Origin of the sequence: Planktothrix serta PCC 8927 (assembly GCF_900010725.2) — a bacterium.
Classification (GTDB): Bacteria; Cyanobacteriota; Cyanobacteriia; order Cyanobacteriales; family Microcoleaceae; genus Planktothrix; species Planktothrix serta.
Map to the genome: position 1 here is coordinate 2,762 of NZ_LR734879.1, position 57,671 is coordinate 60,432.

The window sequence follows — 57,671 nt, forward strand, 5'->3', positions numbered from 1 at the left end:
CTAGCCCCCACAAGCAGAAACAATTAAGCGAGTGAGTGAAAAACGACTTAAAAGTAGGCTCAGACCCTTCGGGGCGAGAGAGTAGAGGCAATTGGCATCGTAGGATCGCACAACACTAGAACACGCCTAAGAAGGGTTTTGGGAGTTGTGGTTCGAGCAATGACCATCGGGTTATCTCCTTCTAAAGAATCCTCGCACTTATAGGGCGAGGTGTGTCAAAAAAACCCATCCCTAATCTATGTGCAATCAACAGAATCCGATGCCACAATTGACTTCACCATCCCCAAAAAACCAAAAACTGGGGTGCAGTTCCCTTCAGTTATTTAGGGGAATGGGTTGGATGACAACAATTTTGGGACTCGGACTCATATCAGGAATAGAAACTCCCGTTTGGGCAAATATCCAGACAATTCAACCTCATCCGATCTCTATTTCCCAGAATTTGGCTCAAAGTTCCGTTATTTATATTGATCCCAGTGCTGGAATTGATAGTGCGGGTTCCACAGGGAGTCAAGATGGCCCCTATCGTTCGATTTCCTATGCTCTCCAAAAAGCCGAACCGGGCACAGTGATTCAACTGAGCCCCGGTACCTATAGCCCAGAAACCGGAGAAGTGTTTCCCATCTTGCTCAAAGATGGGGTGACGTTACAAGGGGATACGGCCACAAATGGGCAAAGTACAGTGATTATGGGAGGGGGAAATTTTGTCAGTCCCACCTTTGCTCGACAAAATGCCACGATTAGAAGCGAAGGAAATAGTCAAATTCTCGGTGTCACTCTAACTAATCCCAATACTAGAGGAACCGGATTATGGATAGAATCTTCTAATCCTACGGTAAGTAACTGCACTTTTATTAATAGTAAGCGAGAGGGGATTTTTATTACGGCCGAAGGAAATCCTAAAATCATCAGTAATATCTTTACTCAAAACGCAGGAAATGGGATTTCTGTTGCTCGTTCAGGAGGGGGAGAAATTCGCAATAATCTTTTCCAAAATACAGGATTTGGCATCTCGATTAATGACGAAGCAGCACCGATGATTATCGAAAATCAAATTATCGAAAATCGAGATGGAATTGTGATTTCTCACCAAGCTAAACCGATGTTGCGAAACAATTTAATTGAAAATAATGAACGAGATGGAGTTGTTGCTATCTCCCAGGCTCAACCCGATTTAGGAACCACCACCAATCCGGGTGAAAATATTATTCGGAGTAATGGTCGCTATGATGTGTATAATGCGACACGCGGTTATACCCTGACAGTCGTTGGCAATGAAATTGATCAAACTCGCATTTCGGGCGCAGTGGAATTTTGAGATTATATATATATGAAATCCCATCATAGATGCTACAGATTATCCTTCTACCCCCCCCTGTAGAGACGTTGTATGCAACGTCTCTACAGGGGGAATGTGCAGCCAACATTAAAGGATGGAATATTACTTGGGGGGATCAGATGCACGGCGACTGGCTCGTTGTTCCCACCGAAACAACCCCACCATCAGGGCCACCACCCCCACTTGTAGGGCCAAGTTCGGTAACGCCGATTCAACATTCCGTCCCGCCAGTAGTTGAGCCAAAAACACCACCGCACCGATAAAACCCGAAGCTCCAAAACCAACATAAATAAACTGTCGTAAACCCCGATAAGGAGCCATTGCTTCTGCTTTCAGACGTGCATATCCTTCTGGACTCATTTGGGAGTTTCGTTGAGCCACATTTGACTTAGGAGTTGCCATATTGATTCAAAATAATAAGACTTGAGGGATATTATATTTATTATTAAATATTTTTAATGTTTTTCGATAAAAATACTCTTTATATTGATAGAAATCAACTGCTATCCCAGAGAGTAAAAGCAGTTGATTGGCTGAGTTTAAATTAAACTGTATTTTGATTGTATTTCAATACAGTTAAAATGTCAGGAGAGAAAATTAATCGGATATTAGAGGGTAGAAGACCTCCATCATCAGGGTGATCTCCTGAATAGTTGACTCCCCTGTCGTAAGTTCCTAGAAAGACGAGATTCCCAAGACGCGAAATTTCGCTTTTCTCCGGGCAAATTCTGATAACATTCGTTACCCTGGACTTAGGAGCAAAATATTTTCAGTTTCAGTCATAGATCACAAGTCAACACCCCGTACTCGATTGGATATATAGCTCCAAGTTCATTTGTAGAGGGTCAAAACTCTTGATTTGTAGCCCCTCAATTTCCTTGGTGGGGCGGAATTTCAAATCCCAACTCCAGAATCCCATGACTCAGGAATTTCACATTTCCGTCACCCCAGTTGGGGAAAATGAATATTTAGTGCGAACCGAAAAATTCGCATCTGGTGTTCCTTTAGCTGAAGAACAGGTCAAATGGCCTGTGGATGAATGGTTAGCCCAGGCTCGCCAACTGATGAATGATCCCTTATTAGGTCTATTGGAGGGCCAAAAGGTTTCCCGTTCTCGGACTTTTGGGAAAAAAATCGAGACTCAATTAACCACCGATCCGCCTCTGTTGAATTTAGTAGAATTGGGTCAACAGCTTTATAATGGCTTGTTTCAAGGAACATTGCGCGATAGTTGGACTTGTGCCCAAGCGATCGCCCAAAACCATCAAGAATTATTACAATTACGCTTAGGCTTAAAAGGTAAACGGTTATCGAGTTTACCTTGGGAAGTGCTACATTCGGCAGATCGTCCGATCGCAACCGGAACAGATGTCGTATTTTCCCGTTACCAACCGGGGATAAGTTCTATTCTCCACACCCAGGTTAGAAAACCCAATCAACCCTTAAAAATTTTAATCGCCATTGCAGCCCCCACTGACCAGGACACCCTACACCTGAAGCGGGAAGTCTTGCATTTACAAGAAGAACTCCGACGGGAAAACGGACGCAGTAACCGGAATTCCTTAGAACCCACAACCCCGGATATTCAACTCACCATTTTAGAACAACCCGACCGCGAACAACTCACCCAAGCCTTAGAACAAGGTCAATATCAAGTCTTTCACTACGCCGGACATAGCAATTTAGGCCCGTCTGGAGGAGAATTGTATTTAGTCAGTCGTCGGACGGGATTAACCGAAACCCTGAATGGGGATGATTTAGCAGGATTATTAGTTAATAATGGCGTGCAGATGGTGGTGTTAAATTCCTGTCGGGGTGCATATCGAAATACACCGAATGTTACGGATGAAACAGCCCAACTCAATCTCGCTGAGTACGCCGTTAAGCGGGGAATTCCAGGGGTGTTAGCGATGGCTGAACGCATTCCCGATGATGTGGCGCTAACCTTAACACGATTATTATATCGAAATCTGAATCAGGGTTATCCGATTGATTTAAGTTTAAGTCGAGCCAGACAAGGATTAATTTCTGCTTATGGTTCCGATCAATTATATTGGGCTTTGCCGATTTTATATTTACATCGAGAATTTGATGGATATTTAACCGCAAGTCAACCCTATCATTCTATTCTGGAAGAATCGGAATTTTTACCCTTGCCTTCTCCTCCAGTAGAACCCGGGTTAAGGCTGAAATCTCCTCCTAAAACTCTATCATTATCCGAATCCGAATGGGATAGTATGAATGACGATGATATCGAAGATATATTAGATGATCTTGTTTACGAAGATGAGATAGATAATGATGCAGATAATACTGCCTTTATTGGGGAGTTTTTGCGTCAGTCTAATGTTGCTGACTCTACGCCAAAACCTGTAACAATTCAAAATTCAGACTCTGCAAAAACACCTGAGTTATCCTTAAATTCACCATCAAAATCAGTTAAACCCAGATCTTCAATCCCTGATCTTCAGACTGTTTCATCGGGGATAAAGACTTTTCGTCTGTTGAAGGGAAAACACTTATTCTGGGTTCTACCGTTGCTGTTTATTCCTCTAGGGTTTGGGGTTTGGTTCTGGCAAAATCGGGCTTTTCAGTCGGAAAGATTAGCGAGTCAGGGAACCCCGGATCAAACAACCTTAGTTCATGTTAATTCAAGTCAGCCCCAAGGCACTGATTTAAAAACTGCAAATACTGATTATGTCTTAGGAATTGCTGTTGACCAATTTTATCAAAGAAATCTATTAGCAGCCGAAGAAGCAACAACAGAATTATTAGATCGAGGAGCATTAGAAAAAGCAAAATCAGCCTTAGCGGCGGTACAGGTTCAGGATCTTAATCATCCCATTGTTAATTTTCTCTATGGTCGTTTAGGTTGGCAATCAATTCAAAGGGGAAGTGCAGATTATAAAATTGATGATGTCCGTCGATATTGGGAAAATGCAGCTAAACAAAATCCTAAATCTGTGAAGTATAAAAATGCCTTGGGTTTTGCCTATTATACCGAAGGAAAGTTAGAGAATGCCTATCAAGTTTGGACTCAAGTTTTAGAGTTAGAGGAACCTACATTTGTCGGTAAAATCAAACCGGGAACTGCTAATAATATAAAAACTAAAATAGAACAACAGGATAAGTTAACAGCTTATGCAGGTTTAGGATTAGTTTGGCGGAAATTCTCTCAAACTTTACCGACTCAAGAAAAAGAATTTATGTTAAGTAAAGCGGTTAAATTTAGTGACAAAGTGATGAGTGAATCTCCCACAGAATTTAAACCTGATCAATTATCTAAAAATTGGATGTGGTCTAAGGAGTTAATTCGAGATTGGCAATTATTATTGAAAGAAAAAAAATAGTTAAGGGGGATCACGGATTTAAGAGGATTTCACGGATTTCACGGATTTAAGAGTTTGCGATCGCCAACGGTGGAATAAGGGTTCTATAGCGCTACGCATTACAGTTAGGACATTTCTAAATCCTGAAACCATTTCACTTCTTACTGTTCCCAGATCCGATGTTCCCTGTTCCCTCTTCAAGTAGCGCTATAGGCTTTTACTCAAAAACTGTCCGGGGTATTGTAAAATAATTATCAATAAAATCAGTAATTTCTTGATAAAAACCCTGCCCTTTTTCCCGACTGCTCGTTGCAGTAACCAATAACCTTAACGTTTCCACAAGTGAAGTCAGAGTGGCATCACAAACTAAGTCAAAAAGCTGCCCTAAATCATCTTGGTTTTGTTGTCCATAAGCCAACGCATTAATATAATTATTGCGAATTTGGTTATGAATGACTACAATCGGATAACCCGCACGAATTAACAGTAAATTCATTAATAATCTAGCCATTCGACCATTGCCATCCCGAAAAGGATGAATCGAAACAAAGCGATAATGAGCGATTGTCCCATACTCGACCGGATGGAGTTTTAAAGCTGTTTCTGAGTTGAGCCAGATTACAAAATCTCTCATTAATTGAGAGAGTAAATAATGGGGAGGATAACGATAATTTGTTCCGGCTGCCATTACATCTAAAGTCCGATAACTCCCTGCTTCATTAGGGTTGATTTTTCGGAGAATTAGATTGTGAATTTGTTTGATTTCCCATTCATTAATTGACCTATCTTTTTGGGCTAAACTTTCAATATAATCAATCGCCTCCTTATGTCCAATTACTTCTAAATGTTCGTCGAGGGTTTTGCCCCCAATGGTAATCCCCTTTGTTAAAACTAACTCGGTTTCACTTTGAGTTAACGTATTCCCTTCAATAGCATTAGAATTATAAGTAAATCGGACATCATAAAGTTTTTTGAGTTCGGCGACAATCATGGGTTCAAACGGTCTAAAGCCATCCAACCAAGTTTTTAATTTGTCGATTTGCTCTAATTTAAGTTGATAATTCATCGTTAAATAGCTATTGATTAAAGCAGTTAATGAAAATTCTTTTTGCTGACTTAAAACGATGATTTGTTGAATAAATTTATCATAGCGTTGAGAAGAAGATCCCAACAAATTATCGTCTCTGGCACTAACCAAAGACTGATTGATTTTAGCCCAATTTTTACCCTGCTGTTTAAGATCAGTTTCTCTTGTTTCCATATTTTTGAATATCCTTTGCGGATAACAAAAGTTAAAACAGGTTTCAGGATTTCCTATCTCTGGTTTCCAGGTTAAACCTAGAAACCAGAAATGATTACAAATCAATAAAGGGTTCAGTGTCGTCAAAACTGGGTTCAGGTGGCGTTTCAACGGATGGAGTCGAAACGTTATTATCCGTTGGATTTTCAACAGGTTGGGTGGAAATATTATTATCTGTTGGTTCTTCAACAGGTTGGGTAGAAACGTTATTATCTATTGGTTCTTCAACAGGTTTAATTAATGCAATATTGGCTCGGACAAAACAGTTTGCAGGTGTACCATCCGGTTTTTTCTTAACAAAAATCCAAGGCAGAAATTGATCATCAAATGTGATTACAAAACCCCCATAACTCGCTTGTGCCCGGAAGACTTCATCGGGTTTTAACGTGGTGACGGCTGGCCAACTACTAATCGCAGGAAATCCAGGGTTATCAGGATTCCAAATTTCTTCAATAGAGGCGTTTCCCATGCGACAATTCAATCCATTGGGATCGGAATCAACAACTTGCCAATATAAATGATCGGATTTACTGATATAGTTGCCTTGAGTATCGGGTTCAGGTAGGGACTTCGCAGCCCAAACGGGTGTGATTCCGAGTAGGAAAACCAGCCCTAAACCTAAAATCACTATCCTATAAATCGCTTTGAATCGGTTTAGCATAATAGTCCTCATTGCATTAGGATTTTTCAGAAGTACAAAATCTACCCTTTTATTGGACTTGGGAGCAACCCCGTCTAGGGTCACAAAAAATTGGGTGGCGTTATCTGGCTATCCCTCCGTATTATTCTAACACTTCTGTAGAATTTCCTTAAATAATATCACAGAAGAAAATAGAGAATAGCTTAATGGGGAACCCTTGAATTAAAAATTAAGAATCATAAAAAATTATTAATTTTTTGCTAAGTCAGTGTTATTTTATAATATAAACAATCCTTAATTTTTCGGGAGATTCCTGTCAATGGTGAGTGATCAATTTCCGCCAGATTTTATCTGGGGAGCCGCAACAGCATCTTATCAAATTGAAGGTGCGGTTACAGAGGGAGGACGGAAACCGAGTGTTTGGGATAGCTTTAGTCAGACACCGGGACGGGTTTTAAATGCAGAAACCGGAAACCCAGCTTGCGATCATTATCATCGTTATGAAACTGATATTCAACTAATGGTTGAATTGGGAATTAAACATTATCGATTTAGTATTGCTTGGCCGCGAATTATTCCCGATGGAAGAGGAACAGTTAATGAAGCTGGAATTGATTTTTATCAACGGTTAGTTGATAGCTTATTGAACAATGGAATTACTCCCCATGCCACTTTATTTCATTGGGATAGTCCCCAAGCTTTAGAAGATTTATATGGGTCTTGGCGCAGTCGAGAAATGGCTCAGGATTTTGCGGATTATGTCGGGGTTGTTGTTAGTAAATTAGGCGATCGCATTACCCACTGGATGACCATTAATGAAATTCCTTGTTTTACCCATTTAGGCTATCAAGTAAATGCCATTCCTCCCCACGCACCCGGAACTATTGTTTCTCGCCCTAAAGAAGTTTGGCAAACCTCCCATCATGCCTTATTAGCACATGGGTTAGGAGTGCAGGCTATTCGAGCAAATTCGACCCTTCCTTGTACAATTTCTTTAGTCGATAATTGTGCCGTTACGGTTCCCATAACCGAAAGTCCAGAAGATATTTTAGCGGCTAAAAAAGCCTTTGCCCTTTGTGGTCAAAATGGGGGAATTATTTTTCCTGCTTTAACAGGTTCCTATAGTCCGGCTTTACTGGAATTCTTAGGAAATGAAGCCCCTGATATTTTACCCGGAGATTTAGAGATTATTCATCAACCTTTAGATCAATTGGGATTAAATATTTACTCCGCCACTTATGTCCGTGCATCTGACAATTCTATGGGGTTTGAATTCTTAGGATTACCGAAAGGATATCCTCGGATGAATATGCCTTGGTTGCATATTGTTCCTGAATGTATTTATTGGGGAATTCGTCATATTAGTGAAACCTTAGATCGAGCAGATTTACCAATTTTAATTACAGAAAGTGGGTGTGCGGCGGAAGATGAATTAAATCATCAGGGAGAGGTGATCGATACGGATCGGATTATGTATTTACGTCAGCATTTTCACTCAGCCCATCGTGCCATTGTGGAAGGATATCCTTTAAAAGGATATTTTGTTTGGAGCTTAATGGATAACTTTGAATGGGCTTGGGGTTATCAACGTCGTTTTGGTTTAATTTACATGGATTATATTACTCAAAAGCGTATTCCAAAAGCCAGTTTTCAATGGTATGCTGAATGTATTCGGCAAAATCGGGTGGTTTAACCCAATCTTTAAGCCTAACGCAATGCTAAATCCACATAAAATTCTCATTGATAGTTCAAGTTTTACCTCGAATTTAATCTAACGACTGAGAGAGTGCTGGTTTTACAATGAAAAAGATTCTAATCTTGTGCCTATTATTTACCTTAAGTTTAGTTTTGATAACTTGTTCAGAACAATCTAAACATTTATCTCAAAAAATCTCTACTCCTAGTTCCCAGTCTTCCTTAACGATTTGGTGGACAAAAGGGTTTTATCCCGAAGAAGATGAAGCCTTACAAAATGTGATTAAGGCTTGGGAACAACAAACCGGACTGACAGCAAAACTCACATTATTTAGTGATGATGAGAACTTAAAACAAACCTTAAACGCTTTAGAAACCCAAAATTTACCCGATATTGTTTACAATCGACGGTTAGAATTTGCTGTTAATCCTAAAGCAGCTTGGGAAGGCAAAGTGGCTGAAGTTTCTGATATTATTGAACCGATCAAAACCCTATATACTCCGAGTGCGATTCAATCGGTTCATCTCTACAATCATCAGACTAAAAAATTAGGTTATTATGGTGTACCGATTCAGCAACAAACCTTACATATCCATTATTGGCGGGATTTACTCGAAGAAGCTGGATTTCAAGCCAGCGATATTCCTAAAGATTGGAATAATTTTTGGGCATTTTGGCAACAGGTACAAACAAAATTAAGAGAACAGGGAAAATCGGATATTTATGGGATTGGTTTAACCTTTTCTTCTGAATCTAATGATACTTTTTATGAATTTGAACAGACCTTAGCTGCATCAGGAATTCAACTGATGAATTACCAGGGACAACTTTTAGTTAATAACCCCGAAATTCGTCAAGGCATTATTAATAGTTTAGTCTGGTATACTCACTTTTATCAACAGGGATATGCCCCCCCAGATTCAATCGATTGGCTCCCCGAAGATAATAATATTAACTTTCTGAATCGTCGGCTATTAATGACCCTAAACCCAACCCTTTCTATTCCGGCTTCTCAAAAAACTGATCCTGAAATTTATTCTCAACAAATTGCCACTATTCCCTTTCCCAATCTCCCCAATAATCAACCGATGCCGAATTTTGTTTCGATTAAACAAGTGATCACCTTTAGGAATTCTCCCCATCCACAGGAAGCCAAAAGTTTTCTCTCCTTTTTAGCCAAACCCGAAATTCTTTTAAACTATTTAAAAGGGTCTGCGGGGCGTTATTTTCCAGTCATGCCTCAACTATTATCCGATCCATTTTGGAATAATACAAACGATCCTCATCTGAAAGTAGCGGCTGAACAATTCCGCTTTGTTTCGCCTCTATCTTCGATTCTTTTTCCTCCTTATTCACAAATATTTGCTGAAAATGTATGGGGAAAAGCCATTGAACAGGTAATCATTGAAGGTTTATCTCCAGAAGTGGCAACGGATGCTGCAATTGCTGAAATTCAAACCATATTTGCTGAGTGGAAAAATCAGGAGTAAACTGGTAATGGATAGCCTTTTAGTGCCGTCAGCTTCTCAACCTTGAATCTCAATGGTTTTTACTAATGGTTTTAACCCTGAACATCAACTTTATTTCCCGTCATTTTTCGGGATTTATTCTCCTGTTACTTTTAAGTTTCATTTTAGTGACTTGTACCAGTCCAACGCCTGAACTCCCCGAAAATCTAGCTCCAAGCTCAGAATTAATAATTTGGTGGAATCGGGGATATTATCCAGAACAAGATGAAGCTATCGAGCAAGTCGTAGAAAAGTGGAAACAAGAAACGGGGAATCAAATTAAGCTTTCCTTTTTTAGTGAAGAGGATACCTTAAAAGAAGCGATCGCCGCCTTAGAAATCGGAAATCCCCCCGATATTTTATTTTCTGAACGGGCGGACTTTACCTTAATTCCTCAATGGGCTTGGGAGGGAAAATTAGCGGATGTTTCTGGGGTTATAGAACCGATTAAAAACTTGTATGAAGCCAGTGCGATCGCCTCGGTTTATCTGAAGAATAAAGACACTCAAAAGCGTTCCTATTATGCTATTCCCTTAATGCAGCAAAGTCTTCATATTCACTACTGGCGAGAATTACTTCAAAAGGCGGGAATTGACGATCAAAATTTACCTCAAAATTGGTCAGAATTTTGGCAAATTTGGCTACAAGCTCAAGCTAATTTAAAAAGGCAAGGAGAATCGGAGATTTATGGTTTAGGTTTACCCATGTCGGTTGAATCTTTAGATACTTATCTGATCTTTGAACAATTTTTAATCGCTCATGATGTTCAACTCTTTGATCAACAGGGAAATCTACAGTTAGATCAACCAAATGTTCGCCAAGGAATTATTGATACCCTGGATGAATATACTCGTTTTTATCTCCAGGGAAATGTTCCACCGATGGCAATTAATTGGTTGAATGCTGATAATAATACAAACTTCCTGAATCGGAGTACCATTATGACAATTAATCCTAGTTTATCAATACCAGGTTCTCAGCGCGAAGATCAAGATATTTATCAAAATCAACTGGTAACAGCACTCTTTCCTAATACCCCCCAGGGTAAACCGATGAAATATTTAGTTTCTGTCAAAGAAGCCATTATTTTTTCTGAAGCTCAAAATTCAAAACTCGCTCAACAATTTCTGGCTTATCTGATTCGACCTGAAAATCTAAGTTCTTATGTTAAAGGTACGGGAGGACGGTATTTTCCCGTGATGATGCAGTTGTGGAATGATCCCTTCTGGCAAAACCCAAATGATCCCCATTTAGCGGTTGCTACGCAACAATTTAAACCCGATAAAACTCAACCTTTGTATCATATTATTAACCCCGCTTATGCTCAGGTTCAAACGGAAAATATTTGGGGTCAAGCCATTAAAGCAGTATTAACCCAAGGGTTATCTCCTGAAGTCGCAACAGATCAGGCAATTCAAGGAATTAAAACAATTTTTTCTCACTGGCAAAATCAGTGATTCCCTAGCCATTTAGCCTCTAATTTTATTATCATTTATTCATCGGCAGTTCCCTTAATTGTAAATGGTTATGAATCTCTGGAAAAAAAGCTTATTATTCCAGCTTGTGAGTTCTTTTTTGATTTTATCGTTAGTAATTATCTCTCTTGTTGGATATATGGCTTTTTCCCAAGCAAAAGAATCTTTGAAAAAGTCGATTTTTAACGAACTCAATATGGCAGCCTCTTTAAAACGAGAGGAATTGAACCATTGGGTTTTTGATCAAAGTCAAGTCGTGTTAGCTTTAGCTCGAATTCCTGAAATTCGGACTTCAGCAAAAACCCTATTTACACTTGATAAATCGACTCAGGAATATAAAAATATACAAACCTCCTTACAAACATCTTTGAGTGCATTTACAGGAAAAAATTCGGGGTTAAAAGAAATTTTTATTTTGTCTCGTGGCGGTCGAATTTTAGTCTCTACTGATGCTTCTCAAATTGGTAAATATCAACCTTTAGTCCAATATAGTGATATTCAATCGGAAAATCAAAATGCTTTTGTTTCTAATTTTTATCGTTCACCGATCACGGGTTATCCTCAAATTACTTTAGTCGATCAAATTTTAGATCAAGAGGGTAAACGCTTAGGACTTTTAGCCGCCCATTTAAACTTAGATCGCATTGATGAGGTGATTCGTGAACAAACTAATTTAGATCAAACAGGAGAAACCTATTTAGTGGGAAATATAGGCAGTGGTTTATCCAATCGTTATGTCTTTATTGCGTCTCAAAAGTTAGGATCAGAGGAATTTCCTGATGGGATTAATAGTGCCGGAATTGAACAAGTAATGCAGGGAAAAAGTGGGGAGAGTTTATATCGCAATTATCGAGGAACTCCCGTGATCGGGGTTTATTATTCTTTGGGAAATAAAGATTTAGGATTAATTGTAGAAAAGTCTCAAGCCGAAGCCTTTATTCCTGCCCAACATTTAGCCAGTTATATTCTATTGATTGGATTAATCTTATCAGGATTTATGGCAGTTGCTATGTTCTTTTTAGGTCGTCAGATTGTCCAACCGATTTTAGCGATTGTTAAAACGGCCCGTGTTATTAGTCAAGGTGATTTTAAGCAAACAGCCCCAGTTCTCAGCAATAATGAAATCGGGTTACTAGCAAAAACATTTAATCAAATGACAGGTCAATTACAAATTTATTATCATCAATTAGAAGATTATAATCGAAATTTAGAATTAAAAGTAACTGAACGTACCCAAGAACTCGAAGATAAAAATCAATGTCTGATTGATACTTTAAAAGAGTTAAAACAGACCCAATCTCAACTGATTCAGAATGAAAAAATGGTCAGTTTAGGGCAGTTAGTAGCGGGAGTTGCCCATGAAATTAATAATCCCGTTAGTTTTATTTATGGAAATTTAGATTTTGCCTCAGATTATGGTAAAAATTTAATTAAATTGGTAGAAGCTTATCAAAATACCTATCCTGAGCCTGGAGAGGAAATTGAGGAGATGATTGAACAAATTGATCTGGAATTTATTAAAACAGATTTACCTAAACTTTATCAATCTATGAAAGAAGGATCTAACCGAATTAAACAAATTGTTTTGTCTTTAAAAAACTTCTCCCGTTTAGATGAATCCGAACAAAAAAGAATTAATATTCATGAGGGAATTGATAGTACCCTACAAATCTTACAAACTCGCCTCAAACCTCAATCCTACTGTCCGGCTATTCAAGTGATTAAAAACTATGATCAGTTACCTTTAATTAACTGCTATCCCGGTCAACTGAATCAAGTTTATATGAATTTGCTATCGAATGCGATCGATGCCTTACAAGAGTGTTGGGAAGAGCAGAATCAAATCTATCTTTCTCAACAACCTCAAATTACTATCACTACGAGGGTCATTGATCAAAAATGGATTGAAATTTTAGTTAAGGATAATGCTTCTGGAATTCCACCGGATGTTAAATCTCGGATTTTTGACCCCTTCTTTACGACCAAACCCGTTGGCAAAGGCACAGGTTTAGGTTTATCAATTAGCTATAAAATTATTGTAGATAAACATCAAGGTCAACTGAAATGTTCCTCTAAAATCGGAGAAGGAACGGAATTTATGATTAAACTTCCGATTGTTCGTTCTGAGTTGGGTTGACATCCTCCCACCGCTAATTCGGAGTACCGAATATAGCGGGGGATTCCAAAGATTACTCTTTGGGTTTCCTCTTTCTACGACTCGGCTTGCATTGAGGAGTTTCCTCACCAATGTAGAGGTCGATGTCTCCAGAGGCGTTTAACGTTCCTGCGTGCCCCGCAGTACGGAGTCCTAGCTCAAGTATGCGGTTGAAGGTAAACTGGCGATCGCTATCCACAACAGCCCCATCCAATCAATGCCCGATACAAAAATACACATTAATTTAAAGAATTAATCGAAGGGGAAAATTTTAATATTTTTTTAATGAATAGAGTTTTGTCAAATAATTTTAAAAAGGACAAGGTATCGTATCATAAAAAAACAATGTTTGTCTAAGTCCTAGCAGCATTGTCTTAATTGAACCCGGAAAATAGAAGATTAAGCCTTTGTATAGACACCCTCAGACTTTTACCCCGATAAAAGGCAATTCCCGTGTCTCTACATTTGTGATGATGATCACACCCTTAACAAGATTGAATCACAAGAGTAACCCGATATCATCACTGAATATTCTGCTATTCCCGATAAGATTAATATCAGAGAAACTAAATTTATACGGTTATCTAACTTTCTAACCTACTCTTTCAGAAGGAACTTAAAATGATTTCCCCAAAACAAGCACAACTGATTCAATTTTTACGTTGGGAGTTAGCGATCCCGGCGTCCTCAATTGCCATGGCACTCCGCCACCCGGAACAGGATTCAGGACAGTTACCTATGATCCTGTGGCAGTATGGATTGGTTACACTCGAACAACTGGATCGAATTTTTGATTGGTTAGAGCGATTTGGCAGTATTATGGAAGTGAAACCTGATCGGTCTTCTCATTCGGACTATTACCAGTCTTCAAGAGAGGAAACGGTTGATCTCTCTGTTTCTCTGGTGGCTTAGTTCTTGAAGGGTTAAATCATTTTGAGAAGATGTCTTAATCCCATTTTTAATATTTTGTCTATGCCAAAACGTTTAAGAAAACGATTTCAACAATCAAAATTTAGATTCAAAAAACAAAAGTCAGCTTTCGTTGAAGGCTGACTTTAATCTCATTCAAGAATTCTGAAAAACTTAAATAATCATCGTTTAAAAATTCAGCAGGTTTTCTGCTCCCCATTTTTGATAATATTAAGATGATTCGCCATTGGGTTGCAACAGGACAAACGTTAGAGAATACCGCTTCATATTTCTATCCTCTTTAAGGACTGTTGATTCCCCTTATGATAGAAAGTTCAGGATACACTCGAAAACGAACTTCGTTGCATCTGTGATCATGATCAACTTTGAAGAGGCGTTCAAAATTACCGATACATTGGTTTTTTCAAAAACCGGAAAACACCTGAGTGACGTACAACGAGCCGTTATTCAGGGAACTTGGAATTGTCAAAAATATCATGAAATTGCCTTAGAGTACCACTGTACTCCCGAATATCTGAAGCAGGATGTGGGGCCAAAGTTATGGAAATTGTTATCGGAGGAGTTGGGGGAAAGAGTCAGTAAAAAGAATTTTCGTACCGTTATTGAACGTCATACTTTGGTAGGGGAAGCAGGGAAAGTAAGTAGTGTGAGCGTCCCCGCTCACTTCCCGTCAACCGTCAACCGTCAACCGTCAACCGTCAACAGCCAACACTCAACACCCCCAAATATAGACTGGGGAGAAGCAACGGATGTTTCTGAATTCTATGGACGAATTCAAGAACTGGCTCAACTCAAACAGTGGATTTTACAAGAAGATTGTCGAGTCATTGCGGTGTTAGGAATGGGGGGAATTGGGAAAACTTCTTTATCGGTAAAACTCGGTCAACAAATTTATCCCCATTTTGAATTTGTAGTTTGGCGATCGCTACGAAACGCGCCACCCTTAACGGAAATTTTAATAGATTTAATTCAATTTCTGGCTAAGGAAACTGAGTTTAATATATCTCCCGACCCCTATCGGCAAATTTCCCAATTGGTTGATTGTTTACGAACATCTCGATGTTTAATTATTTTAGATAATACAGAATCTATTCTACAAGAGGGAAATCGAATGTCCCGCTATTATCCCGGTTATGAAAATTATGGCGATTTATTTAAACGTCTCGGAGAAACCCAACACCAAAGTTGTCTGCTGATCACCAGTCGGGAAAAACCCAGAGAAATTGCTGCTTTAGAAGGTCAAACGCTGAAAGTTCGTTCTTTACCTTTACTGGGATTAGATACGGAAAATTGTCAAGAAATTATTCAAGCTAAAGGAGTTTATGGTTCCTTAGAACAAGGAGAAAAATTAATTGAACGTTATGCCGGAAATCCCCTAGCCTTAAAAATTGTTACGACGACGATTTATGATTTATTTGAGGGAAATCTTAGCGAATTTTTAGAACAAATTCAACAAGGAACAGCGATATTTGGGGATGTCAGAGATATATTAGAGCAACAATTAGGGCGAATTTCTGAGTTAGAATTAGAAACAATGTACTGGTTAGCTATTAATCGAGAACCCTGTAACGTTGTTGATTTAAAAAAAGATTTATTATCGATAACTTCTACTGTAGAACTAATCGAGACTTTAGAATCTTTAAGTCGGCGATCGCTCATTGAAAAAAGTAGTGGAAGCTTCACCCAACAACCCGTCGTCATGGAATATATGATTGAACGGTTTATTGAGAAAATCCTTCAAGAAATCGAAACAGAAACCATTAAAACTTTAAACCAATATCCCCTAATTAAATCCCAAGCTAAAGATTATATTCGAGAAAGCCAAACTCGTTTAATTTTACAGCCTATTGTCCAAAAACTCTTAAACCGTTATCGAATTCCAGGGGAACTGAAACAAAAGTTTAAAACTCTGATTGAACACTTAAAACAACAAAGTCATTCCTCTGGTTACGCGGGAGGAAATATTATCAATCTTTGCCATAACTTAGATTTAGATTTAGCTGACTATGACTTTTCTCAATTAACGATTTGGCAAGCCTATTTACAAGATGCTAATTTACAAAATGTTAATTTTTCCGGTTCTGATTTATCTCGATCTATTTTTGCCAAAACCCTAGGAAATTCCCTAACCGTTGCTTTGGGTGCTCAGGGAATTTTAGCCACCGGAGATGCAGACGGCAAAATTATTTTATGGACAGTCGCAGAGGGTCAACAACTCTTAGTTTGTCAAGGTCAAACGGTCGGGGTAAAGTCCGTTAGCTTCAATACTGATGCGACCTTACTCGCCAGTGGTAGTCAGGATCAAACCGTGCGAGTCTGGAAAGTCACGACCGGAGAGTGTTTGAACCGTTGGCGCGAACATACAGGAACAGTCAACTGTGTTTGTTTTAGTCCTGACAGCCATTGGTTAGCCAGTGGGAGTGATGACCAAACCATCCGGGTTTGGGATACCCGCTCAGGACAATGTGTGCATCAGTTCATGGGTCACACCGACAGCATCCGCACGATTACTTTTAGTCCCGATGGTCTTACCCTCGCCAGCAGCAGTGAGGATCAGACCGTCAAACTTTGGGATATTCAAACCGGAAGTTGTTTACGCACCTTTTATGGAAATAACGCTTGGAACTGGGCCGTTGCTTTTGTCCCTTCGACTTCCACTCCCGGCAAAATTCATGTCATCGCCAGCAGTACCAACGAAGAAACCGTTCGTTTGTGGGATGTCAATACGGGTCACAGTTTCCATACGTTTCATGGCCATCAAGATTCTGTTTGGATCGGGGTTTTTAGTCCCGATGGTGAACGGTTAGCCAGTAGCAGCGATGACCAAACGGTGAAGCTCTGGGATATCAGAAGCGGAATTTGTCTGAAGACTTTAACCGGACTGGAAAGTCAGGTTTGTTCCTTGGCTTTTAGTCCCGATAGCCAAACCCTGGCTACAGGGAGTGTTGATCGCATGGTGCAGTTGTGGGATGTTCACACCGGACAACGGTTGCGAACCTTAAGAGGCCATCGTCATCAGGTGTGGTCGTTTGTTCTCAGTCCCAATGGTAGACGGTTAGCCAGTGGTAGTGATGACGATAAGGTGCGGTTGTGGGATGTGGGCACAGGTCGCTGTCTCAAACAGTTACAGGGTCATCAGGACTGGGTGTGGTCAGTCGCCTTTAGTCCCGATGGTAGTTTAATAGCCAGTGGCAGTTATGATCGCACGGTGAAACTCTGGGATGTGCAAACGGGGGAATGTCTGAAAACTTTGCATGGTCATAGCGATCGCATTCAAGCGGTGACGTTTAGTGCTTCGGGTAGGCTATTGGCTAGTGCCAGTGATGACGAAACGGTGAAACTCTGGGATGTGCAAACGGGAGAACTATTACAAACGTTGGAAGGACATCAGCGTTGGGTGGGTTCAGTGGCTTTCAGTCCCAAAGATGCGATTTTAGCCAGTGGGAGTAATGACCAAAGCATTCGACTGTGGAATGTGGAAACCGGAGAATGTTTGGCTGTTCTCGAAGGCCATAGCGATCGGGTTCATGTTTTGGCTTTTACTGCTAATGGTTCTATTTTAGTGAGTGGGAGTTATGATCGTTCGGTGAAGCGTTGGGACGTCAAAACGGGTGAATGTTTGCAAACTTGGTGGGGTGAAATTGAACGAGTCCAGGGAATTTTATTGCCTGTTGACGGAACAATTTGGGTGAGTGGAAGTTACAATCATAATGTCAAATTGTGGGACATGGCAACGGGAAAATGTGTTAAAAATTTAGAAGGCCATAGCCACCCCGTTTGGTCAGTTCATCTTGATGCTCAGGGCCGTTTTTTAGCCAGTGGTAGTCATGATCAGGGGATTAAGGTTTGGGATTTACAGACCGATGAATGTTTAAAAACTTTACGCGCTGATAAGCCATACAACGGATTGAATATTACGGGTGTGACCGGAATCACAACTGCTCAAAAAGTTACACTTAAAGCACTCGGTGCGATAGATCTTAACCCAGATCGAATATGATCAAGGGTAGCTTTACTCAATCTTTACAATTGTTAGATGATTTTTTGCTAAATCTTTATAGGAGTTGTATGGATTTATGGCTAAAATTTAAGTATTCAAGAGAAGAAGCTGCGATCCACCCCAATTTTTCAGTCATCCTTAGTCCATGTTTGCCTCAAGGTCTGGTGTTATCAGGAGGAAGTCGGTTGAGTATGACAGAACGTTATACTCAGGGTTAATCAAGTAAGGCCACCCCCAGAAGCAATCTTGTCGAGAAAAACGCTTGGGTTACTCACTCTATAATCCAGACTAATCGGAAAACCAATGACAAAGGAAACAAGCACCATTTCTTGATTTCGGTGTGGGGTTTGAAGACGATGTAGCAGCAGTCCACCTATCCCTGACCAAAAGAGGGGTTCTACCGTGAATAGTTCGGGGTTTAGTCAGTATTATCATTCTTCAGATGAGCAAGTCATATATGCTCATCTACAATGCTATGTGGAGAATGAACAACCCCAACAACTGCTTGAGCGTTTCTTTAATCTGTTTATTCAAGGGGGAGAATACCCGGATTTAGCAGTTAGTTTAGCTTTAGGTCGGATTGTTGATTCGGATTTAGCGAATATAGAATTTCAGTATGTTCTAAACCGTAGTTGTTATATTTTAATTAACCGTTGGCGCAAACAACCTCGGCATCAATGGGCTATTCCTGAACTGATTAATAGTTTTGAACAGACTCCATCGGGTTTACCTTCCTGTTGGACAGCAAAGCGCTTACGTTCTTTAGTGAAACGCTTTACCGAAACGGAACAATACCAAGCTCTCCGGCGTTTGAGTAAAGTCTTTGAGGAAAAAATCCAAGCGAACAAAGAGCAGAAAAATGAAAATGTAGAAGGTTTGATTAGTCGCTATCCCTATTTATATGATCATTGTTTTTTAACCGATGATAGTCCTGATGAACAACGTCAGGAAATCCGCGAGATGCGAGCACAAGCCCAACAAACCTTTGAAAATGATTTATCTCAATATCTCACCTTTAAACGCATTCCTAGGGAACAGCAATTAATTTTACCCGGAGTTGAAAACCCCACCTTATTAACGGACAAAAAGTTAAAGTTTGCCTTAAAACATTTTTCGGGTAAAATTGATGGCTATCACACCTATAATGATTTAGCTAAAATTTTTGTCAATCAAAGTCAAAATACGCGCACTTATCGCACGTTTAAAGAAGAATTTTATGAATATTTGTGCGATACAGTTGATACTAAATATGCCAAAAACCATTTTAATAATCGCTTGTATCGAGAATTACAAGCCACTCTTTCACACAACGATAGTCAGAAACTGAATGAGACGCTGATGGCGGGAACCTGTCGCAAATTATTAAATTTCCTGGTGGTGGAAAGTCCGCAACAACCCCATCACTTTGTATTTTTAGATTTAAGTAGTAACCTAGGGGTAACTCATTCGATCGGTTTATTATTAAAAATCGTCTTAATTTGTCGGAAAGTTAAATCAGATTTAGAAAAACGGTTTTCTATTTTATTTAATCACTATGCTACTTTCCCTAGAAATAAAGTCTCTTGGCTGGTGGAATCGTTGGAAAATCTCAATATTGCTTTTGGTCTAAACTGGGGGAATTTAAAATTTGATTAAACCTCAACGAAATTAGGAGTTTCCCCGATTTTTTGGAAATATTCCCATAAAGTTGAACTTTTGAAATCTTCAATCACAAACGCCACACCTAAATCTGTTAAAATCTTTGGATCATGAGTGGAAGCAACGCCAAGGGTTTCAATTTTGGCGGTGACAGCAGAACGAATACCCGAAGGAGAATCTTCAAAAGCGATCGCTTCTTCTGCTACAATATTTAATTGATCTAAACAATATTGATAAGGAGCCGGATCGGGTTTTCCAATTCCAATTTCATCGGATAAAACCACGCTATCAAAATAATCTGATAAATTCAGCGTTTTCAGCATAAAATCGGTATTCTCACGGGGTGCATTCGTGACTAAACCTGTTTTATAAGACTGTTTTTTGATCCAAGATAAAAACTCGTTTAAGCCCGCTAAGGGTTCTAAATTAATCGCTAATTCTCGAAATTGTGATTCTTTTAAATCAGCTAATTTTATCCCTTCTTCCTCTGAAAATTGAGGAAATAAATCCTGTACAATTTCAGAATTAGTTCGGCCACTAATATGAGTTTTATAAAAACTGGGGTTAATATCAATTTTGTGCTGTTTTAAAACATTTGCCCAGGTTTGATAGTGTAAGACATCCGTATTGGCTAGAGTGCCATCTAAATCAAATAAAATTGCTTTAATCATGATTAAATAATTATTCCATCCTTAAATACTTGCTACAAATACTTGATCGGGTAGCTAATCACTTTTTTCTATCCCCTATTCCCTATTTTCTTTTCCCCTCTGTTCCCTGTTCCCTGTTCCCTGTTCCCTGTTCCCTTTTAAATCCAGATTTTGGATACAACTCAAATAGGATTGCTATATTATTATTGTTGAATTGTGGATATTATCCAGAACAAGATGAAGCTATCGAGCAAGTCGTAGAAAAGTGGAAACAAGAAACGGGGAATCAAATTAAGCTTTCCTTTTTTAGTGAAGAGGATACCTTAAAAGAAGCGATCGCCGCCTTAGAAATCGGAAATCCCCCCGATATTTTATTTTCTGAACNCGGTTTTTCAATGCGATGACTAGGATTAAGCCTCGTAGTAAGCCCTTCAGGGCTTTCTTTCTAATAATAGGATCAGAAATCGGGTTTCTAACAAAATATGTCTATCTTTAATAAAAACTGTCTCAGAAACCTGGTTTTTCAATGCGATGACTAGGATTAAGCCCTGAAGGGCTTACTACAATGATTAATCCTCTGGATTTGATATGAATGAATCTTTAGAACAGATCATCAGGAGGAAAATTCAATATTTACCTCCTGAACATCAGGAAGAAGTTCTCAGTTTTATTGAGTTTCTGGAAGAAGGACATTGTTTAATAGAAGGCCATCTCTGTGAGATCATTAATCGTTTTTATCAACGTCAAAAAATCGCTCAAGCTTTCCTAAAATTACCCTGTCATTTTGGGGGAAAGACTATTATTCCTGATATTAGCGTATTTCGTTGTGATCGAATTCCGGTAATATCTTCTGGAGAAAATTATCAAGAGCTTACAATTTATCCAGATTGGTCAATTGAAATTTTGTCACTCCAACAAAATCCAACAAAAATTTTAGGAAATTTACTTTATAGTTCTGAATATGGGACAGAATTAGGATGGTTAATTGATCCAGTGGAAGCAACAGTTTTAGTCGTATTGCCAGAACAACGGGTACAATTGTTACAGGGAGAAGCTAAATTACCTGTGTTACCAGGGATAGATTTAAACTTAACCGTTGATCAAGTTTTGGATTGGTCAATTATTGAATATTGATACACAACCCGTAGTCAGCCCTTCAGGGCTGATTCATAAATCCTAATTATGAGTAATAAATTTACCCACAAATAGGGATTAAGCCCTTTAGGGCTTACTACGATTGAGGTCAGATTCGGTAATAGTTTCTAAAGAGAGTTCATCGGTTTCTTATCTTCTAAAATGAGTTGCTGTACCGACCAAATGTAGTTACAATAGGGGGTGACAATCAATGTATGGAATTTGAGTGGGATGAGGAGAAACGTCTTACCAATCTCCGCAAACATGGAATTGATTTTATCGATGTTCCGATTGTTTTTGAGGGAGACATCGTGACGATTGAAGATGAACGATTCAATTATGGAGAGCAGAGGTTTGTGACTCTTGGTTTATTGCAAAGGCAAGTTGTCGTTATTGTCCATACAGAACGAGAGAATTTTACCCGCATTATTTCTGCTAGAAAGGCAACAAGATATGAACAACAAATTTACTTTGAGCAACTCTCAAACTGAATGGGAACGCCTAGATGCGATGACTGATGAAGAAATTGATTTTTCTGATTGTCCAGAAATTACGCGGGAAATGTTTGCCAAGGCAGTGATTCGGCGAGGTTTGCCCAATTCTCAGACTAAAACTGAAGTGACTTTACCCATTGACAGTGATGTTTTAGAGTGGTTTAAATCTCAAGGTCAAGGTTATAAAAGCCAGATTAATAGCTTACTGCGATCTTACATGGAAACGCATCAATAGTCTCTGGGTTCAGAAACCAGGTTTCTTAATTGAATCTTGTTTGGTCGCCTTATGATTATGGTGACGCTGCTCAGAAATTAATCAGCTTATTAGAACAAGAAGAAGCGAAAGAAAATGCGAAATGCTAAACGATTTTCTTTGATCGAATGCAGCAATCAAGTAGGATAAACTAATTTCAAACGTGCCTACTAAAAGGATAAAAAATATGAGCATTATATCTTTTCAAGAAATTATTGATTCGGTTGAGAAACTCTCTCTTGACGATCAAGATTATTTGTTTGAGCTAATCAAAAAAAGAAGAATTGAAAAGCGACGTTTAGAGATTGCTGCCAATGCTAAAGCTACTTTAGAGTCTTTAAAAAAAGGAACAGCAAAAAAAGGAAGTGTGGATGATTTAATTGCTGATTTATGGGATGATAAAGATGATGAAAATAGTTTGGGATAATAGCTTTAAACGGGCTTTTAGAAAACTTATAAAGAAAAATCCTGAAATGAGCGACAGGATTATTAATGTGCTTAATTTGTTAAGTATCGATCCTCTTACTCCCTCTTTAAAATCTCATAAATTAACAGGTTCTTTGGAGGGTTTATGGTCTTGTTCAGTCGCTTATGATTGTCGTATTATATTCACGTTTGCTCAAGATGAAGAATCAGAAGAGTCTCTGATTGTTTTAGTTGATATTGTGGCTCCCATGATGATGTGTATTAGTTAGCTTTGAACAAATTTTATGGATTAAGCTTCTAAAATAGTCCTTGCAGAAGAGTTGGGGTGGCGCTATGCCATAATTAATGAGAGCATATATTCAAAGGATTAATAAGGACTATGGCAAGCATTACGATTCAAGTTGATGAAGATATTAAGATGGCGTTTGAAGGGGCTACTTCTGAGACTCACAAACAGTTAAGCCACATTGTTCAATTGTTTTTGAGAGGAAATTTACAAAATAAAACTTTAACTGAAGTTATGGCAGAAATTTCTGATAAGGCACAACAGCGAGGCTTAACGCCAGAAATTTTACAAGAAATTTTGGCGGATGATAATGACGAATAGATTTGTCGTAGATACGAATGTTTTAATCAGTGCTTTACTGTTTAAAAATTCAGTCCCCTTTCGGGCGATTGAATTGGCAGAAAAGCAAGGAATAATTTTATATTCTGAAGCAACTTTAAATGAATTAGAGCAAGTTTTGAATCGTAAAAAGTTTAACAAGTATCTTTCTTTGGAAGACAGACAGGTATTTTTGCTGAAATTTATCAGCACCTCCGAGTTAGTCTCTATTACAGAAACAATTGCCGTTTGTCGAGATGAAAAAGATAATAAGTTTTTAGAGTTAGCTGTTAGTGGTAATGCCAATATAATTGTTACGGGAGATTTGGATTTATTGGTATTAAATCCTTTTCAAGCAGTAAAAATTGTTACTCCCGATATATTTATTGATAGATTTAGTTAATTGTAAGTTTTGCTACCGTCGATGCACCAGGAGTTGGAGGGTGGGGTAAAATCTTTGGAGTAGTGGTAAGATAGAAAAATGAATTTAAGGTTGTTTTATGTCAAATCCCGAATTATTGGCGCAACTGCGACAGTTATCCCCTGCTGAGAAGGTTGAAATGATGCAGTTTTTAACGACCGAATTGGCGAAAGAAGAAGGTTTAAAATCATTAGATAATGACGTGGTTTATCGTCTTTGGTCGCCTTATGATTATGGTGACGCGGCTCAGAAATTAATGAGCTTATTAGAACAAGAAGAAGCGAAAGAAAATGCGAAATGCTAAACGATTTTCTTTTATCGAACGCAGGAATCAAGCAGGAGAGGCTAATGTTTTTCCTTGTGTGCCCATAACTTTAAGCTATCACGATTGTGTTTTAGAAGTTGTTGGTTTGTTAGATACGGGAGCGAGTCTTAATATTTTACCGTACCATGTTGGTTTAGCGTTAGGAGCCGTTTGGGAGGAGCAAACGCTTTCAATTCCGTTAGCAGGTAATCTTGCGCCAGTGGAAGCAAGGGGTTTAGCCGTTGTGGGACAGGTTAGCGATTTTCCACCTGTTCGTTTAGCTTTTGCTTGGGCTAAATCTAACGATCCGCCTATTATTTTAGGTCAGTTAAACTTTTTTCTGGAGTTTGATGTCTGTTTTTATCGTTCACAATTAGCATTTGAAGTATGTCCTAAATTTAGAGAAAATTGAGATTATCAAGATTCTAAAATAGTCCTTTGTAACCAAGTAATAATAGTTTGAATTAGGTGGGGATCTTGGGGTGAGAAGGTGGGAATGGTGGGATGGGGTGAGTCGGTGATAACGCAAATTGTAGCGTCGAAGCGAGTGAGAGAATCCAGAAAAGTTTGGCTAAAACCTTGAGGTTTCGCTTCCTTAACTGGTTCTGCTATAACACGAGAGTAGAAGGTGTGGCATTTGAGATCACTCATTCCGTTGCTCGCGAATTTCTTTATGTAGAGATAAAGCTTGAGCATAATCTCTCATCATTCCTAAATACTCAAAATTGTTTAACGCCTTTTGAATGTATTCAACTGCTTTGGGAAGTTGATTTTTTGCTTTTTCTAATTTTGCCAAAGAAATTTTGCAGTAAGCAATTCGCCTTTTGTCGTTATTTGCTTTGACCTCTTCATAAACAATTTGTAATAATTCTTCTGCACGTTCTAATTGGTTATCATTGATAGCAATATCCGCTAAAATTCTTCTTGCATAATTAGCATTCCGTAAGCCATTTTCTATTCCATCCGTGTTTTTGATTACTGCTTCACACAACAATTTTGATTCGTTATATTTTCCTTGCATAAACAATAATTCTGCTCGTTCCCGATCAATGTAAATTTGGTATTTAGACTTTTCCCGTTCGGATAAATTAATGTTTTTGTATAGATTTTCTTGTTCAATATCCAGCCACTTATGAGCATCTTCATACCTTTCTAGACGATTAAACAATCCCGCTAAGTGATTGAGCAAATAATCTAAATCTTCAAAGCTGGCATACTGGCGTAAATCCCAAGCTTTCAGTAGCAGCTTTTCTGCGTCTCTCAATTGTTCAGGTTTTCCCATTAAAAGTAATGTTCTTCCTCGACGGGACATAGTATTAACAGCAGTTGAATAATCTCCTTTGATCATAGACATCTCACTTAGATGACTAAGCCAAGATACTTTGATTGTTTCTAAATTATCAACAATTAACAGGACATTACCTTTGTTTTTGAGAGATTTTTTAATTATTGAAACATAATCATTGTTTTTGTTATTGATATCCATGTTAATGATTATTGGATCGTCCAAAATATGAGCTATGGTTCTATAAATTTCTTGAAGAGTTCTAGATACCATAAGCCTTGTAACCGAGTTGCCATTTAACAACTCAGATTCTTTCGCTGAAACAAAAATAATGAGGTCAAACTGAGGAATTTTACAGCTTGAATTCCAATTTTGAATTATAGGATTCTGCGTTTCTCCATAAAGCTTATACTCAAGGCAGCAGTATGCTGCCTCTAAAACCAAGGCAGTTTTTCCCACTCCAGCGATACCATCAACTTGAATAATATTTGCAGGATGATCGGCTGAAAGCAAACGCATGAGTTTACATAAGTCATCTTGACGACCAATAAATGGATTTGGTTGAGGAGGTAAGTTATGACAGTCAAGATGACTTAGATTAATTCGATTTCGTAAAACGTCGATGTCTGGGAAAGATTTGCGCTTAACTTCTCGAATAACAACCTGCCATTTTTCAGGATCAACAACATCTTCAGGTTGCAGTCTTAATACTTCTTGACACAACATCCGCAACCGCAAGGGATTCTGAATCAACTCCTTGAGACGGGAATTTTCCGACTGTGCTAACGCCGCCTCTAAACTCTCCCCCGTCGCTGCATCCCCCATCCCTGCAAACCAACGGCAAATATAGTCCGTCACCTGTTCCGGGTTAAACTCCAAATTGCGAAACACATCAAACCCCGAAAAAGCATTCTTATCCGCTTCCCAAACATTCACCCGACAAGTCACCACCACTCGCGCCGCTTGCACCCATCCCCCCAACAGTGCGGAAACATGGCGGGTTTCTACCCTTGATGTCATTTCATCTAACCCATCTAACAATAACCAAATCCGTTCTTTCTGTTGGGTGAGTTCGTCAATTGTGAGGCTTTTACCTGTTTGTTTCAGCCAGATTTCTTCGATATGTTGGGGTATTGTTGGTTGGGTTAAATCTGCCAAAGATATCCAAATTGGCAACCCCAAATCTTGCTTTAAAATCCAATCAGCAATTTTTTGTAACCGCGTGGTTTTACCCGAACCCGGTTCACCAATAATTGCAATTTTTCGCCCTTGACTAATTTGGCTTTTCCCTTGTCGCAATACATCTTCAAAAAAGCATTCTTCCGCAATGGGAATAAGTTTTTCTTCTTCCTTTTCTTCTGGCTGATTTCTTGAGGGAAGTTTGGGCGGTTTGCTTTCAACAATTGCTAAAGGAACATAAATCTCATCCAGTTGCGGTGTCACCCCGTTGGCGTTGGAAAAGGGGTTAGTGGTGAGTTGTTTTTGTTGCGGCAGGTTTTGACGACAAATTTCTTGCCAATCTTCTAACGTCAATGATTTGGGGTTGAGAATCTCAATAATTTTTTGCACATTTTGGTCAGTACGATTAACCACTGAGAGCATATCTGTCATCGTCAAAGCAACTTGCTCTTGTCCAATCCCAATCTCTGTTAAACTGGCATTAATGGCTGGTAAATATTCTAATTCAAAAGCTCTATAGGCACGGTCATTAATTTTTAATTGCTCGACAAAATGAGCGTATATTCTGGAAAATAAATTAGTCTGTATTTGATTATGATAATCTGCTGGTATGTCAGTAATTCCTTCTAAAGTTTGGCTAATTAATCGGGTTTCTAATTCTTGGCGGCGATCGCCAATCGGTTGACCATGAGATAGCAATAGTTGCTCAATTTCTGCTGTGTCTTGCAATGGAGATGATATTTCTGTCTCGTCTTTGGCATTTTCTACCTGTTTTAACTCGGTTTTCCAGTATTCAATTTTTTGATCAAGTTCTGTCGGTAAATAAAGGCGAAATGACTCAATTCTTCCCGCTTTAAACTCTTGGGTAATTTCTAGTAACGCTTGCAAATAAGCAATCTTAATCGCCTTTTGTAAATCATGATTAATGGGCTTTTCCCGATTTTTAAGCCTCTTTAAGAGAACTTTGACATCAAGGGGAGCCGTGAAGATGTTGATCATCACGGGCAACAGAATCATGGAAAAAGGATCGATAACCATAATGCCAGAGGTATTGACAGCCCTCAAACATTTTAGCATTAAATTCTCAAGGCACGTTACTTAAGGTTAATTTAATGTGCGATCGCCACAAAAAAAGTAATCTGGAATTTTAATGTTGATTATTAGCTATTTGTAGTAAGCCCTTCAGGGCTATTTCCTAAATCTCAATTATGAGTAATAAATTTATCCGCAAATAGGGATTAAGCCCTGAAGGGCTTACTACGATAAATATTGGTAGTAAGCCCTTCAGGGCTATTTCATAAATCTCAATTATGAGTAATAAATTTACCAGCAAATAGGGATTAAGCCCTGAAGGGCTTACTACGATAAATATTGGGCAATGCGACGACTTGCGCCTGGTTGTCCGAGGCGACGTTTCCCGTTTTCTGCAATTAATTTTAATTGCTCGGAATTAAGCAGCAGCGATCGCAACATTTCAGGAATCTCTGTAGGATTTTGAACAACCGTTAATGATCGCCCTAATAGACGCTGTTGATTATTAGCAAAGGTGGGGGTAAATTGTGGCCCATTGCCCGGAATTGCGATCGCTGGTTTCCCTAATCCGACAAATTGTTCTGTTGCAGTTCCCGCCATAGCGATCGCAATATTCCCTAAAGCTAAACTATCATTAAATGCCTGATTTGTCAAGATTAATATAGCTTTTTCTTTCAAAAAAGTTAATTCTCCGTGACCCCAAGGAAAGTTAAGATTAGGTAATCTTAAATCTGGGGTTTCTTGCCATTGGTGAAGCGTGAGAGATTGACAAAAGGGTTGCAGGTCTAAACTAGGGGCGATCGCAGCTAAAAACACTAAATTTTGATAGCTAGGGATCGGATTTTCTGTTGATCGGATCGAGCTTTGAATAATTGCATCTACTCCTTGTAAGATTATATCCCAATTCCGATTAACTTCGGGAGAGCGAGAACCGGGTAATAATGTCATAAATAGCGATCGCTGTGTTTCAATCTGGAGTTGATCAATAGTATAATTATAAATATTGGGTTCTAAATTATCCATCATGGGATTTCCTAAATCAATTGCCGGAATTCCATATTTTTGTAAGGTTTGAGTTGTTATGGTATCCCTGGGAAATACCCCTAAACAGTGGGAATTCTTCATTAACCAGCGTTCCCAAGGAAAATAAATTGAATCAGAATATTGATACCATCGCCACATTCCAGTTAACGGTAATTTTCCCTGTTCATCGCGTAAATAATAGTCTGATTTAGCTGTTCCGATAAAAGCATAATTTCCCCCACTTAACCAAGCTAAAAATAAAGGAATAATATCCCCGACGGCGAGAATTATTCCTCCTTGTTTCACCCACTGGCGAATGGTTTGATATTGCTGAATAATTAAGGGAAATAACCCGGCTTGTAGATCCCGCCAGAGTTGATGTTGATCCATATAAATAAACCCCCCAGAAGGCAGAGATTTTACCGGGCCAATAATCGGCACATTGTCCAGTTGACGATAGGCTTGTCCGAGCCCAACTAAGGGTAAAGCCGCTAATTCTGGGGGATGGGGTTGGTGTTGGAGTTCTCGTAAAATCCGAACAGCGATCGCATCTTCCCCATGACCATTACTCAAAGATAGAATTTTGAGGGTCACTGTCTAACTTCCTCGTACACTGTCCCGTTAGATTAGCAGCAACCAGAGGTTTTATGTTTGTCTGATCCCGAAAACGATAAAATCAAGATCGGCTTTAACTATTTTCCCTGATCCTGAGTTCGTGGGTGCAATCTTAAGGGTCAATCAGGGAGTTCTGGATTATCGATGAGTTCATGAGCATTAAAGATACATTTGCTGAATCACAAACCTGATGTTTTTGAACTCTATTCCATCTGATTAAACCTATGATTTTGCCTCCCGAAGTGTCTCCGGTATTAGATTGCTTAATTGTTGATTCTCATGACCAGGATGTACAAATTTTATCTCGAATTTTAGGTAAACAAAATTATCAGGTTAGAACCGCTTTTAATGGAACTGTAGCTTTAAAAGAGTTAGATCTCAAGGTTCCTGATATTGTTTTTTGGGATTGTTCAGAACAACAAAATCACGATTTTAATTTTGACGTTTTTTTTGACTTTTACCGGACGAAAGAACAGAATATTATTATTTTTTTCTTGATCTCATTTCCAGAGTATGGCTGTTCAATTTCTTTAGAAAATCACTTTTATTGTGAATATATTAGAAAACCGTTTTATCCTGAAGAAATTATTTTAAGAGTTAAAAATATCTGGGATTATCGTCAAAGCCAGAAGGTTATGGAAGACTCCTTGATTCAGTTAGAGCAGGAGGTTTCGACTCGCCAGAAGCTAGAATATAAACTTGAACAAATTAGCCAAAAGTTACAAACGACAACAGAACAGTTAACTTATTTGAGTCGGTTTGATACCTTAACTCAATTAGCAAACCGTCCTTATTTTGATGAATATTTATTCAGAGAATGGCAACGTTTAGCACGCGAAAGAATGCCCTTATCCTTAATTATTGGGGACGTGGATGGGTTTCAGAGCTATAACGAAGTGTATGGATATCAACAGGGAGATATCTGTTTACAAACCCTGGCTAAAACAATGATCGATTGTATTAAGCGTCCGGCGGATTTAATTGCTCGTTATAGTGGGGAAGAATTTGCAGTCCTTTTACCCCATACCAGTAGTGCTGGGGCGATAGAAGTTGCCAAATTAATCCGAGCTAAAATTAAACAACTAGAAATTTACCACCCTAAATCCGAGATCAGTTCCTACCTGACCCTGAGTTTAGGGGTGGCTACGGTCATTCCTCAGCCTGAACTCCCCCCAAATCCCTTGATCACCGTTGCCGAAGAAGCTCTACAGGAAGCCAAACGGCAAGGTTGCGATCGCATTGGTGTAGGAGTCCATTGGCGTTAGAGAAGGGTTAAAGACGTTTATTGAGATTTTTTAGTCTCGACTTTTTCCGGTTCCCCATCCTCATTATTTCCGGTGTAATCATTCAGTGTTGTCCAACGGTCTAGTTGGATTTGATTAACCTCAGATTTGGACGGAATTGCCTGAGCAGCAGCAACCGAGAACACGGTGAAACTGGTAGACGCAACCAGTCCTAAAACAACAATAATATTTTTCATGAAATGGCCCCTGATGGTGATCAAAATAGATGCTTTAATTGAACGGAACAAAGGATCACAGGGTTGTTAAAACCTGATCACACTCTGGAGGATGCACGGTAGACCAGAAGCGGTTGAGGTAGATGTGCATAAAGACTTAACCACTTCTTTGTGTCTTTATCTTCCCTCGATCTTCAGGATTTGGGGAGCAGGGAGTAACCCATCAGGGGGGTATGGGGTGCGGGGTGAAGAAGCTTATGGGATGTGGGGTGTGAGGTGTAGGGGGGAATAAAAAAATCTAAAAAAATTTGGGTTAACCGATGCTGTATAATCCTTAAATTGCATACTTCTAATGCAACTGTTGAATAGGCAAGAGGTTATTAATACAAACCTCTTAATTTGTAGTGGGGCAATTGGAAATTGTACTCCCATTATTTTCTTGATCTTAAATTTTAGATTTCAATAAAATATCTATGCTAATATGATTGATTTTTGATTAATTCTGGATATTTTGTATTGTAGATTACAATTTACTCGGTGAAATTCCTCTAGTATACAAAACCTGAATGGGAAATTGTTCTAACCATATCTTCATCGAATAGCAGAAAATCGTGAAGTTTTAAGCGCTTTTATCTACTACTCGATGTTTCGATTCAACCAATTCACAGTTGGCGGAGATGGTAAAGAAAATGACCTATTCTCAAACCAACTTTTTAAGTTAAATACCTAAATAGTCATCGTGAAAAAAAGATTAGGTAGACGCAAATTCTTAGTTTTTGGTTCAGCAGCCTTTGGAAGCACCTTTTTCCTCAAAGGTTGTGCCAACTCTGCAACTAATACCACGAGTCAAACGCCAACCAGTGACGCCAGCCCAACAGCAACAACAGCAAGTACCAGTACAGGAAGTGGCGATACAATTAAGGTGGGAATTCTTCACTCTTTGAGTGGAACTATGGCAATTAGTGAAACCACCGTTGTTGAAGCCGAAAAATTAGCAATTAAAGAAATTAATGCCAATGGTGGCGTACTCGGTAAACAAATTGAAGCGATAATTGAAGATGGGGCTTCTGACTGGCCGACCTTTGCCGAAAAAGCTCAAAAATTGATTGATCAAGATAAAGTAGTAACGGTTTTTGGGTGTTGGACATCTGCTAGTCGTAAAGCCGTCAAAGATGTATTTGAATCCAAAAACCATATGTTATGGTATCCGGTTCAATACGAAGGTCAAGAATGTTCTAAAAACATTTTTTATACCGGGGCTGCTCCTAACCAACAAATTGAACCTGCTGTTCAATGGTTAGTTGACAACAAAGGGAGAGAATTTTTCTTAGTCGGCTCAGACTATGTTTTCCCCCGCACGGCTAACACGATTATTAAAGAACAATTAGCCGCTATTGGTGGAACAACGGTTGGGGAAGATTACTTACCGTTAGGGAATACGGAAGTTACCCCAATTATTACCAAAATTAAACAGGCTTTACCCGATGGAGGGGTAATTTTTAATAGTCTGAATGGAGATAGTAACGTTGCTTTCTTCAAACAGTTACAAGGGGCAGGAATGACCCCCGATAAATATCCCGTGATGTCGGTGAGTATTGCGGAAGAAGAAGTGCGACAAATTGGTAAGGATTTCCTTCTCGGTCACTATGCCGCTTGGAATTATTTCCAAACCGTAGATACTCCTACAAATAAAAAATGGGTAGAAGCATTTAAAGCGGAATATGGACAAGATCGGGTAACAAATGACCCAATGGAAGCCGCTTATATCATGGTTTATTTGTGGAAACAAGCCGTAGAAAAAGCGGGAACTGCTGATGATTTAGAAAAGGTTAGATTAGCGGCTGTGGGTCAAAGTTTGGATGCTCCCGAAGGCAAAGTTACGATGTTCCCTAACCATCATATTTCTAAAACTGTGCGAATTGGACAGGTGAGAGATGATGGATTATTTGACATTGTTTGGGCAACAGAAGGCCCCGTTGATCCCGTTCCCTGGAACCAATTTGTACCCGCCACAAAAGGCTATGCTTGTGACTGGACAGATCCCACTAAAGGGGAAAAATTCCAACTGCAAGGAACTTAATTAATCCTAATTAATCCTAGATTTGATCCCCCTAAATCCCCCTTAAAAAGGGGGACTTTGACTTTCTAATTCCCCCTTTAACAGTTTTTCCTCAAAATGCAAGACCTATTCATTGCCATATTTAATGGAATTAGCATCGGTTCGGTGTTGTTAATGGCAGCATTAGGACTCGCAATTGTCTTTGGACTCATGGGTGTAATTAACTTAGCTCATGGGGAACTGATTATGTTAGGAGCCTATACAACGTTTGTCGTTCAAAATATCTTCAAACCGTTAGGCGAACCTCTATTTAGCACCTATATTATTTTTGCCATTCCGATTGCCTTTATCGTCACCGCCTTAGTCGGATTAGCCTTAGAACGGGGTGTGATTCGGTTTTTGTATGGAAGACCCCTAGAAACTTTATTGGCAACTTGGGGAGTCAGTTTAATTTTACAACAATTTGTTCGCAGTGTTAGTACCACATTTGCCATCGGAATTGTTATATTTTGCCTACTCTTTTTTGGAGGTTTGTGGGTACTGCGTCGTCGTCCCCATTGGGAAATAATTCGACAATGGGCGATTTCCGTTTTATTCCTTTTATCATCAGCAACAGCCCTCTCCATAGGATTAGTAATTGGACAAAGCCAAAAAGCCTTAGCAAAACCTTGGTTTAGTGATAGAAACGTGGATGTTACGGCGCCTCCTTGGTTGCGAGGGGGATTAGAATTAGGGAATTTTCAGGTTCCCTATTCCCGTGTTTTTATTATTATTTTAACGATTCTGTGCTTAATCGTAATTTATTGGTTTTTCAACCAATCAAATTGGGGATTAAGAATTCGCTCAGTCACCCAAAATCGTACCATGAGCGCCTGTTTAGGGATTCCCACCGATACCGTTGATGCTCTTACCTTTTCCATCGGTTCAGGACTCGCAGGAATTGCCGGATGTGCGATTACATTATTAGGATCAGTTGGGCCCAATACCGGACAAAATTATATCGTTGATACGTTTATGGTGGTGGTAGTTGGAGGGGTAGGAAATCTCTTAGGAACAGTTATTGCCGCCTTCGCCATTGGTGTTACCAGTTATTTAATTGGTTCAGGAACTCTGGCGTTATTATTAACCAACCTTAATGCTGCACCATTCTTTGTGGATTTCTTTAATTTTTTCGCCACAACTAGCTTGGCAAAAGTATTAGTGTTCGTGTTAATTATTGCCTTTTTACAAATCAAACCGTCAGGAATTTTTCCACAGAAAGGGAGAACGGCTGAACTATGAACGATGAAATTAGCGTTCTAGCTAAAACCAAACAACAAAAACGGAAAAAGTTACTGATTGAAGGGGCGATTATTATTGGGTTCAGCTTATTATTTGCCCTACTGATGCCCTTAATATTACCCGTCTTTCGCTTAAAACTTTTGGGTCGGTTTCTTGCCTTAGCTATTGCTGCATTAGGCATTGATTTAATCTGGGGATATACGGGATTATTGAGTTTAGGACATGGCATCTTTTTTGCATTAGGGGGTTATGCCTTAGCCATGTATATTAAATTGCAACTTCCCGCCGGAGAAATCCCCGAATTTTTTACCCTCTATGGGGTAAATGATTTACCTGGGTTATGGAAACCGTTTTATTCCTTTCCTTTTACTGTATTTGCGGTGATTATTATTCCCGGTATTGTGGCGGGTTTACTGGGATATTTAGTCTTTAGAAACCGAATTAAAGGGGTTTATTTTTCGATTATTACCCAAGCGTCATTAATCGTTTTCTTTAACTTCTTTAACGGTCAACAACAACTGATTAACGGCACAAACGGGCTAAATATTGAATCCGATAAAATATTTGGGGCTGTTGTCGGTTCTCCCGCCGTTCAGTTAGCATTTTATGAAATCACAATTTTGTTTCTAATTGCTACCTATTTACTTTGTCGCTGGTTAACCAGTGGACGATTTGGTAATTTATTAATTGCCATTCGGGATGATGAAGTTCGTTTAAGATTTTCCGGTTATAACCCCACTTGGTTTAAGGTTTTAGTCTTTTCTATTTCTGGAGCATTAGCCGGAATTGCAGGCGCATTGTATACCGTCCAAACGGGAATTATTACCCCTAATTTTATGGATGTTGCCTTTTCAATTGAAATGGTAATTTGGGTCGCCGTGGGAGGACGGGGAACATTAATCGGGGCAATTATAGGAACTCTATTAGTCCGGTTAGGAAGAACATTATTGAGTGAACAATTTCCCGAAGTTTGGCTATTTTTCCAAGGGGCATTATTCTTAATTGTGGTGACAGTATTACCCGATGGCATTGTGGGATGGGTACGAACCATTGCATGGGATAAAATTCGGGCTTTATTCGGATTTCCGAAGGTCGTGGCGACCTATCCCAGTTTAGAAGAAAACCCGGAAGTCGAGTTAGAACGGGAAGAATTTGAACAAAAAACAATGAAAGATTAAAACCATGACTGCTAAAATTTTAGAGATTAACGATGTCACCGTCAGTTTTGATGGATTTAAAGCCCTCAATCACCTAAATTTTAGTATGGATGTGGGGGAATTGCGAGTAATTATTGGCCCTAACGGAGCCGGAAAAACCACGTTTTTAGATGTGATTACGGGCAAAGTTCAACCCACTGAAGGACAGGTGATTTTTAAAGGGCGTAATTTGAGAAAAATGCCCGAATATCAAATTGCTTGTTTTGGAGTTGGGCGCAAATTTCAAACCCCTAGAATTTATCTAAATTTAACGGTTAGAGATAATTTAGATTTAGCCTGTAACCGAAATAAAAGTGTATTTCCCACCTTATTTCAACGAACTAAGGGGGTAGAAATCCGAACCGTTGCGGGACTTTTAGAAACCATTGGATTAATTGCCAAAGCTGATTTTCCAGCAGCATTATTGTCTCACGGGGAAAAACAACGGTTAGAAATTGGGATGTTAGTGGCACAATCTCCTGATTTATTATTAGTTGATGAACCTGTAGCGGGACTCACCGATGAAGAAACCGAAAACGTGGGAAGTTTGCTGTTAGCATTAGCAGAAAGTCACTCCATTATTGTGATTGAACATGATATGGAATTCGTGCGACAAATTGCCAGAATAGTAACGGTTTTGCATCAAGGTTCGGTATTGTGTCAAGGGGATATGGATGAAGTGCAAAATGACCCCCGTGTGATTGAAGTTTATTTAGGAAAACAAGAGGAGGAGTAAACGGTTTAAGCCCGAACTTTACTTCCGGGTATTTTAATCAATTAAGGAGGACTTCAAAATGATCGGAATAACACAAGGAGCAGTAATAGAATCTGTAGCACTCCCTGATTTGATGTTACGGGTGTCTGGGGTGAATGTTTATTATGGAGAAAGTCATATTTTACGCGATGTCGATTTAAGTGTTACCCCCGGACAAATGGTATGTTTAATTGGCCGAAATGGAGTCGGAAAAACGACTCTCTTAAAAACAATTATGGGGTTACTCAAACCCAAAACCGGGGAAATTTATTTTCAAGGTAAACCCCTGAATAAAGTTTCAACGGATAAACGGGCGAGATTAGGGATTGGTTATGTTCCCCAAGGACGGGAAGTTATTCCTCGTGTCACGGTCAAAGAAAATCTATTATTAGGGTTAGAAGCGTTACCTCTAGGAAGAAAAGGTAAACCTGAAATTCCTGATGATATTTTTGAGTTATTCCCTGTTTTAGAAACGATGTTATCTCGGATGGGAGGAGATTTAAGCGGCGGACAACAGCAACAGTTAGCTATTGCGAGAGCGTTAATGGGAAGACCCCAATTATTGGTTTTAGATGAACCCACAGAAGGAATTCAACCCTCAATTATTTTAGAAATTGAAGCGGCGGTGCGACGAATTATTCAAACAACCGGAATTTCGGTTTTATTAGTGGAACAACACTTACATTTTGTCCGCCAAGCTGACCGTTATTATGCTATGCAAAAAGGAGGAATTGTCGCTTCTGGTGCTACAAAAGATTTAAGTCAAGAAGTGATTCAACAATTTTTAGCGGTGTAAATGTTGACTATATAGATAGCAAGTCTAAATCAGTTGTACATCAGACTTAAAATCCAATTCCTCGTAGGGGCTAGGCGCTTAAGTCATAATGCCCTGAACTAAAGTTCGGGCTGAAAGCTGAAGTCATCTAAAGATGACTCAGATCATTTTTAATTAACCCGTTTTAACGGGTTTGTAGGGGCGGGTTCAACAAGATCTTTTCTGATTAACCGCAACCCCACTGAACCCGCCCCTACGCCTGAAATTTATTTCAAGGCTTTTGGCACTATTAACGCTGATTTTTCATCGGCTATCATCCTTAAAATTCGTTGAATTTTCCAAAAATTACAGAAGAGGGATTATGTTTGTTCTTGTTAATTATTTCTGCGGATAGCTGCCTCAATCTCTTCTGGATGAGTATCAGCATAAGTCCAAGCATTGACTAAATTTTCTGCTTTCAAATGAGGAAAATCTTGTAAGATTCGAGCATCAGAAGCACCATTCCGGCGATAATTGATCAGTGACCAAACGGGGATACGAGTGTTAGCAATTCTAGCATCCCCACCGCACACCCCAGGAGTTTTTTCAATTCCTTGCCAAACATTACTTAAACTTTGGACTAGCAATTGAATAGCCTGCGCTTTTTCCGCTAGACTTAATGCCAGCAGTTGAGGTTCTAAGTCTTTTAGAGTCATGTTACTGCCGCCTTTATAATCAGGGGGGATCTAGTTAAGAGTTTAACATCTAGCTTTTCAAATTTCCGTTTTAGCCTGGATTTCTCTATAAATATCCGTTTAATTTTGAGTTACAGAACATGAGTCAATTATCTGCAATCAATCTCGGTCGTAAAATTCACTCTCGATGGATTTGGCGAGGGGTTAACTTAATGTTATCCCCTGGGGTTTGTTTAGGTTTAGTCGGGGCGACAGGAACCGGAAAAACCCTATTATTAAAAACGTTAGCCGGGTTAGATCCCATTGATGAGGGCAAAATTCAACTCGAAAATCGCCTATTAACTCAATGTTATATGCCTGAATACCGTTCTTTAGTGATTTATCTGCATCAACGCCCTATTTTATTAGAAGGAACTGTAGAAACGAACTTAAAAATGGTTTATAATCTATCTGTTCATCGTCAAAAATGCTACAATTCGCAACGGGTAGAAAACTGGTTTTTAGACCTAGGGCGATCGCCCTATTTCCTCCAACAATCTACTCAAAATTTATCAGGAGGAGAAACTCAATTAGTGGCTTTAATTCGAGCATTACAATTAGATCCATTAGTCTTATTATTAGATGAACCCACAGCCTCTTTAGATCCCACAACAACCCAACAAGTAGAGTCTTTAATTCAACGTTGGTTAACGGAAAATCCAGAACGAGCTTGTATTTGGACAAGTCATGATTCTAAACAATTGTGTCGGGTAACTCAAGTTCAACAAGAATTAGTTTCTCATCCTTAATGTTATCTTATTTATCCTAAAATGTCTAGTAGTTATATTCCGATTAGTTTAGAACAATTAGCCCTATCTGTTTTATTCATTCTGATTAATATTGTTCTATCATTAGGACTCAGATTAGGTTTAGCGCAAACATTAGTGATTGCTAGTGTGCGAATGGTCGTGCAGTTATTATTAATTGGATATGTCTTAAATTGGCTGTTTGCCTTATCCCATCCTTTTCCGATTATTGCCTTAGCAATAATCATGACAACTATTGCAGGCATTTCTAGTGTAAATCGTACCTCACGGAGATTTTTAGGAATTTACTGGCGAAGTTTATTATCGGTTTTTCTCTCCTCATTTTTGATTACCAATTTAACAACTTTTGGCATTATTCAAGTGCAACCTTGGTATGATCCGCAATACTTTATTCCCCTGTTAGGAATGGTATTAGGAAATACCCTGACTGGGATTTCTTTAGGATTAGATCGATTCATGGAATCTTTAGTCAATCATCGTCAAAAAATTGAAACCTTATTAGCATTAGGCGCAACTCGTTGGGAAGCAACTCATGAGGAAGTTAAAACCGCCCTGAAAACCGGAATGATCCCCACAATTAATTCGATGATGGTGATGGGAATTGTTAGTTTACCTGGTATGATGACGGGTCAAATTTTAGCAGGTGCAAATCCTTTAGATGCGGTACGATATCAGATTATTATTATCTTTGCGATCGCCTCAGCTACAGCTTTAGGAACATTAGGAGTGGTATTATTAGCTTGGCAAGCTTTACTCAATTCTTCCCATCAACTCTGTTTAGATCGTTTGACAAAATGAAACCAGTTTCATAGTATAATAGACTAACTGCATCTTCCTTTTTTAGCGATCACGTCCATAAAAACACAAATCATTGAGTCAGAGTCGAGGGGTGATGATGTGTTCGGCAATGTGGCACTCCACTTTAAGAAAAATTAAGATAAACTATAGATAACCCTCTACTCACAAAACTTTCGGTTCAAAAACAGTCTGTTTTGATACAGAAAAGTTTTTCCTGGGAGTTCTGTCACATCTTCTTTTACTACTGTTCCTCTAATTTATAACCCTAAAAATAGAGGTTTTTAATGCTTGAGGGTTAAGGGAAAAACTGTAATGATCTGAGAAAAACAAACCCGTTTTTTGAGTTCCTCGTATTTCTCTTGTGCCCTTGTTATCTACCCTAACCTTAGTAATGTGCCTGTAGTCCTTAATTAACCTGAAGTGATGATCAATTAATTCGTTCATCCCTACGCGGAAATCAATTGTTTGATCAAAGCAGAGTTGAGTCTAACTGTATAAAAATTCAGAGACTCTTAATAACAAAAGACTACGATTATTCAGTGTTTAAAAATTGAGGAGAATCCTTGAGTATGGGTGCAATCCATAAGCTGGTTAACCAGACTTTAGAACAGGGTTATTTAACCCAAAAGGTTGAAGCAGAACTCAGAGAACTGTTACAAACAACCAAATATAGCCAAGATGATTTTGAAGCGTTTATTCGATTACAAAATGCTGCAATTGATGGATTAGTAAAACAAGAATCCCGTGAACAATTAAAAATCTTAAGCATAGCAATTGCTTGAGAAATAATGGCTCACTAAAACATCCCTTAATTGTCGGGTGCGTCGGCGGAATATTAGATCTTAAAAAATCTAATCATAAATCCGCCGCCCGCACCAACTTTTTTTAATTTCAAACAAAAATTTAGTTGCTGGCGCGAGACCATTAGTGTCAACTTTAACGCTAAAAGTAGGCGATCAAACCATAATTTCCTTGATCTGATCCCAAGTCAATGATCCCCCCTAACCCTGCTTAACAAGCAGGGCTGTTTCATTCTCGGATCTAAAATGCGATCGCCTGAGAATAGAGGGCGGGTTTAGGGAGATAATTACTGATCATTAAAGCTCGTCTCGGAACCCGCCCCTACGGTTTAATTGTTGATTATTGCTCAAATGCGATGCCGCAAGGCGGCGGCTACGCCATCAGATTTTTTCAACAACAAAATGTAGGGGCGGGTTCTGTAATTATCTTCAATTCTAACCAATAATCTGACTAAACCCGCCCATCTTCAATGAGATCGCCTTTTTACTATTAATATGAAATCCCTAAATGATCCCCCCAACTCCCCAGGGCTGTTTCAAAGTCAGATCTAAAATGCGATCGCTAGATGGGTTAACCTCTGAACGGATTGACGCAGGTATTCCAGTAGAACATACTACCAAAAGTTTTGTGATATTATGATCAACGGTATAAGTTTCTAACTAAACTACCTTGAGTGAGATTTGTACGGCAGTTACCCCTGGTCAATCTTTGACCGATTTCCAAAAAACAGGTTTGGAATGGGTAGGGCGTCTACAGGGTGGGCGAGATGTGGTACTGGCCATTGACCTAACCGAAAGCGTTGGTTTGAATGATGAGGGCCACATTCGGTTACGCCAAATTGTTGAAGACAGCTTAAAATCAGGAGATACGGTTTATGTTGTGCCTTTTGCTACAAAAGTTAATCCTTTAGAACCGGAGATTAACCCCCTAAAATTAGAAGCTGCCATTCAGTTTAAGGGGAAAACTGATGTAGAAAAGATTTTGCAAGTGATTCCGTTTCAGGCGAATCTGAATCTGCAAAATACTGATATTCAACGGGCTGAGTTAACCATCTATCAAGGTTTAGCGGATCTGAATCAATGTCGTTTAACCCAGAATCAACCGATTAAACCCCAATCGGTGGTTTGGATTACCGATGCACAACTATTCACGAAATCCCCCGCGAATTCCCAAGAATGGATAGAAACCCCAGGGGACAGTCCCTTTCGAGTGGGAACGTCTCAAGAAACACAACAGCGTCAACAGTGGTTAGAAAAATTACCATTAATCCCCCGTTCTCTCTCAATTAAAACCCAAGATCAGCAAAAATATAACCTGACTATTGTTGATCTTCCCCCCACTGTCCAAGAATTTTGTACTCCTACACCCGGATTAAAACAAACTTGTTTAGTCCCCCCGTATTTATGGAAACAGTTATCCTTACCTGCGTTAACTTTAGTCATCCTAATTCTAGCTAGTATAGGTCTAGGAATTAAAGTTTATTATCTCAATAAAAAATGGAAAATTACTATCAATTTCGCAGATAAAAAAACAGAAGAACAAACCGTTTATCTGCGTAATCATCAAAGAATTTCTATCGGTGAATATGAATCTAACTGCAACCATTCTATTGATACACCAGGAGCAGAAATTCGAGGTTATTTAATGAGGAAAGGAGAAAAATTATATTTAGAACCAACCCCAGATAGTCTCCTTGAATATAACGGTCAAAACCTGACTAAAAAAACACCTATATCCGGTGTTTCATTTCAATTAAATTGTCCCTATTCAAAAACAGGAAATTCTCAAGCCAAAAAGAATTACGAATTTACAATTAAAATTCAAAAATAACCAGGGAGAAATTAATCATGCAATCTAACGACTATCAACTACAAGGAATTCAACGGACAATTTGTATTGGATTAGGAGGAACTGGACGAGACGTTTTAATGCGACTGCGACGGTTAATTGTGGAACAGTATGGGGATTTAACAAAATTGCCAATTGTTAGTTTTGTTCATATTGATACCGATAAAACAGCAACTCAAGGCTCAAGTTTAAAAACAGGTAATACTTATCGGGGTGTTGATTTAAGTTTCCGAGATTCTGAAAAAATTAATGCGATTCTAACCGCCGCCGAAGTGACTAATTTTGTTCAGGGAGTAGAACAGCGTTCTAATTATGATCGTCAAGGGCCTTATGATCATATTTCGCGGTGGTTTCCCCCCCAGTTACTGCGTAATATTAGAGCAGTTGAAGAAGGAGCAAAAGGAATTCGACCTGTGGGAAGATTAGCCTTTTTCCATAATTATCAAAAGATTAGAACCGCCATTGAAACCGCAGAAAGACGAACGATGGGGCATGAAGCTATTCTACTCAAATCAGGATTAAAAGTTGATCCCGGATTAAATATTTTTGTAGTTGGTTCTTTGTGTGGTGGAACCGGAAGCGGAATGTTTTTAGATATAGCCTATAGTTTAAGAAAATTATATGGAGATAAAGGGACTCAATTATTAGGATATTTAGTCATTAGTCCGCAATTATATAGCAATGCTTCCTATATGAATGCTAATACTTATGCCGCCTTAAAAGAATTAAATCATTACAGCAGTCCGGGGACTCGATTTGAAGCCTGTTATGATATGCAAAATTTAGTTCTGGTTAAAGAACCTCGCGCCCCCTTTGATTATACTTATTTAATCTCTAATCAAACTAACGGTGAATATACAATATTAGAACAGCAAAAATTATGTAATGTGATTGCTCATAAAATTGCGTTAGATTTTTTAGGAGAATTAGCACCCGTCGCTAAAGGAATGCGGGATAATTTATTAACCCATTTAATTCAAGCGGATAATCACCCCCGTCCTAATCCTCAAGGGTATTTAACCTTTGGGTTAGCTGCTATTTATTTCCCGCGTGAAATTATTGTTAAAATTGCCTTAAATCGGATTAGTTTAAAACTATTAAATTTTTGGTTAAATGGTGAAGGACAAAGCCCTGACCCCCAATTAATACTTGAACAATTTATGATCAAGTATAAATGGCATAGTGATTCAAAAGAACGGGATGGCTTTACAGAACGATTAACAGAATCCGTTCAAGAAGGGAGTCAAAGTTTTACTAATACCTTGACGAAATGGAGAAACAACTTAATCAACAACAAAATCAATGAATGTAAGAATCGAGAGAATCGTTTGGAATTAAAAACAGATTTATCGTGGCAATTTAGAGCCCAATTTAGAAAGGTTCAGCCGGGAGAAAACGAAACAACGCGAGGGATTTGGTTGACGCGGTTATTACAGATACGCCCCGTTATTACTAAACAGTTAAAAGATCATATTAATGAGTTTATTGCTGAATTGATGACCCCCAGTAATCCTAATTTTTCGATTAAAACTGTTCGGGACTGGTTAGATGCGATGGAAACGGATTTAAACAGTTATCAACGTCAGTTAGAGGAAGAAATTTCTCAAGCTGGAGGAATGAAAAAAATCGAAGATATGGAGAATAAATGGCGAGATATACAACGGGAAATAGATGATATTGAGGAGAAAATAGAACTGCCATTATTTAATAGCAAAAATCGCAATATCCAGAAAAAAGCCGAGAGTGCTGTTAGGAAAATTTTTAAGTTAATTGAAGATAATTTTAAGTTAACAGCGAATCAGGAAGCCTTAAAAATTGTCGGCGATTTGCAAAAATATATTAGAGATTATTCGGTGCAAACCTCCGGTTTTAGCCGAGTTATTGAAAATTGGAAAACTGACTATGAAAAAGAACAGAAAGATCTAATCAATTCTAATTTTAATGAAATGAGTGGAGAGGCAATTTTCGCTCAAGAAGATATTGAAGAATGTTATCAAACCCTCTTGCCAGAGATTAATTTTCGCTCTCAGTTAGTGTTAGTGAGTAAAGATATTACGGAAGCATCAGGTGTGGAAGAATCCCTCTCTTATTTGATGGATCGTAGCACTTTAGAACAACTGAAAACCGAAATTAATCAAGAAATAGATAGTGTATTTGGTTCCCGTAGTAATCAAATTGTCAAATCTGTCATTAAGCGTTTTATCCAAAATTATTCCGCTTCAGTCCGTCCTATCCGTTTAGGGCAAATTATCCAAGAAGCTGAACCTTTATTGCGTTTAAATTCCAGTGATCCTTATTTTTCTAACTTACCTGATAAACTCAAACAATTTATTGGATTTAAAGATACGGACGAATTAGACGTTAACCAATTTAAAAGTATCCTGACTCACGATTTAGGCATCGATCCAACCATCCTAAAACCCTCTCAAGCTGAAGATCAAATTTTAATCGTCAAGGAATATGGCGGGTTTCCTTTAAGATTGATTAATGGTTTAGAAGAAATCAGAAATCATTATATTCGAGAACAAAATCGAGAGGGGTCTTCCTGTCATTCTGATTATCAGATTCAATTTACCGATATTATCCCCCCTGATGCACACTTAATAGAAAAATTGGCAGATGTTTTCTATCCTTGTTTGGCTTTTGAGTTAATTTTTCTAAATCCAGAAACCCAGGTTTTACAGTTGGAATATTATGATGATTTAAGAAGCTGCTATTATACAGCCGAACTCAGTCCAGTTTGGAATCAAAGTTTAGAAGAATTGGCAAATAATCAAGAAATGACAGCCACTTTAAACGAGTTATTAGAGAATGTGATTTCTCAGATTCGGCAAAATTATAATCTTTGGGAAAATAACTATTTACTGAAGCTACAGAAGTTTGTGGATTATGTAGATAAATTACCAGAATCTAGTCCTAATTATTCCTGTAAATCAACGGTTGTCGGTGTTCGAGGAACTATTCTAAAAGAAGGAGTTATTAATCGTTTAATTCAACGAATTAAAGGAATTAAAGGGGAAATTACAAGTCTTCCGTCTTCTGTCAATGACCATCCCCCAGTAAGAGGTCGTGACAGTTTAGAGCGAGAATTGAAGCAGCTACAAAAAGAATTCGACCAGGGAAATTTTAATCAGAGAGGATATGAAGTAAAAAGAAAGGAAATTATGGATAAATATGGTTTATCCTAACAAAAACAGTTGGGTTGTAGAATTTTTAACTCAACCCATGATTGAGTTTTTACCAGACTTATTTTAAATCTTCAGGATGTTGCTATGGCTATTTTTGTTCTCCCTCCTTGGATGTTCGCTCTGATTATTCTGTTTGTGGTTTTACCCTCGTTTATGAGTATGTATTATCGGTTAAATCTCTATCGACATCTCAATGATTTAGCTGATAAAGTTAATCGGGTTATCAGTAAAAATGCGCCTGGAATTCAGCCTAAGATTATCACAATATTAGAACAGAGTTTTAAGCAAGCTAGTCAAAATTTAGAACAGGTGAACACGGGGGCTTTAATTGATCAAGCCTATAGTCAAGAAAAGGTTTTAGGGAAATCCTGTGAACAAATTGATTATTTTTGTCGAATTCTTCCTAACTTACTCCTGGCTTTTGGATTAATTGGAACCTTTATTGGAATTACCATGAATTTGAATTCCTTGAGTCAAGCTATTCTTCAAAATCCAGATCAAACCAAGGATTTCATTCAGTTATTAAAGAAATTGGAAGAACCCCTAAAAGGAATGACGATCGCTTTTTCTACCAGTTTGGCGGGGTTATTCTTTAGTGCTTTGTTAACTATTTTTAACTTTTTTTACAATACCAATTTAGCTAAATATAAATTAATTAATTCTTTGGAACACTACCTCGATAATATTTATTATTCTACATTAGATAATCAAACCAGACTTGATAAAATTGTATCAGGAATGTCGAAGCAGTTTGAGAATTTTTTAACAAAATTTGGTGATACAGTTAGAGATGCTGTAGAATCAGCCATGAGAGATAATATTAAGGAAATTACACAAGCTAATGTAGAAGCGAGTCAACTAGCGCAAAAAGTTTATAATCAATTATCAAATGTAGCTGGAACATTGGATAGAGGGGCGAATAATTTCCAGACTGCAACAGAAGCCTTTGGAAATTCTGTACAAATCAATGATAAAATTGTGGTAAAATTAGAACAGGTTGTAGAAAGTTTTGAACAGAGTCAGGTTCCCCAACAATTATCAACAATAGCTACTAATTTCGGCGATTACCAAAAGAATTTTTCTGACTCTGCATTGGGTTTAGCTCAAACAGTTAAATCTCTGGAAGATACCTTAACTCAACTTCAGAATTTTACTCAACAATTAGTGACGACGGAAGCCAGTTTCACTCAACTAAATCAGAGTTCATTACAAGTTTTTAAATTGCATCAAACTAATCAACAATCTCTCTCTGAGATGATTATTCAACTAAAAGAAGGATCACAGGGATTTGAATTGGCTTCACAAACCTTAGATCAGATCCAAAAACAAATTGTTGATAAATCCGATAGTTTTGTGCAAGTTCAACAAGACTTAAAAACTATCGTTGAAACAATGAATGGTTATACAAATAATGTCAATACAAAAATAGAATATTTAACTAAAGTTCTGGTTAAACTGATCAGAAATCAAGAGAATAGTCATCAATCTTATTCTCAAGCGATCGCAGATAAATTAGACGAATCAATTAAACCTAATGTTCAGTATTTTGTTGAGATGAGATCCGATTTATCACAAGTAATTAAGATTTTACAAGCACAAAATAACCAAACAATTCACTCAGATTTATCACAAGTAATCAAACTTTTACAAGAACAAGATAACCAAACAATTCACTCAGATTTATCACAGTTAATTAAACTATTACAAGAACAAAATAACAGGAGTCAAAATAAGAAAAAATTCAAATTTTGGGGTTTATAAAGAATACCATTAATTGTTGTTATACTTAAAACTATGCGCCGTCCCTCCCAAATTAATAACTCCTCTGAAGATCTAAATATCTGGCAAGCCTTCACAGATTTGATGTCCAATGCTTTTTTAATTATGATTTTGTTTTTATTAATAGGCATTGTTAAATCAGCATCAGATTCCAAAGTAAAAGATCAAACAATAAAAGACTCGAAGACGAAAATTAGCCAATTAGAAACAGAAATTAGACTATTACAATCCCCGCCTGTAATTGTAATTAAAGACTCTGATAAAGATAGCCAGGGACGCTCCTTAAAATTCGAGACGGGTAAGGCGGATTTACCAGAAGGTTTACGATTATTTGTTGAAGGAAATGTTGTTGACAAACTAGAGAAATATTCTCAAGATTATCAAGGTTATGTTGTGGATATAATCGGACATACAGATGGTCAAGAAACTTTTAATCCAGCTAGTAATTTAGATCAGATATTAGAACAAGTTGCAGGGGGATCTCAACCCGTTAAAAACCTTAAACCTGGTTCTAATGCTGATTTGGGATTAATGCGAGCTTTAGCTGTGATGAAAAAACTGCAAGCTATTCAAAAAAAAGGTCGTTTAAAGGGGTTGAACTTTAGAGCTTATTCGGCTGCTCAATTATTCTTACCTTCAGGAGAATATGCTCCCCGTAACCGCAGTTCAGATGAAACTAGGCGAAGGATAGAAATTCGTTTTACTCCCCCAGGAGTAAAAACAGATTAGAGCGATACATGATATAGTTTTCCTGTTGATTGTATTGCAATTAAAAAGATGACTAAACTCAAGAAAATATTCAGTTTTTCCCTATCTACCCTACTGTATGGGATAGGTGGATTAACTTTTTTAGCTACTCCCAAAGCAGAAGCAGCAACAAATTTTAACTGTCCGGGCCAATTTCCTCAAAACAGAATGCAGTTTTCTGTGAGTTATCTTGATGGCCGATTTACAACCATTACGTTAACCCCTCAAAGTGGGCCACCTCGCACCAATCAATTAAGATATGATCGACCCAACGAGCGAGGAGAATTAGTGTATCGGGGGGGTGATATGGGAGGCGCTGATATCATTGTCATCGACTTATCAAAAGGAGCAGTTCAACCGGGTACAGAAGTTTCTGTTTCACTAGATGGACAGTGGGCGAGAGGAACTTGTAGTCTCTAATTCAGTTAACTTTTAAAATAGGACTGACACAGAAACCGAGTTCTGAATAATCAACCCGGTTTCTGGGAATAGGATATGATTTGTCATTTTATGATTGGTGTTCCCGGTTCGGGAAAGTCAACAGTTGCTCAACAACTGGCGGAACTTACGCAGGGTTTAATTATTTCTACCGATCGCATTCGAGAACAACTTTATGGGGATGAAATTATTCAGGGGAATTGGTTAGAAATTGAAGGGGAAGTCTTGCGAGAAATGGAAAAGGCGATCGCGTCTTCTCAACCGATTATTTATGATGCGACCAATGTTTATCGACATTGGCGACTCGAACTATTAGAAAAAATTGCCTTAATTTCTCCTGAAATTCCTCGTGTTTGGGTAGCTTGGGTATTAGAAACCCCGATAGAAACTTGCAAACAGTGGAATCAAAATCGCTCTCGTCAGGTTCCTGAATCTATTATTGAACAGATGGGGAATGCGATCGCCAATTGTCCTCCGACTCCCTCCGAAGGATTTATCAAAGTTTATTATTTAAAACCAGGCTATTTCGACTTAAAAACGCTACTAATATTATCCTAAACCGGGTTAATATTCCAAATAGTCTGACAATAGGTTTGGACAATTTCATCAGAAGAAAAACGACCTAGACGAGCCACATTTAAAATAGACATTTGCGTCCATTTTTCCCAGTTTCGATAGGTTTTGCTGACTTGATCTTGACAATCCAAATAGGATTGATAATCGGCAAAAATCATATATTCATCATGATATAATAAGGCATCAATTAACGTTTTGAATAGATTCGGATCACCTTGGGAAAAATAACCCGATGCAATTTGATCAATACTTTCCCGCAAGCTTTCGTTAGTATGATAATAACTCCAAGGATTATACCCTTTAGCTTTTAAAGCTTCAGTTTCGGGTAAACTTAAGCCAAAATCAAAGAAATTTTCGGCTCCGACTGCGTTGCGTAATTCTTCGCTGGCTCCATCGACAATTCCCATTGTTAACGCGCCATTAAAGGCGGGTTTTAAAATTGCAATTCCTGCCGATTTTTTACCCGCCATTGCTAAATGTTCAGACACATCTGCTGCGGGATAGATGCGTTCACTTAAAGTGGGAGTAACATTGGGAATAAATACTACTTTTAAGCGATCGCCAATAATCGGATCGGAATTAACCACTTGACCCACCGCATGAATTAATTTAATCATCAATTTCCCCATCACATAACCGGGGGCTGTTTTTCCGCCAAAAATAAACGTTTGGGGAACATAATCTAAGTCAGGATTTTTGCGAATTTGATTGTAGAGGGCAATAATTTTAAACACATTCAAATGCTGGCGTTTATATTCTTGAATTCGTTCAATTTGAATATCAAAAATAGAATCGGGATTCACCATAATCCCACAATTTTGTTCAATATAATTAGCCAGTTGTCGTTTATTTTCCTGTTTAATATTTCGCCAAGCTAAACGAAATTCTACCTGATCCATTTCCGCTTCTAAACGATGCAGATCGGCTAAATTTTTGATCCAGCTATTCCCAATTTTATAAGTAATTAATTCTGTTAAACGAGGATTTGCTAAAACCAACCAACGCCGAGGGGTAATTCCACTGCTAATCGCCCGAAATTTTTCCGGGGTTAATTCATAAAAATCAGGAATAATAGATTGCTTTAATCGTTCTGTTTGCCAAAGAGAAATCCCATTAATTGCATAACTTCCCACACAAGCTAAGTGTGCCATGCGGACATACCGTTCTCCAGTTTCATCAATTAAGGATAATCGGGCTAATTTGGTAAAATCCCCCGGATATTGACTCCGAACTTTAATCAAAAATCGATTATTAATTTCATAGATAATTTCTAAATGACGGGGTAATAAACTCCCTAACAATCCAATCGCCCATTTCCCTTGAACTTCGGGTGATAGTGTAGGATTGAGATAAGTAAAAGTTTGCCGTGTAATTGACCAAGCTTGTTCCCAATCCAAGGCATATTCATCAATAAATAATCGCATTAATTCTGCAATTGCGATGGCACTGGGAGTATCATGAAGTTGAACGGCATAACGTCTATAAAAGGTGTCTAAACTCTCTCCTGTTGCTAAATGATTCCGAATCATATCTTGTAGAGAACAGGACACTAAAAAGAATTGTTGTTCTAAACGTAATTGTTTTTCTTGAATCAGTTCATCATGGGGATATAATACTTTGGTGAGTAATTCGACAAAGGGTTTTTCCAGAACGGTTCCATAATAATCCCCAATATTAAAATCTTGATAATTTAAGGAAACAATCGGTTCTGCTTTCCACAGTCGCAAGGTATTAATTCTCTGGCTTTGATAACCGGAAATCGGGGTATCATAGGGAACGCCTTTAATACAACGATGGCCAATCCAACGCACTCGATAGCGTCCTTGATCATCATAATAGGCTTCGGTATGACCGCCTAATTTTACATTTACCGTTGCTTCTGGACGCTCAATTTCCCAAGGATTTCCATACCGTAACCATTTATCAATTTTTTCAACTTGCCAACCATTGCGAATTTCTTGATCAAAACTGCCAAATTCGTAGTGAATTCCATAGGCTATAGCAGGAAGATTCAAGGTAGAGAGGGAGTCTAATTCATTAACAGGTAATTGGGCAACATTACCATATCCTAAACTGGGTTCTATTTCTTGATCAATTAATTCTTGTAAATTTAAGTTAAAGGTTTCAAGACATTGTTGTATTGGTTCCCATATATTGAGATTGATCAGATGATTAGCGAGATGGCATCCTAATGAATATTCGGCGGAAAAATAGCAAACCTGTTTAACATGATTTTGAGCGTCGGTTTGAGTTGTTTTGACCCAAGAAGGCATTAATAATTGTCGAATGGTATAGGCTAAGGCTTGATATAATTCTTGGGGGGTTGCCGTTGTCGGTAATTTACCCTGAAGATAGAGCAGGTTAGCCGCAAAGTTTCGTTGTAAATGCTCTAAAGAAATTGCAGTTTCAGGATCACCTGCCATTAAATCGTTCAAAATAGAATCGGGAAATGGATTCATATCGGCAAAATAATCACCCGTGAGGGTAGAGATTGTTTAAGTTTAATAGGTACAATGATAAAACTTTATGGCGCGTCAGTCATCCTAGAATATAAAGTAGAGAGACGCGCCGTGGCACGTCTCTACATTTTCCCCTAGAGTTTTGATTTTTTAAACCGTTGCGAAATGAAAGGATACCCCCAACCCAGCCGCCATTTCTTCGGCGGTAATTTGACCATCGTTATCTTGATCCAGAGCATCAAATACGGCATCAGTTCCTGACCATTCTTCACGGGTAATATAGCCATCTCCATCTAAATCATACGCCCGGAAAATGTCTTCGGCCGCATGGCTAATCACTTCTTTTCCTTCTAAACGAGCTAGGCGTTCAGTTAAGAATTTTTCTAAGGCTTCTAAGGCTTTAGAAAACCCTTTAATTCCTTCTTCTAACTTCTCTGAAGCCATGGCATCTTCGGCGTGCATTCGGTTAAAAGTGTCTTGATCAATCGAGATTTTTTCCATCTCAAATGTCCCTACAGTTTTGGGGTCAAGTTTGCGGGGTAAGTCACCAATAGTAGATTGTAATTCTTCTAATAAGGCGGGAGAAATCGTTAATAAATCACAACCTGCTAACTCGGTAATTTCCCCAATATTACGGAAACTTGCCCCCATGACTTCTGTTTGATAACCGAATTTTTTATAATAGTTATAAATTCGGGTCACAGATAACACGCCAGGGTCTTCCTCTGGAGGATAGGAATCTCGCCCGGTGTCTTTTTTATACCAATCTAAAATCCGCCCCACAAAGGGAGAAATTAAGGTAGCCCCGGCTTCAGCACAGGCGATGGCTTGATGAATGCCAAATAATAGGGTTAAATTACAATGAATCCCTTCTTTTTCGAGAACTTCTCCGGCTTTAATTCCTTCCCAAGTGGAGGCAATTTTAATTAAAATGCGATCGCGGGAAATTCCAGCTGCTTCATATTGATCAATCAGATAACGACCTTTAGCAATAGTGGCTTCGGTATCATAAGATAACCGAGCATCGACTTCCGTTGACACCCGCCCCGGAATAATTGCTAATATTTTTAATCCAAAGGCAACGGCTAACCGTTCAAAGGCTAAGGTTGCTACTTCTGAAGCGGAAGCACTCTCCCCTAACTCCTGACGAGCTTTTTTGAGGGTATCATCCACAATTTCCTCATATTGAGGCATTTGGGCGGCGGCGGTAATTAAGGAGGGGTTTGTGGTTGCATCTCTGGGGGTGTAGATTTCAATGGCTTGGATATCTCCGGTATCCGCCACTACAACAGTCATGTCCCGCAGTTGTTCTAGTAGAGTTTGTCCCATTAGTTTCCGTCCTTTATTTAGGTCATTAACAGTTAACGGTCGGCTGTTTCCATATAAAGTAAAGTATATCAAATCTGTTTTTTTTTTGACACTCTACTAAATGCCTCAATCTTGATAGAATCTCAACAATTTCGATCAAGAGTTTTATTATTATAAACGATATAAAAAATCTGAGGTTAATCTTTATAAAAAAATTAGGATCGCTAAAAATCGGGTGCGTCAGCGTTGTTTGACACACCCGCAGATAGATTTTAGATAATTCTACCTATTAATCCTTGATTTTATTAGACAGAATTGGATTAAAAAATCGGATTAAACCGTCACGCCTCGGCTACTGAGAACCTCTTGTAATTGAGCTTCTTCATCTTTACTCAGAGAGGTTCTTAACACGGTTCCGCCATAAGGTGCGATTTCTTCTAACACTTTATCTGGGGTAACTTTCCGCACTAAAACAAACAGAGCAGAGGTTCCCGGTTGCAGGGTTTCCCCTAAAGATTTCATAAAGTTATCATCAACACCAATATCACTTAAGGCACCACTGGCGGCTCCGGCGGCGGCCCCTACTGCGGCTCCTAACAGGGGACTAAGGAATAAAGTTCCAATTAATAAACCCCAAAACCCGCCACTGACTGCACCCGCAGTGGTTAAGTCAACGGCTTGCTTGAGTTTAACTTTGCCTTCAGCATTCTTGACAATCACCGCAGCGTCTTCTAACTCGATTAAATGTTCTTTTTGTAATTTAATCAAAGTCAGACGGACTTCTTCGGCTTTGTATTCGCTATCGTAAGCGATCGCAATTAAGTCACTCATGGTTAAAAATCATAAAATTAGTCATCAACAGTTTAGCACAAAATCGCTTTTTTGCCCCGACTAAAAAAGGGAGGAGCGGGTTTATTAGACTTAACATGGGGATGTGATCAATTGTCTCGAACCCGCCCCTACAATTTGTTTTAAAAGGGCGATCGCATTTCTAAACCTCTGATCAATTCAATCGTAATTCTGTAGGGGCGGGTTCTGAAAAAATATTTGATTATAATCAATCAGCTTACTAAACCCGCCCGGCTGTACTATTTTATCCCCTTGAGCTATTGTAAAATCAGTCTGCAAGCTAACAGAAACCGGGTTTCTAGGAACTTAGTCTGGGTATACAGAAACCGGGTTTCTGAAGTTATCTTGATTTCTCACAACAAATCCAACAGAGAAACCCGGTTTCTAGAAATTTAAAACGGCCATTTCCAATTCACAATTTCATCTTTGTCCATGCCATGTTCATAGGCATAATTGACATTTTCGATGATAGCATTTTTCATGCGTTCCCGAACATAAGCCGCCGCCGAACCTAATTTAGGTACTCGGTCAATGACATCCATCACCAAATTAAAACGGTCAACTTGGTTATTAATCGCCAACTCTAAAGGCGTATTAATATTCCCCTTCTCTTTATACCCTCTAACGTGCAAATTCGGGTGATTTGTCCGCCGATAAGCTAACTTGTGAATTAACCAAGGATAGCCATGAAAATTAAAGATAATCGGTTTATCTGTTGTAAACAAACTATCAAAATCTCGGTCAGATAAACCGTGAGGATGTTCCGAATCCGGTTGTAACTTGAATAAATCTACCACGTTCACAAACCGAACTTTTAAATCCGGTATTTCTTCCCGTAAAATAGCCGTTGCTGCTAAAGATTCCATTGTCGCCACATCGCCACAACTCGCCATAATTACATCAGGAATATCCGGGTCTTTTCCGCAATCATCACTGCTTGCCCATTCCCAAATGCCAATGCCTTTAGTACAATGTTTAATGGCTTCATCCATTGTTAAAAATTGCAGATGTTTCTGTTTATCCGCAACAATCACATTGATATAATCCGTACTCTTTAAACAATGGTCAGCAACGGATAATAAACAGTTAGCATCGGGGGGTAAATAAATCCGAGTCACACTGGCGCTTTTATTTGTTACCACATCTAAAAATCCGGGGTCTTGATGACTAAACCCGTTATGATCTTGACGCCAAACCGTTGAAGACAAGAGAATATTTAACGAAGAAATCGGCGATCGCCAGGGTACTTCATTTTTGCAAATATCCAACCATTTCGCGTGTTGGTTGAACATGGAATCAATCACGTGAGCAAAGGCTTCATAAGTATGGAAAAATCCATGACGTCCGGTGAGCAAATACCCTTCTAACCAGCCTTCTAAGGTATGCTCACTCAACATTTCCATCACCCGGCCGTCGGTAGCTAACTCACTTCCGTCTAAATCTTCCGGGTAAAAATCCCCCATCCAGATTTTTTTACTAACCTCATATATCGGATTTAAACGATTAGAGGCGGTTTCATCGGGGCCAAATACCCGGAAATTCTGCATATTATTCCGCATCACATCCCGGAGGAAATTGCCCAAAAGCTTTGTATTTTCTACTTCCGACTTCCCTGGATGTTCCACAGAAACCCCATATTGTCGGAAATCGGGTAATTTTAAATCTTTTCGCAGTGCCCCTCCGTTGGCGTGGGGGCTCGCACTCATCCGCTTGGTTCCTTGGGGGGCTAAAGCCTTGAGTTCAGGAATTAAACGGCCGTTTTCACCAAATAATTCTTCCGGTTTATAACTCCGCATCCAATCTTCTAATAACTGAAGATGGGGCGGGTTGGTGGTGACATCAGCCATCGGGACTTGGTGTGCTCGCCAGAAGCCTTCAACTTTATGACCATCCACCTCCGCAGGGCCCGTCCAACCTTTGGGACTCCGCAAGACAATCATCGGCCACATCGGACGTTTAGCCGTACCCGTTGACCGCGCTTCTGCTTGAATAGTTTTAATTTCCGTAATGGATTCTTCTAATATAGCTGCCATTTTCTGGTGCATTAAGGTCGGGTCTGACCCTTCGACAAAATAGGGTTTATAGCCATAACCTTTAAACAGCGCTTCTAATTCCTCATGGCTAATCCGCGATAAAATAGTCGGGTTGGCAATTTTATACCCATTCAAATGTAGAACAGGCAACACCGCCCCATCTCGAATCGGATTCAAAAATTTGTTAGAATGCCAAGCAGTGGCTAAAGCTCCGGTTTCGGCTTCTCCATCCCCCACCACACAAACGGAGATTAAGTCGGGGTTATCAAATACAGACCCATAAGCATGAGATAAACTATAGCCTAACTCCCCTCCTTCATGAATAGAACCGGGGGTTTCCGGGGTGCAGTGGCTACCAATACCGCCAGGAAACGAAAACTGTTTGAAGAATTTTTCCATCCCCTCGGCGTCTTCGCTAATATTGGGGTAAATTTCCGAGTAGGTTCCTTCTAAGTAAACCGGGCCTAATACCCCTGGTGCGCCGTGACCTGGGCCAGCGAGATAAATCATATCCAGGTCGTATTTTTTAATCAGGCGGTTGAGGTGAATGTAGATAAAGCTCAACCCCGGACTTGAACCCCAATGTCCTAGTAACCGATGTTTAACGTCTGAGGGTTTTAGGGGTTGTTTTAATAGAGGATTTTCGCGTAGATAAATCATACCAACGGCGAGGTAATTACAAGCTCGCCAGTAAGCATTAATCTGATGTAGTTCCTCCTCATTCAAAGGGTTATTCAACTCAAGGGGTTTATCTGGTGCAGCTACCATAAGTCCTGACCGTTATAAAGGGTTTTCGTTTTTCAACTTTTGAGAGCATAGGATATATTGAAAACGGCGGTTTGCGGTTTTGTATATACCCTATTGTTGAAAATTTGGTTAAATGATAGCACTGAATCTTGATTTGAGAGACATACTATTTTTATTCTTCTTGTTTTTTTAAGATTTGGCTGGGTTAACCCTTATAATAATGAGTAAACTTTAACAAAAGATTAAAATTTTATTTAAAAAAAGTTAAAGATTTTCTCTCGATCTGAGAAACTCAAGCTGATATGTTAAGCTAACGGCAACCTGAAGGTATGGGGAAAATTTAAACAACTGTTAAACTCAATATCTATATTCAGGAATAGGCTTTAAGGAGGAGTTCACCCTGATTGTTAACAGTATCCTATTATTCACTTAAAATTATGAGCGTTAAACTGTACTTTCTTCGACATGGAGAAACCACCTATAGTCAACAAGGCGGTTATTGTGGAAATTTAGATCCAGATTTAACCGAAAATGGTTTAAAGATGGCGGATCAATTTGCGACATCTTACCAGAATTTGCCTTGGGTTGCTGCATTTGTGAGTCCGATGAAACGAACAATTACAACAGCAAAACCGTTGTGTGAGGCGGTGGGTTTAGAAATGCAATTTCGAGAGGGTTTAAAAGAAATTGCTTATGGAGAATGGGAAGGACAACTTCCCCAAACCGTGAATCAAAATTACCATGATGATTATGTTCGTTGGTTAACAGATCCGGGTTGGAATGCACCGACAGGAGGAGAAAAAGGGGTTGATATTGCTCGGCGTTCTGCTCCCGTGCTTCAAGAAATAGAAGAACGATATCAATCAGGGAATATTTTAATTGTATCTCATAAAGCCACGATTAGAATTATGTTATGTGAATTATTAGGAATTGATATTGGTAGATTCCGCGATCGCATTGCCATGCCCACAGGGGCTGTTAGTATAGTAGAATTATCTGCTCATGGGCCGTTATTACACGCTTTAGCTGATCGATGTCATTTAGATCAAAGCTTACGTTCTTCTATTGGAACTTAAAACCCGGATTTAAGGGATTAATGGGATTGCACATAAAATTTAGTTTATGTTTTCGGCTTTGAGTTAAATTAATGATATTATTACTTATCTTAATTTTTACCGAATTTACCCTATGAAAATTTTAGTATTAAATGCGGGTTCAAGTTCTCAAAAAAGCTGTTTGTATGAAATTACAAAATCTACGTTACCCGACTATCCCTTACACCCGATTTGGGAAGCGAGTATTGATTGGACAGGATCACAGGAATTGGGTTTAATGACTGTCAAAAAACCAGGGGTAAAACAAGAGTATTCCTTAGATTTGAAATCCAAGCAAGAAGCACTCTCTCAAATGTTTAATACCCTAATTTCAGGGGAAACAAAAGTTTTAAATCACCTTTCAGAAATTAATATTGTCGGTCATCGCGTCGTCCATGGCGGCTCAGATTATTCGGAAGCAATATTAATTGATGAAAAAGTTAAGGAAACTATTCAGTCTTTAATTCCTCTGGCTCCTAGTCACAACCCCGCCCATTTAGAAGGAATTGAAGCCGTTGAAACTCTATTAGGAACTGTCCCCCAAGTTGCAGTATTTGATACCGCTTTTCATC

Annotated in this window: 48 protein-coding genes (1 of these 48 cut by a window edge); 35 read left to right on the forward strand and 13 right to left on the reverse strand. The window is 38.7% G+C overall.

Annotation, left to right across the window (positions count from 1 at the left end; translation table 11 throughout):
• Positions 1 to 340: 340 nt before the first annotated feature.
• Positions 341 to 1,318 carry a DUF1565 domain-containing protein gene (locus PL8927_RS21155; RefSeq protein WP_231506096.1) on the forward strand — a complete coding sequence of 326 codons (978 nt, stop codon included), beginning with the start codon at positions 341 to 343 and terminating at the stop codon, positions 1,316 to 1,318.
• Between the two features lie 123 nt (positions 1,319 to 1,441).
• On the opposite strand, the gene PL8927_RS21160 is transcribed toward PL8927_RS21155, so the two are convergent.
• Positions 1,442 to 1,741, reverse strand: coding sequence for a DUF3493 domain-containing protein (locus PL8927_RS21160; protein ID WP_083625445.1), 300 nt, complete (start codon positions 1,739 to 1,741; stop codon positions 1,442 to 1,444).
• 515 nt (positions 1,742 to 2,256) lie between these two features.
• On the opposite strand from PL8927_RS21160, the gene PL8927_RS21165 reads away from it, so the two are divergent.
• Entirely contained in the window at positions 2,257 to 4,689 is a 2,433-nt protein-coding gene (locus tag PL8927_RS21165; RefSeq protein WP_083625446.1) for a CHAT domain-containing protein, read from the forward strand.
• 196 nt (positions 4,690 to 4,885) lie between these two features.
• Here PL8927_RS21165 and PL8927_RS21170 read toward each other — a convergent pair whose 3' ends face one another.
• A complete protein-coding gene (locus PL8927_RS21170; protein ID WP_083625447.1) occupies positions 4,886 to 5,929 on the reverse strand; it encodes a Fic family protein in 1,044 nt (347 codons plus the stop codon).
• 94 nt (positions 5,930 to 6,023) lie between these two features.
• Positions 6,024 to 6,629, reverse strand: coding sequence for a hypothetical protein (locus tag PL8927_RS21175; RefSeq protein ID WP_197047506.1), 606 nt, complete (start codon positions 6,627 to 6,629; stop codon positions 6,024 to 6,026).
• Positions 6,630 to 6,927: 298 nt separating this feature from the next.
• Here PL8927_RS21175 and PL8927_RS21180 point away from each other — a divergent pair, with 298 nt between their 5' ends.
• From PL8927_RS21180 to PL8927_RS21210, 7 genes are all read left to right on the forward strand, one after another.
• On the forward strand, positions 6,928 to 8,301 hold the full coding sequence (locus tag PL8927_RS21180) for a GH1 family beta-glucosidase (protein WP_083625448.1): 1,374 nt from the start codon (positions 6,928 to 6,930) through the stop codon (positions 8,299 to 8,301).
• Positions 8,302 to 8,408: 107 nt separating this feature from the next.
• Complete coding sequence (locus tag PL8927_RS21185) at positions 8,409 to 9,794, forward strand: ABC transporter substrate-binding protein (protein ID WP_083625449.1); 1,386 nt, start codon at positions 8,409 to 8,411, stop codon at positions 9,792 to 9,794.
• A gap of 65 nt (positions 9,795 to 9,859) precedes the next feature.
• The gene (locus PL8927_RS21190; protein WP_083625450.1) at positions 9,860 to 11,269 is read left to right on the forward strand and encodes an ABC transporter substrate-binding protein; all 1,410 of its coding nucleotides are present in this window, start codon (positions 9,860 to 9,862) and stop codon (positions 11,267 to 11,269) included.
• Positions 11,270 to 11,375: 106 nt separating this feature from the next.
• Positions 11,376 to 13,424, forward strand: a complete 2,049-nt coding sequence (locus PL8927_RS21195) for a HAMP domain-containing sensor histidine kinase (protein ID WP_231506097.1) — start codon at positions 11,376 to 11,378, stop codon at positions 13,422 to 13,424.
• A 639-nt stretch (positions 13,425 to 14,063) separates the two neighbouring features.
• Entirely contained in the window at positions 14,064 to 14,354 is a 291-nt protein-coding gene (locus PL8927_RS28895) for a DUF2949 domain-containing protein (RefSeq protein WP_083625452.1), read from the forward strand.
• 373 nt (positions 14,355 to 14,727) lie between these two features.
• Positions 14,728 to 18,372 (forward strand): WD40 domain-containing protein, encoded by a 3,645-nt coding sequence (locus PL8927_RS21205; RefSeq protein ID WP_083625453.1) that lies wholly within the window; start codon positions 14,728 to 14,730, stop codon positions 18,370 to 18,372.
• Between the two features lie 402 nt (positions 18,373 to 18,774).
• Positions 18,775 to 20,007, forward strand: coding sequence for a hypothetical protein (locus tag PL8927_RS21210; RefSeq protein ID WP_083625454.1), 1,233 nt, complete (start codon positions 18,775 to 18,777; stop codon positions 20,005 to 20,007).
• Here PL8927_RS21210 and PL8927_RS21215 read toward each other — a convergent pair.
• On the reverse strand, positions 20,004 to 20,681 hold the full coding sequence (locus tag PL8927_RS21215; RefSeq protein ID WP_083625455.1) for an HAD family hydrolase: 678 nt from the start codon (positions 20,679 to 20,681) through the stop codon (positions 20,004 to 20,006). The two genes, PL8927_RS21210 and PL8927_RS21215, sit on opposite strands and share 4 nt — an antisense overlap.
• A 567-nt stretch (positions 20,682 to 21,248) precedes the next feature.
• Here PL8927_RS21215 and PL8927_RS21225 point away from each other — a divergent pair.
• The 9 genes from PL8927_RS21225 (at position 21,249) to PL8927_RS21265 (ending at position 24,708) form a co-directional block, all read left to right on the forward strand.
• Positions 21,249 to 21,794, forward strand: coding sequence for a Uma2 family endonuclease (locus PL8927_RS21225; protein WP_083625457.1), 546 nt, complete (start codon positions 21,249 to 21,251; stop codon positions 21,792 to 21,794).
• 215 nt (positions 21,795 to 22,009) lie between these two features.
• A complete protein-coding gene (locus tag PL8927_RS21230) occupies positions 22,010 to 22,285 on the forward strand; it encodes a BrnT family toxin (RefSeq protein WP_083625458.1) in 276 nt (91 codons plus the stop codon).
• On the forward strand, positions 22,266 to 22,523 hold the full coding sequence (locus PL8927_RS21235) for a BrnA antitoxin family protein (RefSeq protein WP_231506098.1): 258 nt from the start codon (positions 22,266 to 22,268) through the stop codon (positions 22,521 to 22,523). Before PL8927_RS21230 ends, PL8927_RS21235 begins: the two co-directional genes overlap by 20 nt.
• Before the next feature lie 205 nt (positions 22,524 to 22,728).
• Complete coding sequence (locus PL8927_RS21240; protein ID WP_083625460.1) at positions 22,729 to 22,968, forward strand: hypothetical protein; 240 nt, start codon at positions 22,729 to 22,731, stop codon at positions 22,966 to 22,968.
• A complete protein-coding gene (locus PL8927_RS21245; RefSeq protein WP_231506099.1) occupies positions 22,946 to 23,236 on the forward strand; it encodes a type II toxin-antitoxin system RelE/ParE family toxin in 291 nt (96 codons plus the stop codon). The genes PL8927_RS21240 and PL8927_RS21245 overlap by 23 nt, the downstream gene beginning before the upstream one ends.
• 110 nt (positions 23,237 to 23,346) lie before the next feature.
• Positions 23,347 to 23,574, forward strand: coding sequence for a hypothetical protein (locus PL8927_RS21250; RefSeq protein ID WP_083625461.1), 228 nt, complete (start codon positions 23,347 to 23,349; stop codon positions 23,572 to 23,574).
• The gene (locus tag PL8927_RS21255) at positions 23,564 to 23,974 is read left to right on the forward strand and encodes a putative toxin-antitoxin system toxin component, PIN family (RefSeq protein ID WP_083625462.1); all 411 of its coding nucleotides are present in this window, start codon (positions 23,564 to 23,566) and stop codon (positions 23,972 to 23,974) included. Before PL8927_RS21250 ends, PL8927_RS21255 begins: the two co-directional genes overlap by 11 nt.
• 97 nt (positions 23,975 to 24,071) lie before the next feature.
• Complete coding sequence (locus PL8927_RS21260; RefSeq protein ID WP_083625463.1) at positions 24,072 to 24,296, forward strand: hypothetical protein; 225 nt, start codon at positions 24,072 to 24,074, stop codon at positions 24,294 to 24,296.
• A complete protein-coding gene (locus PL8927_RS21265) occupies positions 24,283 to 24,708 on the forward strand; it encodes a hypothetical protein (protein ID WP_083625464.1) in 426 nt (141 codons plus the stop codon). The genes PL8927_RS21260 and PL8927_RS21265 overlap by 14 nt, the downstream gene beginning before the upstream one ends.
• 5 nt (positions 24,709 to 24,713) lie before the next feature.
• Here PL8927_RS21265 and PL8927_RS21270 read toward each other — a convergent pair whose 3' ends face one another.
• The 3 genes from PL8927_RS21270 to PL8927_RS21280 all read right to left on the reverse strand — a co-directional run bounded on the left by PL8927_RS21270 (position 24,714) and on the right by PL8927_RS21280 (position 29,409).
• Positions 24,714 to 24,947, reverse strand: a complete 234-nt coding sequence (locus tag PL8927_RS21270) for an NACHT C-terminal alpha/beta 1 domain-containing protein (RefSeq protein WP_083625465.1) — start codon at positions 24,945 to 24,947, stop codon at positions 24,714 to 24,716.
• Positions 24,940 to 27,798: an NACHT domain-containing protein gene (locus tag PL8927_RS21275; RefSeq protein ID WP_197047507.1), complete on the reverse strand. Its 2,859-nt coding sequence runs from the start codon at positions 27,796 to 27,798 to the stop codon at positions 24,940 to 24,942. The genes PL8927_RS21270 and PL8927_RS21275 overlap by 8 nt, the downstream gene beginning before the upstream one ends.
• Positions 27,799 to 28,119: 321 nt before the next feature.
• Complete coding sequence (locus tag PL8927_RS21280; protein WP_083625467.1) at positions 28,120 to 29,409, reverse strand: lipid-A-disaccharide synthase-related protein; 1,290 nt, start codon at positions 29,407 to 29,409, stop codon at positions 28,120 to 28,122.
• A 245-nt stretch (positions 29,410 to 29,654) separates the two neighbouring features.
• On the opposite strand from PL8927_RS21280, the gene PL8927_RS21285 reads away from it, so the two are divergent.
• Positions 29,655 to 30,695: a diguanylate cyclase domain-containing protein gene (locus PL8927_RS21285; protein WP_083625468.1), complete on the forward strand. Its 1,041-nt coding sequence runs from the start codon at positions 29,655 to 29,657 to the stop codon at positions 30,693 to 30,695.
• Positions 30,696 to 30,712: 17 nt separating this feature from the next.
• Here the strand turns inward: PL8927_RS21285 and PL8927_RS21290 are convergent, their stop codons facing one another.
• Positions 30,713 to 30,910 (reverse strand): hypothetical protein, encoded by a 198-nt coding sequence (locus PL8927_RS21290; protein ID WP_083625469.1) that lies wholly within the window; start codon positions 30,908 to 30,910, stop codon positions 30,713 to 30,715.
• 718 nt (positions 30,911 to 31,628) lie between these two features.
• On the opposite strand from PL8927_RS21290, the gene urtA reads away from it, so the two are divergent.
• From urtA to urtE, 5 genes are all read left to right on the forward strand, one after another.
• Positions 31,629 to 32,969 (forward strand): urea ABC transporter substrate-binding protein, encoded by a 1,341-nt coding sequence (gene urtA, locus PL8927_RS21295; RefSeq protein WP_197047508.1) that lies wholly within the window; start codon positions 31,629 to 31,631, stop codon positions 32,967 to 32,969.
• A gap of 96 nt (positions 32,970 to 33,065) precedes the next feature.
• Positions 33,066 to 34,229, forward strand: coding sequence for an urea ABC transporter permease subunit UrtB (gene urtB, locus PL8927_RS21300; RefSeq protein ID WP_083625471.1), 1,164 nt, complete (start codon positions 33,066 to 33,068; stop codon positions 34,227 to 34,229).
• The gene (gene urtC, locus PL8927_RS21305; RefSeq protein WP_083625472.1) at positions 34,226 to 35,407 is read left to right on the forward strand and encodes an urea ABC transporter permease subunit UrtC; all 1,182 of its coding nucleotides are present in this window, start codon (positions 34,226 to 34,228) and stop codon (positions 35,405 to 35,407) included. Before urtB ends, urtC begins: the two co-directional genes overlap by 4 nt.
• Before the next feature lie 4 nt (positions 35,408 to 35,411).
• Positions 35,412 to 36,161 carry an urea ABC transporter ATP-binding protein UrtD gene (gene urtD / locus PL8927_RS21310; protein ID WP_083625473.1) on the forward strand — a complete coding sequence of 250 codons (750 nt, stop codon included), beginning with the start codon at positions 35,412 to 35,414 and terminating at the stop codon, positions 36,159 to 36,161.
• Positions 36,162 to 36,273: 112 nt separating this feature from the next.
• Positions 36,274 to 36,975 carry an urea ABC transporter ATP-binding subunit UrtE gene (urtE, locus tag PL8927_RS21315; protein ID WP_083625665.1) on the forward strand — a complete coding sequence of 234 codons (702 nt, stop codon included), beginning with the start codon at positions 36,274 to 36,276 and terminating at the stop codon, positions 36,973 to 36,975.
• Positions 36,976 to 37,328: 353 nt separating this feature from the next.
• Here urtE and PL8927_RS21320 read toward each other — a convergent pair whose 3' ends face one another.
• Complete coding sequence (locus PL8927_RS21320; protein WP_083625474.1) at positions 37,329 to 37,649, reverse strand: DUF433 domain-containing protein; 321 nt, start codon at positions 37,647 to 37,649, stop codon at positions 37,329 to 37,331.
• A gap of 119 nt (positions 37,650 to 37,768) precedes the next feature.
• On the opposite strand from PL8927_RS21320, the gene PL8927_RS21325 reads away from it, so the two are divergent.
• The 9 genes from PL8927_RS21325 (at position 37,769) to PL8927_RS21365 (ending at position 48,591) form a co-directional block, all read left to right on the forward strand.
• The gene (locus PL8927_RS21325) at positions 37,769 to 38,416 is read left to right on the forward strand and encodes an ABC transporter ATP-binding protein (RefSeq protein WP_083625475.1); all 648 of its coding nucleotides are present in this window, start codon (positions 37,769 to 37,771) and stop codon (positions 38,414 to 38,416) included.
• A 21-nt stretch (positions 38,417 to 38,437) separates the two neighbouring features.
• Positions 38,438 to 39,232, forward strand: coding sequence for an ABC transporter permease (locus PL8927_RS21330; RefSeq protein ID WP_083625476.1), 795 nt, complete (start codon positions 38,438 to 38,440; stop codon positions 39,230 to 39,232).
• Positions 39,233 to 39,801: 569 nt separating this feature from the next.
• The gene (locus PL8927_RS21335; RefSeq protein ID WP_083625477.1) at positions 39,802 to 40,014 is read left to right on the forward strand and encodes a hypothetical protein; all 213 of its coding nucleotides are present in this window, start codon (positions 39,802 to 39,804) and stop codon (positions 40,012 to 40,014) included.
• 727 nt (positions 40,015 to 40,741) lie between these two features.
• A complete protein-coding gene (locus tag PL8927_RS21340) occupies positions 40,742 to 41,863 on the forward strand; it encodes a VWA domain-containing protein (protein WP_231506100.1) in 1,122 nt (373 codons plus the stop codon).
• Between the two features lie 17 nt (positions 41,864 to 41,880).
• Positions 41,881 to 45,069: a tubulin-like doman-containing protein gene (locus tag PL8927_RS21345; RefSeq protein ID WP_083625479.1), complete on the forward strand. Its 3,189-nt coding sequence runs from the start codon at positions 41,881 to 41,883 to the stop codon at positions 45,067 to 45,069.
• Between the two features lie 84 nt (positions 45,070 to 45,153).
• Complete coding sequence (locus tag PL8927_RS21350) at positions 45,154 to 46,830, forward strand: hypothetical protein (RefSeq protein ID WP_083625480.1); 1,677 nt, start codon at positions 45,154 to 45,156, stop codon at positions 46,828 to 46,830.
• A gap of 33 nt (positions 46,831 to 46,863) precedes the next feature.
• Positions 46,864 to 47,577 carry an OmpA family protein gene (locus PL8927_RS21355; RefSeq protein ID WP_083625481.1) on the forward strand — a complete coding sequence of 238 codons (714 nt, stop codon included), beginning with the start codon at positions 46,864 to 46,866 and terminating at the stop codon, positions 47,575 to 47,577.
• Between the two features lie 48 nt (positions 47,578 to 47,625).
• Positions 47,626 to 48,015, forward strand: coding sequence for a hypothetical protein (locus PL8927_RS21360; protein ID WP_083625482.1), 390 nt, complete (start codon positions 47,626 to 47,628; stop codon positions 48,013 to 48,015).
• Between the two features lie 75 nt (positions 48,016 to 48,090).
• Positions 48,091 to 48,591 (forward strand): ATP-binding protein, encoded by a 501-nt coding sequence (locus tag PL8927_RS21365; protein ID WP_083625483.1) that lies wholly within the window; start codon positions 48,091 to 48,093, stop codon positions 48,589 to 48,591.
• Here PL8927_RS21365 and glgP read toward each other — a convergent pair.
• The 4 genes from glgP to PL8927_RS21385 all read right to left on the reverse strand — a co-directional run bounded on the left by glgP (position 48,588) and on the right by PL8927_RS21385 (position 56,026).
• Positions 48,588 to 51,068 (reverse strand): glycogen/starch/alpha-glucan family phosphorylase, encoded by a 2,481-nt coding sequence (gene glgP / locus PL8927_RS21370; RefSeq protein ID WP_083625484.1) that lies wholly within the window; start codon positions 51,066 to 51,068, stop codon positions 48,588 to 48,590. The genes PL8927_RS21365 and glgP overlap by 4 nt on opposite strands.
• Positions 51,069 to 51,218: 150 nt before the next feature.
• Positions 51,219 to 52,397, reverse strand: coding sequence for a transaldolase (locus tag PL8927_RS21375; RefSeq protein ID WP_083625485.1), 1,179 nt, complete (start codon positions 52,395 to 52,397; stop codon positions 51,219 to 51,221).
• Positions 52,398 to 52,709: 312 nt separating this feature from the next.
• Positions 52,710 to 53,207: a DUF1269 domain-containing protein gene (locus PL8927_RS21380; protein ID WP_083625486.1), complete on the reverse strand. Its 498-nt coding sequence runs from the start codon at positions 53,205 to 53,207 to the stop codon at positions 52,710 to 52,712.
• A gap of 410 nt (positions 53,208 to 53,617) precedes the next feature.
• Positions 53,618 to 56,026, reverse strand: coding sequence for a phosphoketolase family protein (locus tag PL8927_RS21385; RefSeq protein WP_083625487.1), 2,409 nt, complete (start codon positions 56,024 to 56,026; stop codon positions 53,618 to 53,620).
• Between the two features lie 416 nt (positions 56,027 to 56,442).
• Here PL8927_RS21385 and PL8927_RS21390 point away from each other — a divergent pair, with 416 nt between their 5' ends.
• Entirely contained in the window at positions 56,443 to 57,081 is a 639-nt protein-coding gene (locus tag PL8927_RS21390; RefSeq protein WP_083625488.1) for a histidine phosphatase family protein, read from the forward strand.
• Positions 57,082 to 57,193: 112 nt separating this feature from the next.
• Positions 57,194 to 57,671: the start of an acetate kinase gene (locus PL8927_RS21395; protein ID WP_083625489.1), read on the forward strand. The gene runs 740 nt beyond the window's last position; 478 of the gene's 1,218 nt are visible here — the first part of the coding sequence; the start codon lies at positions 57,194 to 57,196; the stop codon falls past the right edge of the window.

Bases quoted from the DNA above. Each gene is read 5' to 3' on its own strand.
- PL8927_RS21155 (WP_231506096.1), top strand. From the start codon at position 341: ATGACAACAATTTTGGGACTCGGACTCATATCAGGAATAGAAACTCCC.
- PL8927_RS21160 (WP_083625445.1), bottom strand. From the start codon at position 1,741: ATGGCAACTCCTAAGTCAAATGTGGCTCAACGAAACTCCCAAATGAGT.
- PL8927_RS21165 (WP_083625446.1), top strand. From the start codon at position 2,257: ATGACTCAGGAATTTCACATTTCCGTCACCCCAGTTGGGGAAAATGAA.
- PL8927_RS21170 (WP_083625447.1), bottom strand. From the start codon at position 5,929: ATGGAAACAAGAGAAACTGATCTTAAACAGCAGGGTAAAAATTGGGCT.
- PL8927_RS21175 (WP_197047506.1), bottom strand. From the start codon at position 6,629: ATGCTAAACCGATTCAAAGCGATTTATAGGATAGTGATTTTAGGTTTA.
- PL8927_RS21180 (WP_083625448.1), top strand. From the start codon at position 6,928: ATGGTGAGTGATCAATTTCCGCCAGATTTTATCTGGGGAGCCGCAACA.
- PL8927_RS21185 (WP_083625449.1), top strand. From the start codon at position 8,409: ATGAAAAAGATTCTAATCTTGTGCCTATTATTTACCTTAAGTTTAGTT.
- PL8927_RS21190 (WP_083625450.1), top strand. From the start codon at position 9,860: ATGGTTTTAACCCTGAACATCAACTTTATTTCCCGTCATTTTTCGGGA.
- PL8927_RS28895 (WP_083625452.1), top strand. From the start codon at position 14,064: ATGATTTCCCCAAAACAAGCACAACTGATTCAATTTTTACGTTGGGAG.
- PL8927_RS21205 (WP_083625453.1), top strand. From the start codon at position 14,728: ATGATCAACTTTGAAGAGGCGTTCAAAATTACCGATACATTGGTTTTT.
- PL8927_RS21215 (WP_083625455.1), bottom strand. From the start codon at position 20,681: ATGATTAAAGCAATTTTATTTGATTTAGATGGCACTCTAGCCAATACG.
- PL8927_RS21225 (WP_083625457.1), top strand. From the start codon at position 21,249: ATGAATGAATCTTTAGAACAGATCATCAGGAGGAAAATTCAATATTTA.
- PL8927_RS21230 (WP_083625458.1), top strand. From the start codon at position 22,010: ATGGAATTTGAGTGGGATGAGGAGAAACGTCTTACCAATCTCCGCAAA.
- PL8927_RS21240 (WP_083625460.1), top strand. From the start codon at position 22,729: ATGAGCATTATATCTTTTCAAGAAATTATTGATTCGGTTGAGAAACTC.
- PL8927_RS21245 (WP_231506099.1), top strand. From the start codon at position 22,946: ATGATGAAAATAGTTTGGGATAATAGCTTTAAACGGGCTTTTAGAAAA.
- PL8927_RS21250 (WP_083625461.1), top strand. From the start codon at position 23,347: ATGGCAAGCATTACGATTCAAGTTGATGAAGATATTAAGATGGCGTTT.
- PL8927_RS21255 (WP_083625462.1), top strand. From the start codon at position 23,564: ATGACGAATAGATTTGTCGTAGATACGAATGTTTTAATCAGTGCTTTA.
- PL8927_RS21260 (WP_083625463.1), top strand. From the start codon at position 24,072: ATGTCAAATCCCGAATTATTGGCGCAACTGCGACAGTTATCCCCTGCT.
- PL8927_RS21265 (WP_083625464.1), top strand. From the start codon at position 24,283: ATGCGAAATGCTAAACGATTTTCTTTTATCGAACGCAGGAATCAAGCA.
- PL8927_RS21270 (WP_083625465.1), bottom strand. From the start codon at position 24,947: ATGAGTGATCTCAAATGCCACACCTTCTACTCTCGTGTTATAGCAGAA.
- PL8927_RS21275 (WP_197047507.1), bottom strand. From the start codon at position 27,798: ATGGTTATCGATCCTTTTTCCATGATTCTGTTGCCCGTGATGATCAAC.
- PL8927_RS21285 (WP_083625468.1), top strand. From the start codon at position 29,655: ATGATTTTGCCTCCCGAAGTGTCTCCGGTATTAGATTGCTTAATTGTT.
- PL8927_RS21290 (WP_083625469.1), bottom strand. From the start codon at position 30,910: ATGAAAAATATTATTGTTGTTTTAGGACTGGTTGCGTCTACCAGTTTC.
- urtB (WP_083625471.1), top strand. From the start codon at position 33,066: ATGCAAGACCTATTCATTGCCATATTTAATGGAATTAGCATCGGTTCG.
- urtC (WP_083625472.1), top strand. From the start codon at position 34,226: ATGAACGATGAAATTAGCGTTCTAGCTAAAACCAAACAACAAAAACGG.
- urtD (WP_083625473.1), top strand. From the start codon at position 35,412: ATGACTGCTAAAATTTTAGAGATTAACGATGTCACCGTCAGTTTTGAT.
- urtE (WP_083625665.1), top strand. From the start codon at position 36,274: ATGTTACGGGTGTCTGGGGTGAATGTTTATTATGGAGAAAGTCATATT.
- PL8927_RS21320 (WP_083625474.1), bottom strand. From the start codon at position 37,649: ATGACTCTAAAAGACTTAGAACCTCAACTGCTGGCATTAAGTCTAGCG.
- PL8927_RS21325 (WP_083625475.1), top strand. From the start codon at position 37,769: ATGAGTCAATTATCTGCAATCAATCTCGGTCGTAAAATTCACTCTCGA.
- PL8927_RS21330 (WP_083625476.1), top strand. From the start codon at position 38,438: ATGTCTAGTAGTTATATTCCGATTAGTTTAGAACAATTAGCCCTATCT.
- PL8927_RS21335 (WP_083625477.1), top strand. From the start codon at position 39,802: ATGGGTGCAATCCATAAGCTGGTTAACCAGACTTTAGAACAGGGTTAT.
- PL8927_RS21345 (WP_083625479.1), top strand. From the start codon at position 41,881: ATGCAATCTAACGACTATCAACTACAAGGAATTCAACGGACAATTTGT.
- PL8927_RS21350 (WP_083625480.1), top strand. From the start codon at position 45,154: ATGGCTATTTTTGTTCTCCCTCCTTGGATGTTCGCTCTGATTATTCTG.
- PL8927_RS21355 (WP_083625481.1), top strand. From the start codon at position 46,864: ATGCGCCGTCCCTCCCAAATTAATAACTCCTCTGAAGATCTAAATATC.
- PL8927_RS21360 (WP_083625482.1), top strand. From the start codon at position 47,626: ATGACTAAACTCAAGAAAATATTCAGTTTTTCCCTATCTACCCTACTG.
- PL8927_RS21365 (WP_083625483.1), top strand. From the start codon at position 48,091: ATGATTTGTCATTTTATGATTGGTGTTCCCGGTTCGGGAAAGTCAACA.
- glgP (WP_083625484.1), bottom strand. From the start codon at position 51,068: ATGAATCCATTTCCCGATTCTATTTTGAACGATTTAATGGCAGGTGAT.
- PL8927_RS21375 (WP_083625485.1), bottom strand. From the start codon at position 52,397: ATGGGACAAACTCTACTAGAACAACTGCGGGACATGACTGTTGTAGTG.
- PL8927_RS21380 (WP_083625486.1), bottom strand. From the start codon at position 53,207: ATGAGTGACTTAATTGCGATCGCTTACGATAGCGAATACAAAGCCGAA.
- PL8927_RS21385 (WP_083625487.1), bottom strand. From the start codon at position 56,026: ATGGTAGCTGCACCAGATAAACCCCTTGAGTTGAATAACCCTTTGAAT.
- PL8927_RS21390 (WP_083625488.1), top strand. From the start codon at position 56,443: ATGAGCGTTAAACTGTACTTTCTTCGACATGGAGAAACCACCTATAGT.